The 56904-nt window shown below is 69.3% G+C and carries 49 protein-coding genes and 6 pseudogenes (1 of these 55 only partly in view); 26 read left to right on the top strand and 29 right to left on the bottom strand.

Annotated elements, in window-relative coordinates; translation table 11 throughout:
- The 4 genes in view from egtD to egtA are tightly spaced (each overlapping or abutting the next) and all read right to left on the bottom strand, a layout consistent with a single transcriptional unit that may run on beyond the window.
- Positions 1-552: the 5' portion of an L-histidine N(alpha)-methyltransferase gene (gene egtD, locus M8J73_RS36630; RefSeq protein ID WP_055541561.1), read on the bottom strand. Its footprint begins 411 nt before the window's first position; the window shows 552 of its 963 coding nt (coding positions 1-552); its start codon is at positions 550-552; the stop codon falls past the left edge of the window.
- Positions 549-1358: an ergothioneine biosynthesis protein EgtC gene (gene egtC, locus M8J73_RS36625; RefSeq protein ID WP_055541562.1), complete on the bottom strand. Its 810-nt coding sequence runs from the start codon at positions 1356-1358 to the stop codon at positions 549-551. The genes egtD and egtC overlap by 4 nt, the downstream gene beginning before the upstream one ends.
- Positions 1358-2704, bottom strand: coding sequence for an ergothioneine biosynthesis protein EgtB (gene egtB, locus M8J73_RS36620; protein WP_055541563.1), 1347 nt, complete (start codon positions 2702-2704; stop codon positions 1358-1360). The genes egtC and egtB overlap by 1 nt, the downstream gene beginning before the upstream one ends.
- Entirely contained in the window at positions 2701-3975 is a 1275-nt protein-coding gene (gene egtA, locus M8J73_RS36615; protein ID WP_055541564.1) for an ergothioneine biosynthesis glutamate--cysteine ligase EgtA, read from the bottom strand. Before egtA ends, egtB begins: the two co-directional genes overlap by 4 nt.
- 300 nt (positions 3976-4275) lie before the next feature.
- On the opposite strand from egtA, the gene M8J73_RS36610 reads away from it, so the two are divergent.
- Complete coding sequence (locus M8J73_RS36610; RefSeq protein ID WP_055541565.1) at positions 4276-5142, top strand: TIGR02452 family protein; 867 nt, start codon at positions 4276-4278, stop codon at positions 5140-5142.
- Here M8J73_RS36610 and M8J73_RS36605 read toward each other — a convergent pair.
- Positions 5139-5429: pseudogene (locus tag M8J73_RS36605) on the bottom strand (type II toxin-antitoxin system PemK/MazF family toxin); the annotation flags it as partial. The gene M8J73_RS36610 and the pseudogene M8J73_RS36605 overlap by 4 nt on opposite strands.
- Positions 5430-6423: 994 nt before the next feature.
- On the opposite strand from M8J73_RS36605, the gene M8J73_RS36600 reads away from it, so the two are divergent.
- The 9 genes from M8J73_RS36600 to M8J73_RS36560 all read left to right on the top strand — a co-directional run bounded on the left by M8J73_RS36600 (position 6424) and on the right by M8J73_RS36560 (position 13380).
- Positions 6424-6639: a hypothetical protein gene (locus M8J73_RS36600; RefSeq protein ID WP_157873290.1), complete on the top strand. Its 216-nt coding sequence runs from the start codon at positions 6424-6426 to the stop codon at positions 6637-6639.
- Between the two features lie 51 nt (positions 6640-6690).
- A complete protein-coding gene (locus M8J73_RS36595; RefSeq protein ID WP_055541566.1) occupies positions 6691-9210 on the top strand; it encodes a bifunctional DNA primase/polymerase in 2520 nt (839 codons plus the stop codon).
- Positions 9210-9521 carry a hypothetical protein gene (locus tag M8J73_RS36590; protein ID WP_055541567.1) on the top strand — a complete coding sequence of 104 codons (312 nt, stop codon included), beginning with the start codon at positions 9210-9212 and terminating at the stop codon, positions 9519-9521. The genes M8J73_RS36595 and M8J73_RS36590 overlap by 1 nt, the downstream gene beginning before the upstream one ends.
- A 124-nt stretch (positions 9522-9645) precedes the next feature.
- Positions 9646-10035 carry a hypothetical protein gene (locus M8J73_RS36585; RefSeq protein ID WP_055541568.1) on the top strand — a complete coding sequence of 130 codons (390 nt, stop codon included), beginning with the start codon at positions 9646-9648 and terminating at the stop codon, positions 10033-10035.
- On the top strand, positions 10028-10327 hold the full coding sequence (locus M8J73_RS36580) for a hypothetical protein (RefSeq protein WP_055541569.1): 300 nt from the start codon (positions 10028-10030) through the stop codon (positions 10325-10327). The genes M8J73_RS36585 and M8J73_RS36580 overlap by 8 nt, the downstream gene beginning before the upstream one ends.
- A gap of 166 nt (positions 10328-10493) precedes the next feature.
- Positions 10494-10838, top strand: coding sequence for an HNH endonuclease signature motif containing protein (locus M8J73_RS36575; protein ID WP_055541570.1), 345 nt, complete (start codon positions 10494-10496; stop codon positions 10836-10838).
- A gap of 142 nt (positions 10839-10980) precedes the next feature.
- The gene (locus M8J73_RS36570; protein WP_055541571.1) at positions 10981-11460 is read left to right on the top strand and encodes a hypothetical protein; all 480 of its coding nucleotides are present in this window, start codon (positions 10981-10983) and stop codon (positions 11458-11460) included.
- A 78-nt stretch (positions 11461-11538) separates the two neighbouring features.
- A complete protein-coding gene (locus tag M8J73_RS36565; RefSeq protein WP_055541572.1) occupies positions 11539-12099 on the top strand; it encodes a hypothetical protein in 561 nt (186 codons plus the stop codon).
- A gap of 69 nt (positions 12100-12168) precedes the next feature.
- Positions 12169-13380, top strand: a complete 1212-nt coding sequence (locus M8J73_RS36560; protein WP_055541573.1) for a tyrosine-type recombinase/integrase — start codon at positions 12169-12171, stop codon at positions 13378-13380.
- 167 nt (positions 13381-13547) lie between these two features.
- Here the strand turns inward: M8J73_RS36560 and M8J73_RS36555 are convergent, their stop codons facing one another.
- From M8J73_RS36555 to M8J73_RS36540, 4 genes are all read right to left on the bottom strand, one after another.
- A complete protein-coding gene (locus tag M8J73_RS36555; protein ID WP_055541574.1) occupies positions 13548-14057 on the bottom strand; it encodes a hypothetical protein in 510 nt (169 codons plus the stop codon).
- 1 nt (position 14058) lies between these two features.
- Positions 14059-14280 (bottom strand): hypothetical protein, encoded by a 222-nt coding sequence (locus M8J73_RS36550; RefSeq protein WP_055541575.1) that lies wholly within the window; start codon positions 14278-14280, stop codon positions 14059-14061.
- Positions 14281-14322: 42 nt separating this feature from the next.
- Complete coding sequence (locus M8J73_RS36545; protein ID WP_055541576.1) at positions 14323-14820, bottom strand: hypothetical protein; 498 nt, start codon at positions 14818-14820, stop codon at positions 14323-14325.
- A 336-nt stretch (positions 14821-15156) separates the two neighbouring features.
- Positions 15157-15876, bottom strand: a complete 720-nt coding sequence (locus tag M8J73_RS36540; protein ID WP_157873291.1) for a hypothetical protein — start codon at positions 15874-15876, stop codon at positions 15157-15159.
- A gap of 578 nt (positions 15877-16454) precedes the next feature.
- On the opposite strand from M8J73_RS36540, the gene M8J73_RS36535 reads away from it, so the two are divergent.
- On the top strand, positions 16455-16700 hold the full coding sequence (locus M8J73_RS36535; protein ID WP_055541942.1) for a GntR family transcriptional regulator: 246 nt from the start codon (positions 16455-16457) through the stop codon (positions 16698-16700).
- Between the two features lie 92 nt (positions 16701-16792).
- Here the strand turns inward: M8J73_RS36535 and M8J73_RS36530 are convergent.
- The 6 genes and pseudogenes from M8J73_RS36530 to M8J73_RS36505 form a co-directional block, all read right to left on the bottom strand.
- A pseudogene (locus M8J73_RS36530) lies at positions 16793-16981 on the bottom strand (type II toxin-antitoxin system PemK/MazF family toxin); the annotation flags it as partial.
- 109 nt (positions 16982-17090) lie between these two features.
- Positions 17091-18494, bottom strand: coding sequence for a flotillin family protein (locus M8J73_RS36525; RefSeq protein ID WP_055541941.1), 1404 nt, complete (start codon positions 18492-18494; stop codon positions 17091-17093).
- A 150-nt stretch (positions 18495-18644) separates the two neighbouring features.
- Complete coding sequence (locus M8J73_RS36520; RefSeq protein ID WP_216869437.1) at positions 18645-18863, bottom strand: NfeD C-terminal domain-containing protein; 219 nt, start codon at positions 18861-18863, stop codon at positions 18645-18647.
- A gap of 60 nt (positions 18864-18923) precedes the next feature.
- Complete coding sequence (locus tag M8J73_RS36515; protein ID WP_055541940.1) at positions 18924-20348, bottom strand: amidase; 1425 nt, start codon at positions 20346-20348, stop codon at positions 18924-18926.
- Positions 20349-20542: 194 nt separating this feature from the next.
- Entirely contained in the window at positions 20543-21598 is a 1056-nt protein-coding gene (locus M8J73_RS36510) for a helix-turn-helix domain-containing protein (RefSeq protein ID WP_249829579.1), read from the bottom strand.
- Between the two features lie 248 nt (positions 21599-21846).
- Positions 21847-22824 (bottom strand): alpha/beta hydrolase, encoded by a 978-nt coding sequence (locus tag M8J73_RS36505; protein ID WP_055543438.1) that lies wholly within the window; start codon positions 22822-22824, stop codon positions 21847-21849.
- 738 nt (positions 22825-23562) lie between these two features.
- Here M8J73_RS36505 and M8J73_RS36500 point away from each other — a divergent pair.
- Positions 23563-24597: a LacI family DNA-binding transcriptional regulator gene (locus M8J73_RS36500; RefSeq protein ID WP_055543117.1), complete on the top strand. Its 1035-nt coding sequence runs from the start codon at positions 23563-23565 to the stop codon at positions 24595-24597.
- Positions 24598-24635: 38 nt separating this feature from the next.
- Here M8J73_RS36500 and trxA read toward each other — a convergent pair whose 3' ends face one another.
- Complete coding sequence (trxA, locus tag M8J73_RS36495; protein WP_055524200.1) at positions 24636-25022, bottom strand: thioredoxin; 387 nt, start codon at positions 25020-25022, stop codon at positions 24636-24638.
- Positions 25023-25150: 128 nt separating this feature from the next.
- Here trxA and M8J73_RS36490 point away from each other — a divergent pair, with 128 nt between their 5' ends.
- Positions 25151-26608 carry a dihydrolipoyl dehydrogenase family protein gene (locus tag M8J73_RS36490; protein ID WP_249829578.1) on the top strand — a complete coding sequence of 486 codons (1458 nt, stop codon included), beginning with the start codon at positions 25151-25153 and terminating at the stop codon, positions 26606-26608.
- 507 nt (positions 26609-27115) lie between these two features.
- On the opposite strand, the gene M8J73_RS36480 is transcribed toward M8J73_RS36490, so the two are convergent.
- Positions 27116-27772, bottom strand: a complete 657-nt coding sequence (locus M8J73_RS36480) for a peptide deformylase (RefSeq protein WP_055541170.1) — start codon at positions 27770-27772, stop codon at positions 27116-27118.
- A 191-nt stretch (positions 27773-27963) separates the two neighbouring features.
- Between M8J73_RS36480 and M8J73_RS36475 the strand changes: the two genes are divergently transcribed.
- Positions 27964-29397 (top strand): PepSY-associated TM helix domain-containing protein, encoded by a 1434-nt coding sequence (locus tag M8J73_RS36475; protein WP_055541171.1) that lies wholly within the window; start codon positions 27964-27966, stop codon positions 29395-29397.
- 96 nt (positions 29398-29493) lie between these two features.
- On the opposite strand, the gene M8J73_RS36470 is transcribed toward M8J73_RS36475, so the two are convergent.
- From M8J73_RS36470 to M8J73_RS36460, 3 genes and pseudogenes are all read right to left on the bottom strand, one after another.
- Positions 29494-29841: a tetratricopeptide repeat protein gene (locus M8J73_RS36470; protein WP_055541172.1), complete on the bottom strand. Its 348-nt coding sequence runs from the start codon at positions 29839-29841 to the stop codon at positions 29494-29496.
- Positions 29842-29960: 119 nt separating this feature from the next.
- Positions 29961-30461, bottom strand: a complete 501-nt coding sequence (locus M8J73_RS36465; protein WP_249829577.1) for a MarR family transcriptional regulator — start codon at positions 30459-30461, stop codon at positions 29961-29963.
- A 119-nt stretch (positions 30462-30580) separates the two neighbouring features.
- Positions 30581-31036: pseudogene (locus M8J73_RS36460) on the bottom strand (MarR family winged helix-turn-helix transcriptional regulator); the annotation flags it as partial.
- A 109-nt stretch (positions 31037-31145) separates the two neighbouring features.
- Between M8J73_RS36460 and M8J73_RS36455 the strand changes: the two are divergent.
- Complete coding sequence (locus M8J73_RS36455) at positions 31146-32111, top strand: pirin family protein (protein WP_055542109.1); 966 nt, start codon at positions 31146-31148, stop codon at positions 32109-32111.
- Positions 32112-33261: 1150 nt separating this feature from the next.
- Here M8J73_RS36455 and M8J73_RS36450 read toward each other — a convergent pair.
- Positions 33262-33693, bottom strand: coding sequence for a DUF1360 domain-containing protein (locus M8J73_RS36450; protein ID WP_240501681.1), 432 nt, complete (start codon positions 33691-33693; stop codon positions 33262-33264).
- A gap of 145 nt (positions 33694-33838) precedes the next feature.
- Positions 33839-34717, bottom strand: a pseudogene (locus M8J73_RS36445) (Rieske (2Fe-2S) protein).
- Between the two features lie 418 nt (positions 34718-35135).
- Between M8J73_RS36445 and M8J73_RS36440 the strand changes: the two are divergent.
- The 3 genes from M8J73_RS36440 to M8J73_RS36430 all read left to right on the top strand — a co-directional run bounded on the left by M8J73_RS36440 (position 35136) and on the right by M8J73_RS36430 (position 40561).
- Positions 35136-37517: a helix-turn-helix transcriptional regulator gene (locus tag M8J73_RS36440; RefSeq protein ID WP_055542108.1), complete on the top strand. Its 2382-nt coding sequence runs from the start codon at positions 35136-35138 to the stop codon at positions 37515-37517.
- Positions 37518-37909: 392 nt separating this feature from the next.
- The gene (locus M8J73_RS36435) at positions 37910-39124 is read left to right on the top strand and encodes a chymotrypsin family serine protease (protein WP_055542107.1); all 1215 of its coding nucleotides are present in this window, start codon (positions 37910-37912) and stop codon (positions 39122-39124) included.
- Between the two features lie 240 nt (positions 39125-39364).
- Positions 39365-40561: a fructose-specific PTS transporter subunit EIIC gene (locus M8J73_RS36430; RefSeq protein WP_055542106.1), complete on the top strand. Its 1197-nt coding sequence runs from the start codon at positions 39365-39367 to the stop codon at positions 40559-40561.
- Between the two features lie 151 nt (positions 40562-40712).
- On the opposite strand, the pseudogene M8J73_RS36425 reads toward M8J73_RS36430, so the two are convergent.
- The 4 genes and pseudogenes from M8J73_RS36425 to M8J73_RS36410 all read right to left on the bottom strand — a co-directional run.
- A pseudogene (locus M8J73_RS36425) lies at positions 40713-41491 on the bottom strand (MFS transporter); the annotation flags it as partial.
- A gap of 305 nt (positions 41492-41796) precedes the next feature.
- Positions 41797-42942 carry an N-methyl-L-tryptophan oxidase gene (gene solA, locus M8J73_RS36420; protein ID WP_249829576.1) on the bottom strand — a complete coding sequence of 382 codons (1146 nt, stop codon included), beginning with the start codon at positions 42940-42942 and terminating at the stop codon, positions 41797-41799.
- A 483-nt stretch (positions 42943-43425) separates the two neighbouring features.
- Entirely contained in the window at positions 43426-43911 is a 486-nt protein-coding gene (locus tag M8J73_RS36415) for a RidA family protein (protein WP_055542104.1), read from the bottom strand.
- A gap of 55 nt (positions 43912-43966) precedes the next feature.
- Positions 43967-44647: a haloacid dehalogenase type II gene (locus tag M8J73_RS36410; protein ID WP_055542103.1), complete on the bottom strand. Its 681-nt coding sequence runs from the start codon at positions 44645-44647 to the stop codon at positions 43967-43969.
- A 596-nt stretch (positions 44648-45243) separates the two neighbouring features.
- On the opposite strand from M8J73_RS36410, the gene M8J73_RS36405 reads away from it, so the two are divergent.
- Positions 45244-45930 (top strand): GntR family transcriptional regulator, encoded by a 687-nt coding sequence (locus M8J73_RS36405; RefSeq protein WP_055542102.1) that lies wholly within the window; start codon positions 45244-45246, stop codon positions 45928-45930.
- Positions 45931-46468: 538 nt separating this feature from the next.
- Here M8J73_RS36405 and M8J73_RS36400 read toward each other — a convergent pair.
- Both M8J73_RS36400 and M8J73_RS36395 read right to left on the bottom strand, forming a co-directional pair.
- Positions 46469-47458: a threonine ammonia-lyase gene (locus M8J73_RS36400; RefSeq protein ID WP_055542101.1), complete on the bottom strand. Its 990-nt coding sequence runs from the start codon at positions 47456-47458 to the stop codon at positions 46469-46471.
- 254 nt (positions 47459-47712) lie between these two features.
- Complete coding sequence (locus tag M8J73_RS36395; RefSeq protein WP_079055181.1) at positions 47713-48342, bottom strand: GntR family transcriptional regulator; 630 nt, start codon at positions 48340-48342, stop codon at positions 47713-47715.
- 219 nt (positions 48343-48561) lie between these two features.
- Between M8J73_RS36395 and M8J73_RS36390 the strand changes: the two genes are divergently transcribed.
- Together M8J73_RS36390 and M8J73_RS36385 are read left to right on the top strand one after the other, a co-directional pair.
- Positions 48562-49590 carry an Ldh family oxidoreductase gene (locus M8J73_RS36390; RefSeq protein ID WP_206188010.1) on the top strand — a complete coding sequence of 343 codons (1029 nt, stop codon included), beginning with the start codon at positions 48562-48564 and terminating at the stop codon, positions 49588-49590.
- Between the two features lie 29 nt (positions 49591-49619).
- Complete coding sequence (locus M8J73_RS36385; RefSeq protein WP_055542098.1) at positions 49620-50861, top strand: iron-containing alcohol dehydrogenase; 1242 nt, start codon at positions 49620-49622, stop codon at positions 50859-50861.
- A gap of 385 nt (positions 50862-51246) precedes the next feature.
- On the opposite strand, the pseudogene M8J73_RS36380 reads toward M8J73_RS36385, so the two are convergent.
- Positions 51247-51665 (bottom strand): annotated as a pseudogene (locus M8J73_RS36380) (IS701 family transposase); the annotation flags it as partial.
- Between the two features lie 514 nt (positions 51666-52179).
- Between M8J73_RS36380 and M8J73_RS36375 the strand changes: the two are divergent.
- The 5 genes from M8J73_RS36375 to M8J73_RS36355 all read left to right on the top strand — a co-directional run bounded on the left by M8J73_RS36375 (position 52180) and on the right by M8J73_RS36355 (position 56891).
- A complete protein-coding gene (locus M8J73_RS36375; RefSeq protein WP_055542097.1) occupies positions 52180-52665 on the top strand; it encodes a RidA family protein in 486 nt (161 codons plus the stop codon).
- Between the two features lie 119 nt (positions 52666-52784).
- Positions 52785-53891, top strand: a complete 1107-nt coding sequence (locus tag M8J73_RS36370) for an alanine racemase (RefSeq protein WP_249829575.1) — start codon at positions 52785-52787, stop codon at positions 53889-53891.
- 98 nt (positions 53892-53989) lie between these two features.
- Positions 53990-54724, top strand: coding sequence for an SDR family NAD(P)-dependent oxidoreductase (locus M8J73_RS36365; RefSeq protein WP_249829574.1), 735 nt, complete (start codon positions 53990-53992; stop codon positions 54722-54724).
- Between the two features lie 325 nt (positions 54725-55049).
- A complete protein-coding gene (locus tag M8J73_RS36360; RefSeq protein ID WP_055540584.1) occupies positions 55050-55403 on the top strand; it encodes a cupin domain-containing protein in 354 nt (117 codons plus the stop codon).
- A 381-nt stretch (positions 55404-55784) separates the two neighbouring features.
- Positions 55785-56891 (top strand): ABC transporter substrate-binding protein, encoded by a 1107-nt coding sequence (locus M8J73_RS36355; RefSeq protein WP_055540583.1) that lies wholly within the window; start codon positions 55785-55787, stop codon positions 56889-56891.
- Positions 56892-56904 lie beyond the last annotated feature (13 nt).

Here is a 56904-nt window from a genome sequence, read left to right as displayed (position 1 = left end):
GCCGGGTGCCAGCAGGGCCCGCACCGAGGTCAGGAACGCGGCCCGTTCCTCGGGGACGAGATTCCCGATCGTGCCGCCGAGGAACGCCACCAGCCGCGGCCCCGGGGTCTCGGGCAGCCGGATCCCGGCGGTGAAGTCCGCGATCAGGGCGTGCACCTCCAGCCCCGGCCGCTCGGCGACCAGCGCCTCGCCGGCCTGCCGCAACGCGCTCTCGCTCACATCCACCGGGACGTACGTGTGCAGCTCGGGCATCGCGTCCAGCAGGTGCCGCGTCTTGTCGGACGAGCCGGAACCCAGCTCGACGAGTGCGCGCGCACCGCTCGCCGCGGCGATCTCCGCCGCCCGGCCGAGCAGGATCTCCCGCTCGGCACGGGTCGGGTAGTACTCGGGCAACTCGGTGATCCGGTCGAACAGTTCACTGCCGTGCGCGTCGTAGAACCACTTGGGCGGCAGCGTCTTCGGGGTGCGGGTGAGGCCGTTCAGGACGTCGGCGCGCAGGGCCGCGTCCGTGGCGTCCTCGGGCAGGGTGCGGGTGAGGCGGAACGGGCTCACGCAGGGGACTCCTTCGGTGGTGCGGGGACTGGACCGGCGCCCGGGCGCCCGGTTTCCTCCGGTTCCTTGAGCGGGGTGAGCAGGACGTCCGTGCGGTCGGCCACGAGCAGCGTGCGGTCCGGCACCTCGACCCAGTGCGGGTCGTCGTCGTACGGCTCGGACGCCACGACGGTGCCGCGACCGGGCCGGGCGAGGTACCACAGGGTGTCGCCCCAGGCCGTCGCGATGATGCTGTCGCCGCTGGTGAGCAGCAGGTTGAGCCGCGACCCGGGGGCCGCCCGGGCGACCTCCAGGACCGTGTCGGCCAGCGCCTGCCCCTCCTCGTCACCGGCCCGCAGCCGGTTCAGGACCAGGGCCCACACGAACGCGGAGTCGTTGCGGGCCTCCATCGACAGGATCTCCACGGCGGGCAGCCCGCCGGCCAGCGGCGCCAGGGACCCGGGCCACCCGGCGACCGCCCCGTTGTGGCTGAACAGCCAGGGCCCGCCGGCGTACGGCGCCGCCGCGGCCTCCTGGTCCGCGCCGGGCACGGTGGCGTCCCGTACGGCGGCGAGCAGCGCCCCCGTGCGGACCAGCCGGGCGAGATCCGTGAAGGACAGGTCGCCCCAGATGGGTCCGGCCCGCCGGTAGCGGCCCGGGACCGGGTCGCCGTCCGCGTACCAACCGACGCCGAAACCATCGGCGTTGACCGTCCCGTACCGCTGCCTGCGCGGCGCCCACGACTGCCGGAACAGACTGTGCTCGGGCTCGCTGAGGATCGCGCCCAGCGGCACCTCCGGCCCCAGGTAGGCCACGTGACGGCACATCAGACGGCCTCCGGGGACGCGTCACGGGCCGTGCGGAAACCGCTGAAGATCTGCCGCCGGATCGGATAGTCCCAGTTGCGGAACGTCCCCCGGCACGCCACCTGGTCCACGGCGAACGAACCACCCCGCAGCACCTTGTACTCGGGGCCGAAGAACACCTCCGAGTACTCCTTGTACGGGAACGCCGTGAACCCCGGGTACGGCAGGAAGTCGCTCGACGTCCACTCCCACACATCGCCGATCAGCTGCCGTACGCCCAGCGGGGACGCGCCCTCCGGGTAGCTGCCGGCCGGGGCCGGACGGAGGTGGCGCTGGCCCAGGTTGGCCTGGTCGGGCGTCGGGTCGGCGTCGCCCCACGGGTAGCGCGTGGAGCGCCCGGTGACCGGGTCGTGACGGGCGGCCTTCTCCCACTCGGCCTCCGTGGGCAGCCGCCGCCCCGCCCAGCGGGCGTACGCGTCGGCCTCGTACCAGCACACGTGGAGCACCGGCTCGTCGGCCGGCACGACCTCGGTGACGCCGAAGCGCCGCCGCAGCCACTGCCGTCCGTCACGCCGCCAGAACAGCGGCGCGGTGATGCCGTGCGCGCGGATGTGGTCCCAGCCGCGCGCCGTCCACCAGCGCTCGTCCTCGTAGCCGCCGTCGGCGATGAACGCCTGGTACGCGCCGTTCGTCACCGGGGTGGTGTCGATGTGGAACGGCGGGACGACCCGCCGGTGCGCGGGCCGCTCGTTGTCCAGCGCCCACGGCTCGGTCGAGGTGCCCATCATGAACTCCCCGCCCGGCACGAGGACTTCGTCCGGCCCCGTGAACAGCGGCGCCGGACCGGGGTCGGGCGCCGACAGCACGGCCGGACCCCTGCGGAGCTGATGGGTGATCAGCATCGTCTCGTCGTGCTGCTGTTCGTGCTGGGCGATCATGCCGAAGGCGAAGCCCGCCTCGGTGAGCCGGGTGCCGTGGAAGTCGCTGTCCTCCAGCACGTCGAGGGCCCGGCCGCGTACCTCGGCGAGGTAACGGCGGGCCTCCTCCGGCGGCAGCAGCGGCAGCGAGGGCCGCTCGGCACGCGGATGCTCGAAGGCGTCGTACAACCCGTCGATCTCGGGCCGTATCGCCTCCCGCCCCGCGACGTTGCGCAGCAGCCACAGCTCCTCCTGGTTGCCGATGTGGGCGAGGTCCCACACCAGCGGGGACATCAGCGGCGAGTGCTGCGCGGTGAGGTCGGGTTCGTCGACGGCGGAGGTGAGGAGCGCGGTGCGGGCGCGTGCCGTGGTCAGCGCCGCCAGCGCGCGCTCCCGCAGTATCTCGGGGCCGGCGTCGTGCGTCGGGGCCGGCGTCTCGGGCGCGGTCATGCGGGGAGGTCCTTCCCGTGCAACTGGTCGAGCAGATCGTCGGCGGGACAGCGTCCCCGGGCCACCTGGCGGTCGATGAACTCCGCCACGGCGTCCAGCACCCGTGTGCTCGCGCCGAGCCGTGGCAGTGCCTCGGCCGCCGCGGCGAAGCAGACGGCCGCCGCCTCCCGCAGCTCGGGGTCGGCCAGGCCCGAACGGGCGGCCGCGTCCCACAGCGGATTGCGCGGCGCCCGCAGGGAACCGGCCCGCTCGGCCAGGGGCTTGACCGCCCGGTAGGCGACCTCGGTGGCCTCCGGGTCCTCGAACAGCGCCGTCGTCACGGCGAGCGGCACGAGCCAGCCGTCCTCACCCGGCTGCGCGTCGATCATGCGGAGTTCCAGATGGCCACGCGGCCGTACCGGCGGGAACAGCGTCGTCATGTGGTACTCGAGATCGGCGCGGCTCGGCGGGGTGTCGGACCGGATCCACTCCCGGAACGACATGGCGCCCGGGACACCCCAGGGCCCCTCGTCGGCGCGGATGCACATCACCGGCGCGTCCAGCACCAGCCGCGCCCAGGCGCCGCGCGGGTCGCCGTCCAGGTCCGGGGCCGTCGTCCGGCCCGGGTCCATCGCCGCCCACAGCGACTGCCGTGTCGAACGCCAGCCGGTGATCCGGCCGCCCGCCAGCGGGGAGTGCGCGAACGCGGCCAGCAGCACCGCGCCGAGCTGGTGCGTCAGCCACCAGCGCCGCTGGTAGCCGAGGGGGCCCGGTTCCTCGTACCCGGCGTCGATGCAGACCTGCACGGACGCCGACGAGCACATCATGGACCGGCCCTCGGGCCCGAAGCGGTCGAGGTACACCTCCATCGCGTCGTACCGGGGCTCGCGCAGGAACCGGGTCGGGGGGTTCCAGGGATCATGGCCGAAGCCGCTGATGCCGAGGTCCGCCTCGCGCAGCGTCGCGCGTACGGCGTCCAGGTCGGCGGAGACGGATCCGACGCACTCCATCAGGGAGGCGGCGGGAGCGGAGCTGAGCTCCAGCTGGCCACCCGGCTCGATCGTCAGTGACGACGCCAGGGGCAGGGGCCGCAGTGCGGCGTAGGCCGCTTCGAGTCGTGCGGGTGTCGCGGGGAGCCGCGGATCGCGCAGCTCATGGACGTGCCATTCGAGTTCGACACCGAGGGTGCGGGGTGGTCCGGTCTTGAAGCAGATGCCCCGGACGAGGGCCTCCACCTCCGCCTCGGTGACCAGGGAGCGCTGCTCCGTACAGCCACTAGCCGAATCTGACATGTCGGGATCCTCCTGAGATTCCACCATGTCGCCGATCCGGTGCCGCGAGGGCCGGACCGGCGGTGCTCGTCCCACCCAAACCCTTGGGTGACGGTCCGCACAAGGGTGCAGATCGCCGCAATGCGGATCGTCGATCTCTGTTTCCAGGAACTTCAGGCACCTCTTCCCGGACCCGTCGAGGGTCATTCACGCCAGGAAAACTCCGTTGCGGTCATCCATCAGCATCGCCCAGGATGCGTCCATGAGCACGACGGGGGAGCGCGCACGGGCGGCGTTCATGGCGCGCACGGGGGTGGCGCCATGAGCGCCCGCCTGCGGGGCATCGCACGGGAGACCGAGGACATCGTCGCGGCGGGCTACTACCGCGCACCGGACGGCCGCGAGGTGTCGCTCGCGGCGTCGATCGACGCGGCCCGCTCGGGAACACGCCTGTACGGCCCGGACCCCGTGATCCCACCGGCCGCCCCCGTGTCCGTGCCGACTCGGATCGAGGTCACCGGCGAGAGCAGCCTGGAGGCCGCCCGCCGTCTGACCGGCACGGCTCCCGTAGCCGTCCTCAACTTCGCCTCGGCCCGCAACCCGGGCGGCGGCTACCTGAACGGCGCCCAGGCCCAGGAGGAGGCCCTCTGCCGGGCCTCCGCCCTGTACGTCTGCGTCCGCGAGGCCCGCGGCTTCTACGACCACCACCGCGCCCACCGCGACCCGTTCTACACGGACCGTGTCATCCACTCACCGGCCGTGCCCGTCTTCCGTGACGACCGCGGTGACCTGCTGCCCGCCCCGTACACGGCCGGATTCCTGACCTCCGCCGCCCCGAACGCGTCGGTCGTCCGCCGTACGGCGCCGGAGCGCGCCCGTGAACTGCCGCGCGCCCTGGCCGTGCGCGCGGAACGGGTCCTGGAGACCGCCGTGGCGCACGGCTACCGCAGGCTGGTCCTGGGCGCCTGGGGCTGCGGTGTCTTCGGCAACGACCCGGCTCACGTGGCGACCGCGTTCCGCACGCTCCTCACGGACGGCGGCCGGTTCGAGGGCCACTTCGAGCACGTCGTCTTCGGCGTACTGGACCGCACGAGGGGCGCGACGATCCGGGCGGCATTCGAACGCGAGTTCCATGTCGGCTCCGCGGGAGCGCCGGCCGGATCCTCCGGCGCGAGCCGGATCCCCTAGCGCCAGCCGTACCGTTCCCGCAGCCGGTGCACCACGGAGTTGAACCGCATCCGGTCCAGGGCGCACGCCTCCCGCCGCATCCCCGCCTCGTGCAGGCGGAGCACCCGGTCCACGCCCACCCAGGACGGCCGCCCCGAACGGTCCCACGGCCCGCTGCCGATCGGCACCCACTCCCGGTCCCCGTCGTGCCCCTTGCTCGACAACTGCACGGCGAGGAACGTCCCGCCCGGCTCCCGCGCCACCACCAGCACGGGCCGGTCCTTGCCCCGCCCGTCGTTCTCCTCGAACGCAAGGCGAGAAGGGAACGGCGTTCTGCCGCCCCCTCTGACCTGCCCGTTCGCCCATGTCGAGATGGGAATCAGGAGACGGGGTTCGTCGGGGTTTCACCAACCGACCCCGTCCTACCAGGGCGTTCGCGGCAGGGCCGCAGGCGGGGAATCGCCGGGGAGCCGGAGCGCGATTCGCCCTGACAGGTAATGTGGACACCAGACGCCCCAAGGAGGCGCAGTCAGTTCGCCGGGATGCTCATGGCTCCTGGCGCTCCGCTGCCAATCCAAGGGGCTTTCTCTATGTCCGATTCCCAATATCGAGTACACATCCGCAGACAGTGCACACACCCTGACCTGCGCATACACACCGAATCGCACCCTCAGCGGCGAGTCGTCCGCAAGTCCTTTATCTCGACATGGCCAGAGCCCATCCAGGGGCTGGCAGCCGATCAGGTGGGTTGCGCCCTCAACCCACTCAGCCTCTCACCTGCGGAAACATGTCGATCAGGTGGGTTCAGGTGGGTCTACGACACGCTACCGGCTTTCGTAGCGCGCCCTCTCATAACTACTTCTCTTCCTCTCTCGCATTTACCTACCAAAGAACCCACCTAACCCACCTCAGAGAGAGATATCCCCAGGTAGACAGCCGATTTCGACAAGGTGGGTCGCTCCTGCCCAACCCACCTATCAGGTGGGTTGAACCCACCTCCGACCCACCGACGCGCGCCCCGGCTCTCGCCCTAACGCCCCTTCACACCCGCCGTGGGGCCTCGCTGGCCCGTAGCCGAGTCCGCGCCTCCGACCCTTCCCCCGCGCCCGACGCACGCCCGAACGCGCCTTACGCGGACGCCTACGGCTTCGGTCTCTCCATAAAGCAACTCGCCAATGTCGAGATAGATATTCCAATAGCGAGATTGCGAATACTGCCATTCGCGCGCAGCTGCTCGGAAAGTCGGAATACGCGCTTTAATTAGGGGGTCAAGGCAACCCACGAACCCTGAAGGGCATCGCTATGTCTTCTGTCGGACGCACGAACATGGGGATAGGCGGCATGCCGCGCCTCAATGTCCCCGTGCACGCGGAAGTGGCTCAGGGCATCAAGGCGTACGCGCTCACCCAGGACATCAGCGTTTGCACGCTGGTCCGAGAGCTGCTCTACGACTTCGCACGCAATGAGCTGGACATCGCGGTCGAGGACCTGCCACCGACCAAAATGTCCAAGAAATGACAGAAGCCCCCGGCGGCAATCCGAGGGCTTCTACAGAACACAGGAGAGCAGGTGTTTGAGTTGGCTGAGCGCAAGTCTAGCGCGCGCACGCCCTATCGCGACGGGGTCGTCGCCTATGCCGAATCTGGATGGCATGGAATCATCCCCGTCAAGCGAAGCGAGAAGACGCCATACGAGGGCCTGACCGGCGAGAAGGGTATTCAGCGCACGCCTGAAGAGGCCGTCAAGGTGGCGTTCGACTGCCGAGCGGCGAACATCGCGCTGCGCATGGGTCGTGACATGGTCGCCATCGACATTGACGACTACGACGGTAAGAACGGCGCGGCCACCCTGGCCCAGCTGGAGGCCAAGTGGGGCGAACTCCCGCCGACCGTCTACAGCACCGCTCGCGGCCCCGGCACGAGCGGAATCCGGCTGTACCGCAGGCGCAGCGAGGGAAAGTGCAGGACCAAGTTCGAGCCGGGAATAGAGATTGCCCAGTGGCATCACCGGTTCGTCATGTGCTGGCCGTCTATCCACCCCGGAACCCGCGATATGTACCAGTGGTACGAGGCCGATGGCTCCCTTCTGGACGGCGTGCCCGATCCGGACAACATCCCATATCTGCCTGAGCGTTGGGAGAAGGGGCTCCAGCAGAAGGAGCGCAAGGCAGCGCCCACCGGCCCCATAGAGACGCTGGAGAAGCCCCCGGCGGGCCTCGTAGCGGCCATCCAGACCGTGGCTGAGCAGATCGCCTCGCTGCCGGTCGACAGCGGCGCAGACGGCCCGGTAGGGATCGCCGCGCTCAAGCTGACGAGCTATATCCCGCACGCCGTTTCTGCTGATTACGTTCGGGCGCAGCTCCAGGCCGCCGTGGACAAGTGGGAGAAGGGGCACGACGCCGGTTATGAAGCTATCGAGAGCGCGTTGGCGAAGGTGGGCACAGGCAAGCACCAGCCCAAGAATTGGACCGACACCGACGGAGCGGGATTCCAGCTGATCGTGAGCACCACCAAGAAGCTGCGCCGACTGCGCGTTGAGACGCCGGACGATGCGTATCGGTGGCTGTGCAAGTCGATCGGGATCGGCCCTCTGTCGGGGTTCATGCTGCGCGGCGGGATGCTGGTCTACTGCCCGCGACTTGGAGACGAGGGATACGTCCCGCCCAAGGACGAGAAGAACAGCGACGGCCCGGCACAGGTGCGGCGCGTGGATGTGAACAACATTCGCGGCACCATCCAGAGGACGCATTGGGTCTACAAGGAGTCGAAGAGCAAGGACGGCGACCCGATCGTCACCAACATTGTGTTTCCCGCAGTCTCTTGCGAGCTCCTCTTCGGCGACCTGGACGCGGCCGAGAACCTCCGGAACATGCGTGCCGTCACGCATACGCCGATCGCCCGCCCGGATGGCTCGATCCTGGACGAGCCCGGCTATGACCACGACACCGGATATCTGTACATTCCGCATCCGGGCATGGACGTTCCTCCCATCCCGAAGAATCCCACCATCGCGGACATCCAGAACGCCCGCGAGCTGCTGGAGTACTGGGTGTGTGGATTCCCGTTCGTCACCGAGGACGACAGAGTCAACTTCCTCGGTCTTGCGATAACGCCGGTGATTCGCGAGATGGTCGACAGCGCGTTCAAGTTCGGCGTGTTCACTGCCCCGGCCTCTCGTACCGGAAAGTCGCTCCTGGCGCAGCAGTTGAGGAATCTGCATGGCGGAATCTGCCGAGCGGCCACGCCCAAGAACGGCGAGGAGTGGAACAAGTCGATATCCTCCATCCTCAGCTCGACAACGGGTCCAGTGGTGACGTGGGACAACGTCAAGGGAACGATCAAGTCACCCGAATTGGATTCGGTCCTGACCAACAAGGAGTTCGCCCTGCGCGGGGTCGGCCAGGGAACCGAAGTGGTCGTGCCCAACGATCGCATCTGGACTATGACGAGCAACAACGCGAACCTTGGCGGAGATCTCGTTCAGCGAGCCATCTGGATCAAGCTGGATGCCAAGACATCCAGGCCGGAGAACCGGATCGGGTTCAAGATCAAGAATCTGGATCAGTGGACCCGAGACAACCGGGGTCCGCTTGTGGCCGCGATGCTCACTCTGGTGCGTGCATGGGTGCATGCCGGCCGAGAGCGTGACGAGCTGGGCGACGTGTACGGCTACTGGCGCGGCACGGTGCGCGGAATCCTCAAGGTGGCCGGGTTCAAAGGCACGTTCGACCTGGACGAGTCCAAGGGGCAGGACGTCTCTGACGAGTCACAGGCCGCCGGAGCCCTGATCTCCAACGTGTGGGACGTCTTCAAGTCCGAGTACTGGACCGCCCGCGATCTGCTCCAGAAGGTGCCGACATACGCGCTCGACGGCCAGCGTCTCGACAAGGACGCGCAGTACATCGACGGCGATCTGTTGCCCGAGAAAGTGGCGATAGCCAAAAGCGACGTCAGCCAGGGAATCCAGATGGGTAATTGGCTGCGAGAGCGCATCGGAACGCCGTTCGGCGATATGCACATTGAGAAGGGCGGGATGCGCGGCGGCAAGCAGCTGTGGCGCATCGTCAAGGACAACAAGGAGAACAACTGATGCGTGCTAACGAAGTCACCAATCTGACTGCTGTTGAGCCGGGTGCCTATGTCGCTGTTTACGAGACGGGCGACGACGACAACACCCAGGAGTTGTACCCGGTCGTGGCCATCGCAACGTACATGGACCAGTACGGCCGCATGGGCGTCGCGCCTGTCATATCCAAGGCGAATCACATGCAGGTCTGCGGTGTGAATCTCAGCCTCCACCCCATGAACGACCCCGACATCAAGCGGTACGCGGGCATGCTCCCCGCCTTCACGTTCTCCGCCCCGGAGGACGCGGGGTGGCTCTATCGCCCCGGCAAGTGATCCCGCTGGCCGCGTAACGAGCGAACGCCCGGTCGCCGGGCAACCTGACCGACCCACCCCGCCGGAGGCCGCTACGGGCCGCGTACGGCCTCCGGTTCGAACACCAGTACGAGAGGAATTGCAGATGAGCCGAGACACGACATTCAGCAGGCTGCCGAGTTGGGCACAAGGTGCACTGCGGACGGCCGTAGGTAGCCAGTCCCTGAAGCGCGGCATCGCCCGTGCACAGGCCGAGTCCGGGGCGCTGCTCGTCCAGATCCTGTACCGCGAGAGCCGGGCTCTGGCGACGGTTGTGCAGCACCCCGTCAAGGACGTCCAGGACGCCTACGACAAGGCAGCGTCCGACCTCCCGCAGCGAGAGCACATCTGCTACTTCGTCATCGCCACGGCGGAGAGCCTCCGGCGGGCCGAGAGCGCGGGCGTGCCGTACATGCGGTGCTTCTCCAACGTGGCCGGTGCAGGCGCGATCCTCCGCGTCCCGGTCTCGCTCTGGACGGAGTCGGCCGATGTCTGAGTCGGAGAAACTCCAATTCGTGGACGGTCCCGGAGATAGCTACTTCTTCACCGTCGGCAGCGTGCAGGACGCGTTGAAGATGTCGGAGGAGGAGCGGAAAAGCATTCTCCTGGAGGTCGGCAAAGAGGGATGGGACACGGGTCATCTCGTGAACCCTGAAGGAATCGAATCCGGCGCAATCCTCATCAACCCTGACGGTCTGCTCACGCTTCTGCGCAACCGACCCGTACTCGTCATCCAGGACAAGGGATTGTCCGAAATTCTGTCGAAGCTGGAGTTCTTCCGTGGCTGAGTCGAAGAAGCCAATCCTCAGGAGGCGCAAGCGAGTTGCAGGTGAGGCGGTTACTACCCGCGTCACCGAGCCCGTTAAGCCGAAGCGCCGTCGCCGCCCGGCAGGTCCGATCGTTCCCGTCTGGCGAGTGGCTGGAGGTGAGCCCGCACCGCCGCGCATCCAGCTTGTGCTTACGGATCAGGACATCTCCCGGTTCCTGGAGAAGGTGGACCCGCCGAACATCGACGGCTGCACCTTGTGGAACGCCTCCAAGTTCGCTGGTGGCTATGGACAGTTCAAGCTCAAGGGCCGGTCTGTCCTGGCGCATCGCGTCGCCTGGACGCTGCGCCACGGGACCATCCCGGATGACATGGTCCTGGACCACGTCTATCTGCGCGGCTGCCGCTCCAAGGCGTGCGTGAACACCGCTCATCTGGAGTTGGTCACGCAGGAGGAGAACAACCGACGCAGGGACGCGGCCGAGCGCTGGCGGACCTCCGTTTGGGTCTCGACGGAGCTGGACGAGGGCTGAACTCGCCTCCAGTGCAAAGAATTTTTGCGTGTCTCATGTGGTCATACATGTCCGGATCGTCCCGAAGGGTAGCGGAATGTCGACATTTGGGGGTTAAGTTCTCCTCGTCAACAGAACGCAACGCCGAGCCGAGGAGCCCCAGATGAGCAAGTCCGAGAACGCGAAGTCGCTGGAAGAGCGCGCCGCCGCCGTCCCCACCGAGCTGCACGAGCGGTTCGCGCAGTGGATCTACGAGCAGACCGGCGTCCGCCCCGACACCAAGTCGGTCCAGCTCGCCTGCATCTTCCGCATGGAGTTCCAGGCGTCGGACGACAACCAGAAGGCGCTGGCCGCGAAGAAGGCCGCAGCCGAGGCCAAGCGCAAGAAGCAGGCCGCCGAGAAGAAGGCCCGTCTGGAGGCGCAGTTGGCGAAGCTCCAGGCCGAGCTGGCCAAGGAGACCGCAACGGATTCGCCGGCAGTCGAGACGGCAGCCCCGGAGAAGCCCGCGCGCCGCACCCGTAAGGCCGCTACGCCCACGCCTGCCGAGCCCGCGAAGGCGGCTCAGGCCCCGGCGACCCGGAAGCCCCGCGCGGCCCGTACGCGGAAGACGGCGGCTCCGGCCAAGGCCACCGAGTCCAAGTAACGCGAAGAGGGCCGAGTGGTAGCTCGGCCCTCTTCACCAACCTGAACCCCGAAATCCGCCAGGAAACGGAGTTACACCATGAACCCTACCCGTGTCCCGCTCTGCCCGCCGCACGTCTCCTCGAAGGACCCCTGGATCACCTCCTGCACCGTGTGCGGAGTTCGGCTCCTGGACGGCATCTCCATCGAGCAGCTCGTGGGCCGCGTTGAGGCCCTGACGATGGAACCGGTCCAGCCGACCGGACGCATCCGTGGCACCTGGACCGAGATCCTCGAAGAGGGCGACGGTCAGCTGTGGGCCTCGTGGGTCCGCCCGGCCCGGAACTTCGCCGGGTACGAGCACATCGACACCACCAACCCCGACCCGACCGGCGAGGAGCTGTCCACGCTCCTCCTGGCCGAGCTCGCCGGGTTCCCGCAGGTCAGCGCCAGTCAAGCCGAATCGGCGTCACCTGAGATCGGCACGGCGTGGAGTCGCCGGAAGCCCACCCGCTGGGACCGGTTCAAGCGCTGGACCCGCGCCACGGCTGAGCGCGAGTTCGTGTCCATCGCCACCCCGCTCTGCCTGTTCTGGTGCGCGGCGCTGTGGGTCGTCCTCGGCAACGACGGCATCGCCGGTCTCTGGTCCGCCCTCTTTTAGTCCACATTCGCTCGGCCCGGTTTCGCGGTTTGCGAAACCGGGCCTGGCCCACGTTAAGGAGCTCAACAGATGGCAGGCATACGCGAGGTCGCGCGCAAGGGCGGATCTGCATGGGAGGTGCGTTGGACGGATGGCGGTCGGGACTGCCAGACAACGTGCACGACCTTCAAAGAGGCCGAGAAGGAGAAGCACCGGATCGAGGACGAGCTAGCGCAAGGCCGGTCCACATTGTGGCGCGTGGAGAAGCGGACCGTTACGGAGGTTGTAGAGGCATGCATCTCGGCCGACGCGGCCCGGCTCAAGGCCCGCACAACCGAGGGTCAGCGGTCCATCCTCAAGAATCACATCACTCCCGCCTTTGGACAGCGCCGAATTGGCTCTCTCCGGGCGCGGGATATCGAAAAGTGGATTGCCAAGCTCGCCAAGAACGTGGCCCCCGGCACAGTTCGCACTATCTACAATGTGCTGAACAAGGCCGCTAAGTATGCAATTCGCCATGAATGGCTTGTGGTGAATCCCTGCACAGGTGTGGCGCTGCCCAAGGACAACTCCGAAATCGTGGAGAAGCGACATTTCCTGACGCCGGTTCAGGTGGAGTCTCTGGCCGGTCTGTTGTCCCAGAAGGAAGAATGGTTCGGTCTGCTAATCCGCATGGCCGCGTACACCGGTCTCCGGGCGGGCGAGCTGGCAGCGCTCCGGGTGCGGGACATCGACATGTTGCACGGTGAGGTCCAGGTCCGCCGCACGGTCCGCCGGGGCAAGGGTGGCGAGTGGAAGTTCACCGCGCCCAAGTCCGTCAAGTCCGTCCGCAACGTGCCGCTGGTGGGCTTCCTCCGGGCGGAGCTGACGGAGTGGCTCGCGGCCCATCCCGACGGGCACAACCCGGACGCGCCCCTGTGGCCGGGGTCCAGGAACACGGGCCAGGGCGGAGAGGTGGACTGGACTCGGGTGTTCGACATCAACAACTTCTGCAAGCGCTACTTCCGCCCGGCTGTGCGGTCGGGTGTTGCCGGCCTGCCGACTGCACTCCGCTGGCACGACCTTCGCCACACGTACGCGAGCATCATGGCGGCTGTTGGTGGCGAGGTCACCGTCTACGACATCTCGAAGTGGCTCGGGCACTCGTCCATCTCGGTCACGGAGAAGGTGTACATCCACCTGTTCCGCCAGGACAACACAGGGAAGATGAGCGCGATCGACGCCTTCTTGTCCGGGGCCGGACAGACCCTCGGCGCGGGCGCATCCGTAACGCCGATCTTTGGGGTCGTAGGCGGCTCGTAGGCACAGGGTCGGTGAAACCGTCCGACCGAGCCGCGCGGAGCGCTTACGCGGCGATCCTGTGAGTAACGCAGAACAGCCCCAGGACCGGTTAGCACACCGGGAGTCCTGGGGCTGTTCTGTTGGGGCGCGGCGAACCCGTCAGAAGGCCGCGCCCCGGTCTGGGAAGGTCAGGCGTCGGGGTCGGGGTTGAGGTACTTGGCGATGAACAGGCGCACGGTCGGGCTGAGGTCCAGTTCCCTGGCGGCCTCCTCGCGCACCGGCTTCAGCCACTCGCGGAAGTTCCGTTCGTTGGCCGACACCTGAGCGAGCTCCGCGACGTCGGAGATGCTGGGCTCTGTCTGTCCGGGGTCCACCACGCCGTGATCCATCATCCATGCGCGCGCGTGGTCCATGTCGGCCTGCGTGGCAGGGGTCGAACCGTGTGCCTTGAACGCCAGGTCGAGGGCCTGCTCCACGGCTTCCTCGATGAGGTCCTGGGCCGCCTGCGCCGTGGCCTCGGAGAGGACCTTGTGCACCTGGTCGTTGGCGACCTGCTCCGCCCAGTCGCGGCCGTGCACGCGGATGCGGACGTTGGGCTCGGAGGCGACCCGTGCGCGGATGCTGTCCACGACGTGATCGGGAGCCTTGGCCATGAACTCGGGCGAGTCCAGCTTGGCGCGGTCGTTGGCGTCGCCCATGTCAGGCCTCCAGGTCGGCGGTGACGTTGGTCAGCGCGGTGCGCCAGGCCGAGTCGTGGACGACGGACAGGTCGCCGGGGCCGTAGTTGGCCGGGAGACGAGCGGGCTCGCCGTTGTTCTTGACGCGGAGCTCGTTGAGCAGCGACATGCCGACGGTGGGGTTGCGGAGAGCGGCGGTGACGAGCGTTTCGAGCTCGGTCGTCTCCAGGGTTACAGCGGCCATGGGTGTGTCCTAACTGTGTGGCGGGGATGGGGTGTTGGGCGGTCAGTTGCCGCGCAGCCGGTTGGCGAGGCGGTCGGCGGAGCTGTCCTTGGGGCGCTCGGCGGGGGCGACGTGGCCCGCGTTGATGTCGCGGACGGGCTCACGCCACTGCTGCGCCGGGGGCGTGTTGCGGGTGGAGTTCTTGCGCAGGTGCGCGGCGTTCTCCTGAGCGGACTTGCTCGCGGTGGAGGGACGCGGCTCGGCGGTGCGCCGGTACGTCTTGCGCTGGATGTGCTGGGAGCCGCCCTTGAGCCGCGCGGCTACGGCCTCGCGGGCCGTCATGGGCGTGTCGTCCTCGGCGTCGTCGTCGTCCGGGAGGGGGTTGCCGTCGGCGTCCAGGCCGAACAGCTCGGGGTCTTCCTCGGCGAGCGCCACGATCTGCGGCTTGAGGGGCTCGCTCAGGTCCAGAAGGCGCAGTGCACCGCGCGCCATCGTCCTGGACATTCCCGCCTCGATGAGAGCGCGGCGGGCATTGGACATCTTGATCTTGGAAACAGCCACTGGAAGCCTCCTGGGCATAGGGCAATTGAATGGACAAGTCTTCGTTGCCGTCCAAGTCGCCCACTCGGGCTGTTCCGCCACCGTCGCTCGTCAGCGACATTCGGCACTTGTTGCGGTGCGCGTCTCGCCATAAGCGTGACAACACATTGTGTGTAGCGTATTCGGTTATCCAGACTTCTCCAGGGTCGCCATTCGGCGTTGTCCTGCTCGGTCTATGGGGCTCCGACTCAGCTGTCTGGATTTCCCTTTGCCCATCTGGCTACGGGGATTCCTCGGGCTGTTGTGCGCTGTCGGTATCCGCTACGCAGCGGATGACGGTTGAAGGTTACCTCGCGGTCAGTCGTCGTCGCTGTCCCGCAGGAATTGGGCAGCCGGGTTGGGGATGGGCTGTCCACGCTTACGCCGTGGCCGAGGTGCGGGCTCGGGCGTGCCCAGATCCTCGAATCCCTCTGGAACGTCCGGAGCGGCGTTGGCGTTGGCGTCCGGCTCGGCGGCGAACTCGTCGGGGGTGGAGTTCTTGGCTCGCTCGCGGGCTTCGGCCTGCTTGCGCTCCTTGTCCTGGTACCACTGCGGCACGGGCCGACGGGGGCGCTGAGTGACGTCGATGTGCGGGATGACCTTGGGTTCGCCGGGCTCGTCGCTGGAGACGCGGCCGAAGAACTGGTCCATGAGGCGCTGCGCCTCATTGGCGTCGGACTCGCGGGACACATTGGCCTCCATATCGACCTTGAACAGCGTGGCAGCGTCCAGGCCGCCAATCTTCGAGATGCGTTCCCAGATGCGGACGGCCGCTGCGATGGCCTTGGGGTCGCCGGATTCGATCTGCTTCTGGAGCTTCGCCCGCAGATTCATCAGGTCGTCAAGCTGTCGGTCTCGCCATTCGTCGGCCTTGCGGTGTGTGCGGTTGGATATGTAATGCGCCATCCGCCGCACCACCACAGGCTGTGAGATGCCCATCTCTTCGGCAATTGCGCGGGTGCTGAGACCGGCCAGACTGAGTTCGTAGCAGCGCTCGGCCTGCTTAGCGATATGAGCAGGTGACTTCTTCGCGGCCATTGGGACCTCCCTTCGTTGAGGGAAGCCTACTGTGAAATGCGAATCGCTCACTGTGCAGTGAATTGCTGGCGGGATAAGACCGATTAGCTCCTTACGTTCACCGGAATCACAGGATGGGCGCGTAAGGGCTCGCGGGGAGCGGGTGAGTGAAACCGGCTCGGGGTGGGGCGGGGAGCCGCCTATGACCCCAAAGAATTGGGCGGCGGGGTGTCGGGGGCGGCCGTGGGACGGACGCGGCGGAGGCAGCGGCCGACAACCCGGCTGAGAGCCCAGCCCTGTGGACAGGAGTCCAGGGGAGTGCAGTCCAGGCAAGCGGTGGTGTGGTTGAAGAGCAGGGCGAGGGCGGAGTCGTAGGAGATGCGGCTTGGGGCGCAGTCTGGACAGGCGTAGACCGGGAACGCTGGACCCGATTGGCGCTCGATGGCGTACAGCAGGACCGGGGTCTCGGTGAGCGTCTGGCAGTCGAGGCACATGCGGCGGGGGCGGCTCTGATGCATGTAGGGCACTATAGACATGTGCAGGCACCTGTGGGGGCCTCCGAGTGTCTTCGCAGGTCAGCAGGTGGTTATGTGGCGACCATGAGCGAGGAGGAGATTCGGAACCTGGAGCGGCGCGGCCCGGAACTGGTGTACATGGCCGTGGCTGACGACATCGCCCGGCGGATCAGCACAGGCGAGCTCGGGCCGGGGGACCGCCTGCCCGGCGAACTCCAGATGACTGAGACATACGGCATCGCCAGGATGACGGCGTCCAGAGCCGTGCGTGAACTGCGAGAGCGCGGCCTTGTGCAGACAGTGCGCGGCAAGGGCACATTCGTCATCTAGATGCGGGCTGTGGACCATCGGAATTCGGCCTCAATCCGGGGTTCCGCCGGGGATTGCCGGGGCGGTCGGGCTCAATTGTGGGCGCGGCCTGCGCGAACGTCGGCGCGCCTTCCCATCTCCTCGAACGGCACCCAGGTCCACACGATCTCCCCGGGGTCGGGGTCCCCGTCGTGCGCGGGCGAGTACTCGGTACGTACCCGCCCCACCGTGCGCGGATCGGCCTCGGTGGTGGCGGAGGGGCCGTAACGGCCGGGAACGTCTTGATCGGCGAACGCAGTCACGGGGCAACGCTAACCCGCGCCCCCGGCAAGGGAGCGCGGGCCCCGTAGCGATGTGCGGCTCGGCCGCACGGGCACTAGCGACGACGTGGCCTTCGACGGAGGAGGGAGGCTATGACTCCCGGTCCACCGGTACCTTCTCCACGGGCTGCCCGTTGACCGCGGCCGGGCCCCGGTCGGGCGTTCCGTTCTGGTTCATGGACGCCAGCAACTGCCGGGCCAGCCCCAGCCCCGTGCCGCCCATCGTCAGCGCCTTGGCGAACATGTCGGCCATGCCGTCGGCGCCGTTGAGCAGCACCATGTTGTCGACGTTGCCGAACGCGGACGCGCCCGCCTGCACGATCTCCGGCCACTGCTCGGCCAGTTGCTGCGCGATCACCGCTTCCTGGTTCTCGGCCAGCGCCGCGGCCCGCGCCTTGATGCCCTCGGCCTCGGCGAGCCCCTTCGCGCGGGTGGCCTCGGCGACGGCGAGCCCCTTGGCCTGCCGGGCGGCGGCCTCCGCCTCACCGGTGGCGCGGGTCGCGTTCGCCTCGGCGGCGGCCGCGAGTTCGGTCTCCTTGGCCTTGGCCTGCGCGGCGGAGATACGGGCGTCGCGCTCGGCCTCGGCCAGAGTCCGCTTCTCGTACGCCTTGGCGTCCGCGGGCTTGCGCACATCGGCCTGGAGCTGCTGCTCACGCCGGGACGCCACCAGCTCGGCGACCCGGGTCTCCTGCACGACGACCTCCTGCTTGGCGCCCGCCTCGGCGAGCGGGCCGGCCTGCTTGGCCTTGGCGGCGGCCTTGTCCCGCTCCGCCTGGTAGCCGGCCTGGAGGATCTCGCTGTCCCGGGTGGCCTCCGCCATCCGCGCCGCCGCCTGCTGCTCGGCCTCGGTGGCGAGCCGGTTCGCCTCGGCCTGCGCGATCCGCGCGTCCCGCTGGACGGCCGCCGCGTGCGGCATGGCGAGGTTCTTGATGTAGCCGGTCGGGTCCTCGATCTCGTGGATCTGCAACGAGTCGACGATCAGCCCCAGCTTCTCCATCTCCGTCCCGCACGCGGCCCGTGTCTGGCCGGTCAGCTTCTCGCGGTCGCGGATCATGTCCTCGACCGTCAATCCGCCCACGATGGACCGGAGATGACCGGCGAACACGTTGTGCACCCGTTCCGAGACCCGTTTCTGCTGGCCGAGGAAGCGGCGGGCGGCGTTGGCGATGGACACGAAGTCGTCGCCCACCTTGAAGATGACCACACCCCGGATCTTCAGCGGAATGCCCTGGAAGGTCACGCACTCCACGGCCAGCTCGGTCTGGTTCAGGTCGAGCGACAGCTTGCGCACCGCCTGCATGCCCGGCAGCACGAGCGTGCCGCGCCCGGTGACGATACGGAAGTTCATGCCTTCCGTGAGGCCCTCCATCTTGTGCTTGGAGCCGGAGATGATCAGGGCCTCGTTCGGTTCGGCGACACGCCACATGAGCTTGAACAGAGCGATCAGTACCAGAGCCACCGCTACGGTCGCCCCCGCGATGATGCCGACGAACATCGGCACACCCCCCTCGGCCAGGTGCCCTTTCGGCACCGAACGTCGGGAGTGTCCCAAGGGGCGGGGCCGGGGTACAGAGCCGCACGGACCGTTGTTGCAGTCTTGATGCGAACCGTCACCGCGGGAGCGGCCGACGCACCCGACGGAGCGTCAACTGTCGTACGCCGCCGAGACGTAGACCGTGCGCGGCGGCAGGTACTCGATCACCATCACCAGGGTCCCGGGCTCGATCCGGTCCTTCGCGGAGGCGGGGTACGCCAGGAAGTGCTCGGCCCCGCCGCGCACCCGGACGATCACCTCGCCGACGAGCCCGGGACCGACCGCACCGGTCACCCGTCCCATCAGCCCGACCATCGACGCTTCGTCCATGGTCACAGCGTACGGGGCGCACCCCGCCCCCCGGACCCACGCGGGGGACGGCGGTGCCGCTCACATCGCGGGGGACTCGGCGGGCGTCGTCGCCTCCGGCGGCCACAGCTCGTGCCAGCGCTGGTCCGCCTCCAACTGCGCGGCCAGCGACAGCAGCAGCGGCTCGCTGTTCGCGGGACCGAGCAGCTGCGCCCCCACCGGCAGCCCGCCCACGAACCCCGCCGGTACGTTCACGCCGGGCCAGCCGAGCACGTTCCACGGCCAGGCGTACGGGCAGGCGGCGATCATCGCCCGGTCCGTGCCGAGCCCACCGAGGCCGATCATGGAGCCGATCCGCGGCGGGGGAGCGGCGGTGGTCGGTGCGATCAGCACGTCGTACGTGGTGAACAGCGCGCCGATCCGCTGGTGGAGCGTGGCCTCCGCGCGGCGGGCCAGCCGCAACGGCGCCCCGGCGAGCAGCCGGCCGAGGCGGGCGGCGTCGCGGGTGCGCCGGTCGAGGAGGTCCTGCCGGGCGATCCCGCCGACGTGTTCGGCGATGCCCGCGGTGGCGCGCGGGATGAAGGTGAGCCCGATCTGCCCGTAGCGGGGCTCGGCCTCCTCGACCTCGTGCCCGAGCGTGGCGAGCCGTTCGGCGACCGCGCGGACCTTCTCCCGCACCCGGGGGTCCAGCCGCGCGGGCAGCGCGGTGAACGGCGGCTTCAGGGACAGCGCGATCCGCAGCCGGCCCGGATCACGCCCCACGGCCCCGGAGGCGTCGATGGCGTCCGGCCGGTGCAGGTCGCCCTCGTGGTTCCCGGCCGCCGCGTCGAGCAGGAGGGCGGCGTCGGCGACCGTGCGGGCGAGGGTGCCGTTGACGGTGATGCCCTGGAAGGACTCCGGGAGCGGCCAGGTCGAGATACGGCCGCGCTGCGGCTTGATGCCGATGAGATGCGTCCAGGACGCGGGGATACGGATGGAGCCGGCCCCGTCCGAGCCCAGTGCGCCCGGTACCAGTCCCGCCGCGACGGCGGCCGCCGAGCCGCCCGAGGAGCCGCCGGGGGTGTGGTCGGCGTGCCAGGGGTTGCGGGTGGCGCCGAAGGCCGGCCCCTCGGTGAAGGGCCACTGCCCGAGCTCGCAGGTGTTGGTCTTGCCGACCACGATCGCCCCGGCCGCCCGCAGCCGCCGTACCGCCTCGCCGTCCTCCGGCAGCGACGGGAACTCGCCCCGGCAGCCGAACGCGGTCGGCTCGCCCGCCACGTCCATGTCGTCCTTCACGGCCACCGGCACCCCGAGCAGCGGCCGCCGGCCGCCCGCCGCCAACTCCCGGTCCGCCGCCTCGGCCTCCTCCAGCGCCGCCTCGGCGCGTACTCGCCGGAAGGCGTTGACCGTCGGCTGGCTGGCCTCGATCCGGGCGAGGGTCCGCTCGACCAGCTCACGCGACGTCACCTCCCCGGCGGCCAGCGCACGGGCACACTCCGCCAGACCCGGGGCACGGTCGGCAGCCATACGGAACACCTCCGGTAGCAGGTTGTCTACCGAACGGTAACGTCCGGGTGCGGGCGACGGTACGGGAAGGACGACTTCCCTGGTGACCCCGGCGGTTCGCGTCGGACACGGGCGGACTCCGACGTGCACGGCCCCGCCCGGCCGACGCCCGTCCGGGGCGCCGCGTGAGGCCTACTGGACGCCCTGCCCGCGCGCTAGCCGCGTGCCAAGCGCCGCAGCGTGAGGGCCAGTTGCAGCCGCAGCCGACCGTGCGGGTCGCGGACCGGCCAGCCCAGGAGGGACTCCGCGTGGGTCAAACGGTCCTGGAGCGTGGAGTGGTGGACATTGACCTCCGTGGCCGCCGCCCGCAGGCTCGCCGTGGACGCGACCGCGTGCAGCGTGGCCAGCATCCACGGGGCGTCCGCCGCGGCCTTCTCCAGTTCTCTCACGTCCGGCGGCGGGTCACCTCCCGGAACGACCGACTCGGCGAGCAGCGCCAGCCCGCCCAGGTCCTCCGCGCGCACCACCCGCTCCCCGGGGTCCCGTGCCGTGCCCTCCGCGGTGAACCGCAGGGCCACCCGGGCGGCGGCCCACGACCGGGGCAGATCGGACACGGACACGACCGGCCCGACCCCGACGCGCCCCTCGATCCCCTCGATGCCGTCGACCGCCGCCACCGGAACGCCGCGGTGCGGCCCGGCACCGGGTGTGCCCGGGTCGCCGACGACCAGGAGGCGGGGCCGTCCGCCGAGAGGGGCCAGGACACGGGCGCGGGCGTCGACGGCGAGGCCGAGACGGCGTGCGGCGTGCAGCCGGGCCTGTTCGTCGGCGGTGGCGTCGAGCAGGGTCTCCACGAGGGCCGGGTCGTCGGCGGGGGAGAGGGGCGCACGCCCGCGCGTACGGTCCAGCACCAGCCGGAGGGCGCCCGCGGCCCGCTCCAGGATCACCGCGTCCACGACGCTCGGCTCACCGCCCCCGGGCCGCTCCAGCCACAGCGCCGGGACACCGCCGGGCACCAGCGCGGCGGAGGGCCAGCAGGGTTCTGGGGGCAGGGGGCTGTCCAGCCGCCGCCCGTCCGGTTCCACCCGGACCCGTACCCGCCGCTCGTCGTCCAGGAGCCGCGCGGGGCAGCCCGCCAGGACGGCCGCGGCCCGCACGAGCGCCTCCAGGCCGGCCCGGGACTCGGCGAGCGCGTCGAAGTAGGCGATGACCCGGACAGCGGCCCCGGCATCCGGATCCACGGCGGTGAGCCGCCCCGCCAGCTCTTTCATGGCCCCATGGTGCGGCATGAGGCGGGGGTGAGGGGAGGCCGTCGTTCGGCTGCGGGTGGGACCCTCCCCCTGAAAAGCACGGGGCGCAGCCCCGGGCGCTTTTCAGGGGGCGCGGGGAACTGCGCGACCAGCCCCATCGCCCCCACCCCCGCCGACGAACCCGCGCCGGCCCCGAGGAACTGCGCGACCAGCCCCATCGCAGCCGCACCCGCCGACGAACCCGCGCCGGCCCCGAGCCGATGCGCGCCCTACTCCCCGAGCAGCCGCCGCAGCCACCTCACATGCGCCGCCCGGCAGTCCTGCGACAGCGCCGCCTGCGGGGCGAACCCGTCGAACCCGTGGAACCCCCCGGGCCAGACATGCAGCTCCGCCTCCCCGCCCGCCTGCCACAACCGCGACGCGTACGCGACGACCTCGTCCCGGAACGTCTCCGCGGAGCCCACATCCAGGAACGCCGGCGGCAACCCCGACAGGTCCTCCGCCCGCGCGGGCGCCGCGTACGGGGACACGTCCGCCCTGCCCCGCTGCTCGCCCAGCAACGCCGTCCAGCCGGTCTCGTTGGCGGTGCGGTCCCACACGCCGAGCCCCGCCATCTGGTGGGCCGACGGCGTGTCGTTGCGGTCGTCGAGCATCGGGCACAGCAGCATCTGCCCGAGCGGCCGCGGCCCGCCGCGATCCCGCGCGAGCAGTGCCAGCGCGGCGGCCAGGCCCCCGCCCGCGCTGGCGCCGGTGAGGACGATCCGGTCGGGGTCCCCGCCGATCTCCTTCGCGTTCTCGGCCGTCCACAGCAGCCCCGCCCAGACGTCGTCGACGGGCGCCGGGTGCGGATGCTCGGGAGCCAGCCGGTACTCCACGGACACCACGACCGCGCCCAGCTCCCGCGCCCAGGCGAGCGGCGCGTCCACCCCGACCCGGTTGTTGCCGACGACCATGCCGCCGCCGTGCACGTGGTAGAGGACCGGCAGCGGGCCCGGCCGTACCGGTTCCTTGGGGCGGCAGATCAGCAGGGAGATCTCGGGGGCGCCCTCCGGCCCCGGCACCGGCCGGTCCTCGACCTCGAAGGTCCCGCCCATCGTCAGGTCCAGCTGGGCCAGCAGTTCGATGCCCGGACCCTGACGCAGGGCCGGTATGTCGTCCATCGTGAACTCGCGGGGCAGGACGTCCTTGATGACTTCGAGTACTGCCGCGAGTTCCGGGTCGAACGGGGGCGGGACCATGGTGCTCATGGCTTCTCCTCTGCGGTGCCGTGCCGGTGGTTCGTACCGCGATGATGAGCGCGCCCGCAAGCCCTACGGAGGCCGTCGTACGGCGGCCGATGCCCGCCAAGTGGCGGGTGCCGTCGCGCCCTCGGCGCATCCCCGGCGAACCCCCGCCGCACCGAGGCGCCGCCTGTGGGGGTCGAGAGCCCGCCGGACCCCGTCCCCCCCCCCATGCGAACCGGCCGCGCCGACGCATAGGCAACACACAGTTCACGCCATTGGTTTGACGTGTTACGCGGACGTAGCGGTCGTGCTGACGCCGACGCCCGCCGACCGAGCGGCCTCCGCACACCTCTTGCGCGGATCTCGTGAGGAACCCGTGGCCGGCCCTCGCCCACGCGCGCCGGGGCTCGCTCTCAGGGGTCTCCCGGCAGCCCACCGGCCCCGTTGCCAGCGCAACCGCGCCCCAGGGCCCACGGGGAACGCCACCGCCCGCCCCCACGGCGAGGGCGGGCGCGGACGGGCGGGGCCGGGAGAGGGGCGCCGGCGGTGGTAGACCAAACGCCGCCATCACCCCACCTTCACGGAGATGGCGCGAAATGGTTGCAGGACTGAACAGGTTTCGAACAAATTCGCCAAACTGCCCAGCCACAAAGATCGGTCGCCCGAACCCGAGCCCTCGCACGGCCCGGACCCGAGCTCCCGTGCGGCCGGAAGTCCCCCGGCCGGAACGCCCTTCACAGCTTCTGCAAGGATGCCGTCGTCATGGTGCAGATACCGAAAGAGCCCGCCCCGCCCGCGCCGCTGCAACGGTCCGTGCCCACGAGCGCCGATGTGGCCCGCCTGGCGGGTGTCTCACGAGCGACCGTCAGTTACGTCCTCAACAACACCAGTGCCGTCCGCATCAGCGAGCCCACCCGCCGCCGTGTCCACGAGGCCGCGAAGGAGCTGGGGTACGTCCCGCACGCCGCCGCCCGCAGCCTGCGCGCCGGTCACAGCCGCATGGTCCTCATGCCGACCCCCAACGTGCCCATAGGGCCGCTCTACAGCCAGTTCATCAACGATCTCCAGTGGGCCCTCAGCCGCCTCGACTACACCGTCGTGCAGTACGGCGGCGTCGGTCTGCGCGGCGACGAGGCGGCCCGCGCCTGGGCCGAACTGCGCCCGGTCGCCGTGATCGTCCCCGGCGAGGGGCTCGGCCCGCAGGGCGTGGCCATCCTGAAGCGCTCCGGCGCACGCGCCGTCGTCACCCTCAGCCCCGAACCCGTCGAGGGCGCCCATGTGCTGCTCCTGGACCACGGTGTCGTCGGCGAGAGCGCCGGCCGACACCTGGTCGAGCGCGGGCACCGCCGTATCGGCGTCGTCGTGCCGGAGGAGCCCGGCCTCGGGGTGTTCTCCCAGCCCCGGCTGGAGGGCGTGCGGCGCGCGGTCCGCGGCACGGAGGCGACGATCACCGAACTGCCCCTCGCCTACGACGAGGAGGCCGCGGGACGGCTCGCCGCCCGGTGGCGCTCCCTCGGCCTCGACGCGGTGTTCGCGTACAACGACGAGTACGCGATGCTCGTGATGCGGGCGCTGCGGGACGTGGGCGTCCGCGTCCCCGACGACACGGCCGTCGTCGGCGCCGACGACCTCATGCTGGGCCGTCTGCTGCGACCGCGCCTCAGCACCGTCCACATCGAGCTGCCCTCCGGCCGCGACCTCGCGGAACTGGTCGACCGCGCGGTCCGCGACCCCGCCATGGTGCCCACGACCCACGATGTGCTCGGCGCGCGGATCGTCCACCGCGAATCGAGCTGACCCACCGGGGGCCGCCGTCGGTGTCGTGGGCCCGCCGGCTACTGACCGTTCTGCTCGACCTGCGCCTGCTGGGCGGCGACGGCCTTGCGGACCTCGTCCATGTCCAGCTTGCGGGCCTGCCCGATCACATCGGTCAGCGCGGCCTCGGGCAGCGCGCCCGGCTGCGCGAACACGGCGACCTGGTCACGGACGATCATCAGAGTCGGGATGGACTGGATACCGAAGGCCTGGGCCAGCTCCGGCTGCGCCTCGGTGTCCACCTTGCCGAACACGAGGTCCGGGTTGTCCTCGGCGGCCTTCTCGTAGACCGGCGCGAACTGACGGCACGGCCCGCACCAGGACGCCCAGAAGTCGATCAGGACGAACTCGTTGTCCGTGACCGTCTGGTCGAAGTTCTCCTTGGTGAGCTCCACGGTGCTGCTCATGGCGTGCATCCCTCTTCCTGGGTGTCGGTGCTCGGGGCGAGCCGCTGTCGACAACGCCACCCGTCGGTGGCCTATTCCGCGCGCGTACCCATGTGGCCACGGCGCACACCACCAACCAGACTGACCCCATGACGGATACGGAACACACCGAAAACGACGAGGACACCACGGGGACCATGTACGACGTGGTGGTGCTCGGTGCCGGACCCGTGGGGGAGAACGTCGCCGACCGCACCCGCGCGGCCGGCCTGTCCACCGCGGTCGTGGAGAGCGAACTCGCCGGCGGCGAGTGCTCGTACTGGGCCTGCATGCCCAGCAAGGCTCTGCTGCGCCCCGCGATCGCCCGGGCCGACGCCCGCCGCGTGCCCGGTCTGCGCCACCTCGTCGAGGGCCCGCTGAACGCCGCCGAAGTGCTCGCCCACCGCGACTACGAGGCTGCCGACTGGAAGGACGACGGCCAGGTCGCGTGGCTCGAGAGCATCGGAGCGGTCTTCCACCGCGGCCACGGGCGGCTGGCCGGGCCCCGCCGGGTCGTCGTCGACGCCCCCGACGGCGGCCGGCACGTCCTCACCGCACGGCACGCGGTGGTCGTCTCCACCGGCAGCCGCGCCGTCCTGCCCGACCTGCCCGGACTGGACGAGGTGCGGCCCTGGACGAGCCGTGAGGCCACCAGCGCGAAGCAGGTGCCCGGCCGGCTGATCGTCGTCGGCGGCGGAGTCGTCGCCGTCGAGATGGCCACCGCCTGGCGCGCCCTCGGCTCCGAGGTCACCGTCCTCGTCCGCGGCAAGGGCCTGCTGCCTCGCATGGAACCCTTCGCCGGTGAACTGGTCGCCGAGGCGCTCACCGAGGCGGGCGCGGACGTCCGCACCGGTACGTCCGTGACGTCGGTGACCCGTGAGAACGGCACCGTGGTGGCGCTCACCGACACCGGGGACCGCCTGGAGGCCGACGAGATCCTCTTCGCCACCGGCCGCGCCCCGCGCACCGACGACATCGGCCTCGACACCGTCGGCCTGGAACCCGGCACCTGGCTGTCCGTCGACGACAGCCTCCGGGTGACCGGCAGCGACTGGCTCTACGCGGTCGGCGACGCCAACCACCGGGCGCTCCTCACCCACCAGGGCAAGTACCAGGCGCGCATCGCGGGGGCCGCCATCGCCGCCCGCGCGGCCGGTGTCCCGATCCTGGAGAGCGACCCCTGGGGCGCCCACGCCGCCACCGCCGACCACCGTGCCGTCCCGCAGGTCGTCTTCACCGACCCCGAGGCCGCCTCCGTCGGCCTCTCCCTCGCCGAGGCGGAACGGGCAGGCCACCGCGTCCGCGCCGTCGACGTCGAGTTCTCCTCCGTGGCCGGGGCCGGGCTGTACGCCGACGGCTACCGGGGCCGCGCCCGGATGGTCGTCGACCTGGACCGCGAGATCCTCCGCGGGGTCACCTTCGTCGGGCCCGCCGTCGGCGAACTGATCCACTCGGCCACGATCGCCGTCGCCGGGGAGGTCCCCGTCGACCGGCTGTGGCACGCGGTCCCCTCGTACCCCACGATCAGCGAGATCTGGCTACGGCTGCTGGAGGCGTACCGGGGCTGAACGGGCAGGGCGGGTCGCCCTGCCGGGGGCGGAGAGGAAGCCGCCTCGCCGGGGGCCGGGACTGGGACTGGGGCTGGGGCTGGGACGGGACCGGGGGAAGCCGTTCCTCCCGGCGGCCGAGCAGGCCGCTCGGTTCGGCGGCCGAGCCGGCCGCCCGGCCCGGTGCGGCGGTGGATCAAGCGGCTCGGCCCGGGTTCGGTGGTGGATCAAGCCGCTCGGCCCGGGTTCGCCGGTGGGGTCGGCCGCGCACCTCGGTAAGCCGTCCGAGGAGACACTCGCCGAGGACATCGTCGACGCCGCCGCCCGGCGGGTGAGCGACCGCCACCCGGACGTGAAGGTGACCAGCCTGATCGCCCCGGAGGAGCCGGAGTACGCCCTCGTCCGGGAGGGGCGGGACGCCGCCGCACTGGTCCTCGGCGCGCGGGGGCGCGGCGGCAGCCGGGCGTGGGGTCGGTCTCTCAGCCCGCAGTGGGGCCGGCCCCTCAGCCCCGCAGTGGGGCCGGCCCCTCAATCAGGCAGCAGGAAGCCGAGGGCGCGGGCGGCGCGGGCCGGGGTGGGGTCGTTCCACCGCTCGGCCATCGCCTGGTTCGAGGAGAGGGAACGCAGCTCGGCGTGGTCGAGGTAGAGCGTGCCGTTCAGGTGGTCCGTCTCGTGCTGGACGATACGGGCGGGCCACCCGGAGAACTCCTCGTCCACCGCCCGCCCCCGCTCGTCGAGCCCCCGCAGCCGCACCTTGGCGTGCCGGGCCACCACGGCCTGCCACCCCGGCACGCTCAAACAGCCCTCGAAGAAGGCGTCACGGTACGGTCCGACCGCCTCGTACGCCGGATTGACCAGGACACGGAACGGCTGCGGGACCCGCCCCCGGGCCAGCCGCACCTCCTCCGGCACCGGCGCCGGATCCTCGATCACCGCGATCCGCAGGGGCACCCCCACCTGGGGTGCGGCGAGGCCGACGCCCGGTGCCGCGTGCATGGTGGCTCGCAGCGCGGCGACGAAACGGGCCAGCAGACCGGCGTCGAGCTGGCCGTCGAAGGGCTCGGCAGTGCGGCGCAGTACCGGATCGCCCGCGGCCACGATCGGCAGCGGGCCCTCGTGGGCGAGGAGTTCCTCGACCCGGTCGCTCAGCGGGCGGGACTCGGTGCGCTCTCGTTCGGAAGCCATCGCGCCAGCATGCCAAGCGGGATGAACCGATGCGAGGCGGCTCTCCCGGCCCCGAGGGGCCCGTCCGCCCCCTGACGACTATGTGATCCACGTCACATGAAGTGTCGGGAACTCGGTGCCCGCACGCTCCGACTACTGAACCGCCTGGACCGCCACGACGTCCCCGTCCCCGTACCCCGGAGCAGCCGCCGATGACCATCGCCCCCTCGACCGAGACGGACGAGACCCCGAAACCCGTCACGCCCGACGGCGCGACGAGGAGCGCCTGGGCCTCCCTCAGGCCGCTCGTCCTGCGGCTGCACTTCTACGCGGGCGTCCTGGTCGCCCCGTTCCTGCTGGTCGCCGCCCTGACGGGCGGGCTGTACGCCGCCTCGTTCCAGATCGAGAAGATCGTCTACGCCGATGAGATGACCGTCGCGAAGGTGGGCGACGAGAAGCTGCCGATCTCCGAGCAGGTGGCCGCCGCCCGCAAGGCGCACCCCGAGGGCACCATCGCGGCCGTACGCCCCTCGCCCGCGGACGACGCGACGACCAGGGTGATGCTGTCCGGGGTCGAGGGCGTCGACGAGACCGGCACGCTCGCGGTCTTCGTCGACCCGTACACGGCGGAGGTCCGCGGGGCGCTGGAGCAGTACGGCGCGACCGGCGCGCTGCCGCTGCGGACCTGGATCGACAAGCTCCACGCCAACCTGCACCTCGGCGAGACCGGTCGCCTCTACAGTGAACTCGCCGCCAGCTGGCTGTGGGTCATCTCGGCCGGCGGTCTTGTCCTCTGGTTCGGCCGCCGTCGCGCCCAGCGCAAGGTGCGCGGCACGAGCGGCCGGCGCCGCACCCTGGGCCTGCACGGCACGGTCGGCGTGTGGGCCGCGGCCGGGTTCTTCTTCCTCTCGGCGACGGGCCTGACCTGGTCGGCGTACGCCGGCGCCAACATCGACGTCCTGCGCACCGAACTGCGCCAGGCCACCCCGGCGATCTCGGCCGCGGCGGGCGACCACGGCGGCCATGACGCCGGCGCGGCGGAGGGAGGGGCCGCCGCGGAGGGCGACCTCGACAAGATCCTCGCCGCCGCCCGCGCGGAGGGCCTGGGCGACCCGGTCGAGGTCGTGCCGCCCGCCGACGTGTCCTCCGCGTACGTGGTGAAGCAGGTCCAGCGCAGCTGGCCCACCAAGCAGGACGCGGTGGCCGTGGACCCGTCGACCGCCGAGGTCACCGACACCCTCCGGTTCGCCGACTTCCCGGTGCTGGCCAAGCTCACCCGCTGGGGCATCGACGCCCACACCGGCGTCCTGTTCGGCCTGGTCAACCAGCTCCTGCTGATCGCGCTGGCGGCCTCCCTCGTCCTGCTGATCCTCTGGGGCTACCGCATGTGGTGGCAGCGGGGCCGGGCCTCCGCCTTCGGCCGCCCGATCCCGCGCGGCGCCTGGCAGCAGGTGCCCCCGCAGATCCTCGTCCCCGCGCTGGCGGTCGTCGCCGTCCTCGGCTACTTCGTCCCGCTCCTCGGCATCCCGCTCGCCGCGTTCATCGCCGTGGACGTCGTCCTGGGCGAGATCGCCCACCGCAAGGGAAAGCGGACGTACGGGGGCCGGACCGAGGCGAAGCGGAGCGTGGAGCAGGGCGTGGAGTAGCGCGCGGAGCAGGACGCGGAGCAGGACTCTGAGTAGGACGCGCGGCAGGGCGCTGAGTGCGGTACGGCGTGCGGCAGGGCGTGGAGCGGTGCTCCCTCACAGCCGCTCGAAGTCGCCCGCGAGGGCCGAGGCGATGCGCAGGTGGGACTCCGCCTCGTCGTGCCGGGCCTGCCGTTGCAGGGTGCGGCCCAGCAGCAGCCGGGCGTAGTGCTCCACCGGGTCACGCTCGACGAGTACGCGCAACTCGTCCTCGGCGCGCCGCAGTTGGGCGGAGTGGTAGTAGGCGCGGGCCAGCAGCAGTCGGGGGCCGGTCTGCTCCGGCACCTCCTCGACCAGCGCGCTGAGGACGCGCGCGGCGGCCGCGTACTCCTCGGCGTCGAAGAACATCCGCGCGCGCTCCCAGCGCTCGGCCGGTGTCCCGTGGTCGTAGTACGTCGTGTCCACTGTGACCTCCTTCGCCGCCCACAACCTGCCGAGTCAGTCGGATATTCCACTGGCTCGGCAGGGCTGTGGCAGTGCGGGTCGGGTGGGGGTCGGCCGAGGTCGTCGGCCGAGGTGGTCGGTCAGCGCACGGCCGCGAGTTCCGCGTTGGCGCGCTCGGTGACGAGGCCGAGCACCCGGCCCGCGACCGCGAGATCCTCCGCCGGGATGCCGGCGTAGATCCTCGCGGAGATCACCGAGGTCTCGGCGGTGGTCCTCGCGTAGACCTCCCGCCCGGCGTCCGTGATCGCGACGAGGCCCGGCTCGGCGGGGCGGTCGACCGCAGCCACCAGCTCCGCCGCGGCCAACTCGTCCAGGACACCGCGTACTTCCGCCGCGCCGATCTTGAGGGAGTCGACGACCTGGTTCACGACCTCCTCGCGGGCGACGGGCCCGTCGGCGACCGCGACGACGCGGAGTGTCACCGACTGCTGGAACGTCAGGTCGTACCGGGTGAGCACGGTCTCCAGGGCGGCGCGGGCGGCGTAGTGGGCGAGAGCGATGACACGGCCGTTGACGGGGGGTGCGGTGGGTGCGGCCGCCGGGGTGGGGATGGTGTGGGTGGTCGTCCCAGGGGTGGTCATGACTGCTCCTCGGTGCGCTCAGAGGGAAAGGAGGGCTCGGTGAAGGGCGGGTCGGGAAGAGTCGGGCCGGAAAGAGGCGGGCCGGAGAGAGACGGGTCTGAAAGAGGCGGGTCGACAACGGCTGGGTCGAGGGGGACGTCGAGCAGAGTCGTCAGCTCACGGGTGAACTCCCGTGCGCGGACGCTGTCGAGACCGCCGAGCGGCTCCATCAGCTGGTGCAGCAGGCCCTGGACGACGTCGATCGCGCGCCGGGTGACCTCGCGTCCCTCATCGGTGAGCGCCAACCGCACGGCGCGCGGGTCGCGGGGGTCCCGCGCCCGTTCGAGCAGCCCGGCGGTCTCCAGGGCGCGGGCCAGCTTCGACACGTACAGCGCCTCCAGCCCCGTGTGGTCGGCGAGCTGCCGCTGACTGGGCCGCAGCCCGGCCCGGTGCATGCCGTGCAGCGAGGCCACCAGTGCGTACTGGGCGTGCGTCAGCCCCAGCGGCGCCACCGCGCGGTCGACCGCGACGCGCCACTTCATGGACAAGCGCCACACGAGGAAACCGGGCGTCGCGCCCTCGAAAGCCGAACTCATGACGGATACAGTACATGGCTACTATAGCCATGGCTACTATTTAGGCGGCGGGATGATGGGGAGGCGTTCGGTCTGACGGAGGGGCCGGGCGGGGGCTAGGTTGAGCGACATGAGCAATCTTGACCGTCAGGCGGTGCCGAGCGTGTGCGGCGGCCGGGGATTCGTCGTCGCCGAACCCGTGCGGGAGCTGCTGAGCCCCCGCCGTGTGCGACTCGGCGAGTCCACGGAAGTACGGCGCCTGCTGCCGAACCTGGGGCGCCGCATGGTGGGCGCGTGGGCGTTCGTCGACCACTACGGGCCGGACGACATCGCGGACGAGCCCGGCATGCAGGTGCCGCCGCACCCGCACATGGGCCTGCAGACCGTCAGCTGGCTGCACGAGGGCGAGGTGCTGCACCGCGACTCCACGGGCAGCCTGGAGACGATCCGCCCGCGTGAGCTGGGTCTGATGACCTCGGGGCGGGCCATCAGCCACTCCGAGGAGAGCCCCAGGTCGCACGCCCGTTTCCTGCACGGCGCCCAGCTGTGGGTCGCCCTGCCGGACGCGCATCGGCACACCGACCCGCGCTTCGAGCACCACGCGGAGCTGCCGGTCGTCACCGCGCCCGGCCTGGAGGCCACGCTCATCCTGGGCTCCCTCGACGGCGCGACGTCACCCGGCACGACGTTCACGCCGATCGTCGGCGCCGACCTCAGCCTCACCCGGGGCGCCGACCTCCGCCTGCCCCTCGAACCCGACTTCGAGTACGCGGTCCTCTCCATGTCCGGCGAGGCCCACGTCGACGGGGTGCCGGTCCTCCCCGGCTCCATGCTCTACCTCGGCTGCGGCCGCACCGAACTCCCCCTGCGCGCCGACTCCGACGCGTCCGTCATGCTCCTCGGCGGTGAGCCCTTCGAGGAGGAACTGATCATGTTCTGGAACTGGATCGGACGGTCGCAGGATGAGATCGTACAGGCGCGCCGGGACTGGATGGAAGGGACGCGGTTCGGGGAGGTGAAGGGTTATGACGGGGATCCCCTGCCAGCCCCCGAGCTGCCGCCGACGCCTCTGAAGCCGCGAGGGAGAGCCCGTTGACCTGCGGAAACGATTGATCATTCGGTGCCGGCGGGTGACGCGCTGTCGGGTTCTGGCTCCCGCTCGGCGGCCGCTCGCGGGGGAGTGGATGGGTGTGCCGCAGCTACGGTTTCGGGCACTGGGCGGTTCCAGGGTCTGGCTGTCCGTTGGCAGCTGTGGCAGGATTCTTGCTAACCCTTTGCTAACTCTACTGATGCGTCATCAGGTTTTGTCGGCGGCTCGTGCTCCCCCTTTGGGGGTGTGGAGGGGGCATTGCCGACTGAGTGGTCAACGGAGGATTCCGGCTTGGCGGGCGACCGAGTCGCACCCTGCTATCAGGACCTGGCGCTCGGTCTGTCGTCTTGTAGTAGTTCCACAAGGCGTGAATGTCCGTAGTAGTGAGCGCTCTCGGTACTGCTTTCCGGAGGGCATCCCTATCGGATTGTTCCTGGCCGGTTTTGTCTGTTGGTCGTACAGCGGCCACACATCGCTGACCCGCACATTCGGTGACCATGGACAGCTCCTCGGGGTCGTTTGCCCGGGTGCGGTCCGGATCCTTCTCTGCCTGGGGCGGCTGCTCGGCGGCAGGTAGCGGTCGGGCCTGCGTAACCGCTCGCGCTCCCGGCAGGACAGCGGCAACGGCCAGCGCTGCCATGCGCGCTGAAGCCTCCAGGCTGATACCGCAGGGCGATGCTCTGTCGGCCGTTGCCGCAGGCGGTGGACAAGCGTTCTGCCAGGACGGTCCCACTTGGCACAGGTTGTAGAGACCGTCCGTGGGCGTCCAGGCCAGTCCAAGGTGAGCGCGTAATGCCAGGTCAGGGCATTCTGGTCCGGGGGAGTCGACGCAGTCGGTGATAGGAGCGTGAGAGCGGGGTGCGACGAGAAGCCCCGTGGGTGCGGCCGGCGGGGCTCTTGAGCACGTGGGGCTTTGTCCGCCGTGACTATCGTCGCACTCGGGTGGTTCTGCCTCTTTCGGGCACCCCAAGCAGGGACGCGGTGACGACACGCGTCTCATGGGCCGACGCCAGCATCCGAGGCGGGAATCTTCTTGACAAGCACGTCGTAGCCTTCACCCCTGCAAAGACTCGGCGGGGCTTCTGTGCATAGAGGTTGCGATGGAGTGCAGCGGCCGGCGTGGGCGCCGTCGTACTCCGGCCCTCCGCGGACCAGGTCAGTCGTTCCCGGTGGTCCGGCTCAACAGCGCGCCGTACGTCAGTTGCAGCGCGTCCGCGCCGACCAGTGCCGCGAGCGCGCCCATGGCGGTCCGGGTCGCCCGCGGCCACAACAACTGGCTGGCGGTCAGGGTGGACACCACCCAGACGCTCGTGCAGAACGGGCAGGTCACCAGCTCGCCGACGGTGTCCCTGCAGTTCCTCGGCTCCGCCTCCTCGTGCAGCTCGGCGGGGCCCTGCGGGCCGACGTACCGGGTGAACGGCGCGCGCAGCGGACTGGTGACGGACGCCTTGCTCAGGAGCCTTCCGAGCCGGAAGGTGGCGACCGAGGTCAGGACCACGTCCCAGGGCTGGGGCCGGTCGGGCACGGGGCACCCGCGCAGCCGTACCGCCGTGGCCCAGGCCGCCGTGTACGCCCCGAAGCCGGTCATGGACGCGAGATAGCCGCCCAGCGGCCGGTCGTGCCCTGCGGAGTACCGTCGTCCGATGCGCCGGGCAATCTCGCGCAGGCGGGGTACGGGGCGGCTGTCGGCCGCCTTGTCAGCTGCGGCGTCACCTGTGGTGTCGTTCGCGTTGTCAGGCGTGGCGGCCAGAGGATCTATGGGGCACACCTCCCTTCTCGGCACCCGGTTGCCGCTCCGACTTGCGGCTGTTGTCCGCGTCCTCCGCCCGGTCGTCCTGGCGCAGGCGTATCTCGACGTGACCGTCGGTGATCCGAGTGTCGAAGGCGGGCTGGGGAGCGGTGGCGGGGCCGCGCACGTTCCAGCCGTCGGAGAGGCGGAAGACGCTTCCGTGCCAAAAGCACTGGACGCATCCGTCGGCGATCGTGCCCTCGGACAGCGGCCCGGCGAGGTGACTGCACCGGTCGGCCAGCGCGTGGACGGTACCGCCGGTTTCCCGCACGACCAGGACCGGTACGTCGTCCACGGTGCGCCGCACGGCCCGCTCGGCCGGGAACTCGTCCACGTTGCCGATCCGGTGCCAGCCCTCGGCGACCACGTGCGGTACCTCTTCGGCGTGGTTGGCGCCGGATGCCTGACGGTAGGCGAGGTGGCCGCCGAGCGTGCCGCCGACTCCGACCGCCGTCAGTCCCAGCAGGCCGAGGGCTCGGCCGGATGTGTGGCGTCCCGTGAGGCGGCAGGTGAGTGAGGTGGCGTACAGCGCGACGGCTGTCACGTTGCTCAGGGCATGCGCCAGGCCGACGCCGATCAGTACTTCCGCTTCACGGGAGCGGCCGGGCCGTAAATCGAGCAGGGCCGCGGACAGTCAGCTGCCGATCGGCACCTGCACCATGAGCGGATGCACGGGGTGGCCCAGCCACCTTCCGTGGAGCGCGTCCCGGCCGCGACCGAGCGGCAGGGCACGCACACCCCGGCCGATCGCGTTGATCACCGCATCGGCCCGGGAGTCTCGTTCCAGGCGGTCCAGCAGCCACAGGATCCGGTTCTGCCGCATCCGACGGCGTGGCGTCGTGGTCATGCGCAACCGGGTCCCCGCCTGCGCATACCGCAAACGGCCGACCAGGCCGGATGAACCGCGGCAACGGCCCCGCGTCACGAGCAGGGGTGGCGAGGACCCGCCGCGGTAGGGCGGCATGGACTGCCTTGTTCCTGAGGGGCGGCCCCGCCCCTCGGCCGTCGGCGTCCACCGACGGTGGCGCTCGGCGGTCCGCTGCACCAATCGCGTTCGAGCTGTCCGGGTTTCGAGCTGACGTTCGACGTGATGGCGGCGCTCGCGATTTGAGGTCCGGCTCGCCCTTGTCGTTCGGTACATCCAGCTCACGGCCACTGTGCCAGAAATGTCACACTCAAGGCGCTCGCTCCTCTTGCTAACCTCAGGGAACATTTTGTACGGCAATGTGCGGAGTCGACTCTTGGCCACTGTCATCCCCGTGGTGGGCAATCTGCCCACGGCCCTGACCAGCTTCGTCGGCCGGCGCCGCGAGGTGAGCGAGATTCGACGCCTGCTGGGCGCCGGTCGGCTGGTGACGCTCACCGGTGCAGGCGGGGTGGGTAAGACGCGGCTGGCGCTGGCGGCCGCCGAGGCCTCCGGGAAGGCGTTCCCGGACGGAGTGTGGATCGTCGACCTGGCCGCGGTGCGCGATCCGTCGGCGGTGGCCGCCGCGACCGCGGGTGCGCTGCGGATTCCGGACCGCGGAGACAGGCTTTGCTTTGAACAGCTCACAGATCATCTGGCCCGGCACCGGGCGCTGATCGTGCTGGACAACTGCGAGCACCTGATCGACGCGTCGGCGGGGCTGGCAAAGGCGCTGCTGTCGGCCTGTCCGCATCTGCGTGTCCTGGCGACGAGCCGCGAGATGCTGGGGGTCACGGGCGAGCACGTCTTCGTCGTCCCCGCGCTGTCGATACCGGACGAGGCGGTCGAACTGCTGCAGGAGCGGGCCGTCGCCATCCGGCCGGACTTCCGCGTCACCGACGCCAACCGGGCTGAGGCCGCCCGGCTGTGCGCCGATCTCGACGGACTGCCCCTGGCCATCGAACTGGCCGCGTCGCGGCTGCGGTCGCTGAGTGTCGGGCAGGTCGTGGAGCGTCTGGAGGACCGCTTCGCGCTGCTCACCGGCGGCTGCAGGACCACGCTCCCACGCCAGCGCACGTTGCGCGGGATGATCGAGTGGAGTTACGAGCTGTGCACGCCCGCCGAACAGCTGCTGTGGAACCGGCTGTCGGTCTTCACCGGCGGCTTCAGCCTGAACGCGGCCGAATACGTCTGCGCGGGGGAGGGCATCGCGGCCCATGAGGTACTGGACCTCCTCGACCGACTGGTGTCCCAGTCCGTCGTACTGACCTGTGAACGCGAGGGACTGTCCCGCTACCGGCTGCTGGAGACCATCCGCACGTACGGCCGGGCCCGGCTGGCCGAGACGGGTGATGAGCCGGGGCTGTCGCGGCGGCACCGCGATTTCTTCCTCGCCCTCGCCGAGCGCACCGTCTCGGCATGGTTCGGGCCCGGCCAGGAAGAAGCCATGGCCCTGATGCGTGCCGAGCACAGCAACTTGCGGGTGGCATTGGAGTTCGGGACGAGCGCTCGCCCAGCCGTGCCCGGGCCCGTCCCGGCCGGGCCAGGGACGGCGGAGCAGCACCCGCCGGAGCAGGGGGGCGGGGATCCCGCCGATGCACAGGCTGCGCTGCGCCTGGCCGCGGCGCTGCGCTTCCACTGGTGCGCAGACGGGTTCCTCGGCGAGGGGCGTCGTCAGTTCAACCGTCTCCTCGTGGCGGCACCCGAACCCACTGCCGTGCGGGCCCGGGCACTGTGGGCCGCCGCCTGGGTGGCGATACTCCAGGGAGATCTCGCGACGGCCGACCGCTGGCTGGACGAGGCCGACGAACTGGGCGAACGACTGGGCGACGCGTCGGTCCGGCCGTACATCCAGGGCTACCGCGGCTCGTCGGCGGCCTTCCAAGGACGCATGGCAGAGGCCGTGTCCCTGTACGAGGAGGCACTGGCCGCCCACGAGAAGGCAGGCGAAGGACCGCAGGGGCTGTTCTGGCTGTGCCAAGTGGTGATCGCCCAGGTCATCCTCGGGGACGCGCGCGCGGCGGAGGAGGCCGGCAGGCGCGCGGCGCTGCTGGCGGAAGCATCCGGGGAGCGCCTGTACGCGGCCTACACGAAGGGGGCGCTGGGCTACGTGCTCTGGGCACATGGCGACGAGGAAGAGGGCACGGCACTGACGCGGGGCGCGCTGGAGATCCTGCGGGGCTTCAACGACTACGCCGGGACCGCGGCGGCGCTGGAAGTGTTCACCTGGATCACCGCGTCCCGAGGCGACCACGAACGCGCGGCACAGCTGCTGGGCGCCGTTCACGCCCTGACCCGTCACGGCGGGATCCGGGGCCTCGGAGCCCGCCCCGACTCCACATTCGGCGGGAACCGCGCCCGGTGCGAGGCAGCGGCCATCTCCGCGCTGGGCCCGGCCGGCTACGAGAAGGCCCTTGCGGAAGGCGCCCGGCACGACAGCCCGGCCCGGGCCATCGCCCTCGCCCTGGACACGAGCACCGCGGCCGACACCGGGCGCAGCGCCCCGGCCGCCACCGCGCCGTGCCCGCTCACCCGCCGGGAGCGGCAGGTCGCTGCGCTGGTCGCCGAGGGCATGACCAACCGGCAGATCGCCGCCCAGTTGGTGCTGTCGCCGCGCACGGTCGACCGCCACATGGAAAGCATCAAGGCCAAGCTCGGCTACGGCCGCCGTACCCAGGTCGCGGCCTGGCAGAGGGCGAACCAGGTACCCACACTGTAGGAAATTGGGTACCCCCGCCGCAGAACTACGCATGTGCGCCAGCGGGTGCGCAACGATGCTTTGCGGTATGAAGCACAGCACGCAGGGCGGGCTCGTAACAGCGCAACCTGCGCGCCGGTGCCGCTCAGACCGTCCCGGGCACCGAGAGCCACACGCCCTTAAGGCCACACGCGGATGAACGACACCGGTGAGAGCACTTCCGCCCCTCCTTGGATGAGAGCGCTCCCGTTCTTCTGAGCCGGTCCGACCCGCCGGGCGGCCCCCGTCACCTCCGGTGACCGGGGCCCAATGGGTCGAAAGCGACGGCCCGCACGCCGTTCGCACAATTCATCTCCTTCGTGAGCCGACCCTGCCGATCCGGCCGTCGGTTCCCTCTGCGAGAAAGAGGAAAAGTGAGAATCACAACGAGTAGAAGGCGCCTCGCCGCGGTCCTGGTCGCGGCCGCCGCGACTGCCGCGGTGTCCCTGGCATCACCCGCCGTCTCATACGCAGACGACACAGACGGCACCGCAACGCCGAGCCAGGATCAGTTCAAGGCTCTCTACGATGTCACCCAGAAGTACCACCCCCTCGGGGTCTACGGAAACGACGACTACACCCTGACGGTGGTCGCGCTGCCTGCGGACACACCCCCCGCCGACGGGAGCGAGATGCAGTCGGAGTTCCCGGCCGGTATGAACGTCCTGGGCTATATCAGCCAGTTCACCAAGGACGAGGAGCAGCAGCTCGAAGAGGAGGTCATGGCGAAAGGCTGGATCGCTGACAGCACGGTCGAATACCACATCGGCGTCTCCTATAACGCGAAGGATGACGTGGTGGAGGTCGCCACCGATGCTCCGGAATCCGACACGCAGGCGCTGGCCGACGCCCACCCCGGCAAGATCGAGGTGCAGCGGACCCGCTTCGAGACCCAGGAAAATCGGTTCAACGACGGGTCGCCCTACAACGGTGGGGCATCAATCGTCAACAGCAGCAGTAATGCGACTTGCACGGCCGGAGTCCCCATCAAGCACGTCTTCACGGGCACGAGGTACATGACGACCGCGGCGCACTGCGGCAGACTCGGCGATGTCTATCAGCAGAAGCAGTCAAACGGCAATGCGGGCGCCTTTTTCGGCCGGACGATAAGCGAGCTCCGCGGCCTCGACACGGCCGTCATGAACGCTGGCGGCTACCGCGGCTGGATCTGGGCCGGGGGCTCCAGTACGAGCACCACCGAGAAGTGGATCGAGGGAGGCACTTCCGTTTGGCGCGGTATGAAGGTGTGTGTGAGCGGTCAAACGACGTTCAATCACTGCGGCCACCCCGTCAGCAACACGAGATTCTCCGCGTCACCAACTATTACCGGTGGTAATGGGTTCGCGTACGACCAGGGAGGCACCCGGAACTCCAATGGGACCTGGACGGGCAGAACTACCGACCCGGGTGACTCCGGGGCCCCCGTCTACGCGACCGACAGCTCCGGTAGTGCCGCCTTCATCGCCGGCATGCACTCAGGCCGGTTCCTCAATTCGAGGAACTGCGGCTGCTGGACGATGTTCGGCCCAAGGCTGGGCCCGGTCCTCGAGTCCGCAAACGCCGACCTCGTCTATGCATCGGACCGCTGAGTTCGGGACCAGGCCCCCGGGAACAGCCCCGCCCGGCGGACTGCCGCAGGGCTGAAGGTGTCGGCCGCCTCCTGGGCGGCCGACACCCAGGCCGTGCTTCGAAAGAGGCTGACCCCCATCGCACGTCCGGGGCCCGCCCCGCTCCTGTGGCGGCGCGGGCCCCGGACGCCGGCCCCACACCAGCCCATCGCATCGCCCCCGCCGGCCAATCCGGCAGACGCGCATACCTGGAGCTTCACCATGCCCCACTCCGCAAACCCCACCACCAACCCGGCCAACCCGACGGACAGCGGCGACGTGCGGGACCGGCACTTCCACACCAGACTCGGCCGGTGCCTGGCATCCGGCACCCCACACCTCGCCGTCCTCACCGCACTCGCCGCCGGACTGATCGTCCTCGCCTACGCCATCCAGGGTCCCCACGTCGTCGAGTGGGCCAAGCCGGCCCTCGACAACGGCGACTGGACGCTGCCCCAGACGTGGGCCGCCATGCTGTACATGACCGGTAACACCACCCTGATGACCCTCCCCGTATTCATCGCGGGCTACGTCGCCTGCCAGGTGGCAGACCGGTCTGCGGTCTTCCCCGGCCTCCTCGGCGGCATCGCCGTCATCATCACCCAGAGCGGCGTCCTGGGCGGTCTGATCGCCGGTGTGACCGCCGGTGCCGCCGTGCTGGCCCTGCAGCGAATCCCCCTCCCGCGGGCACTGCGGCGCACCACCACCGTGCTGATCCCCCTGCTGGCCACCCTGGTCACCGCGCTCGTGACCGTCGTGGTCGTCGGGTCGCTGCTCAACGTCCTGACCAACCTTCTCTACAACGAGATGGCCAGGCTGGAGTTCCAGAACACCCTGCTCCTCGGCCTGCTCCTCGGCCTGACGGCCTGCTCCGACCTCGGAGGGCTGTTCACCAAAACGTTCTTCATCTTCGGCGCGCAGCAACTGAGCGGTCCCGACCCGACGAGGTTCATCCCGCTCGACATGACCGTCATGGCCGCCATCGTGGCCGCCGGCATGGTGCCCCCGCTGGCCATGACCCTCGCCACCCTGGTGCGCCGCCGTCTGTTCACCGAGTCCGAGCGGCGCTACGGCAAAATCTCCTGGCTGTTCGGCGCGGCCTTCCTCCCCGAGGGCGCGGCCCCCTTCGCCCTCGCCGACCCGCTGCGGGTGATCCCGGCCTCCATGGCGGGAGGCGCCGTCACCGGCGCCCTGGTCATGCAGTTCGGCAACACGATCAGTTACCCCAAGGGCGGTGTCTTCGCCGCCGATCAAATCGGCGAGCCGCTGCTGTTCGCCGCCGCCGTCGCCGCAGGCGTCCTCACCACCACCGCCCTCACCATCGGCCTCAAGAGCCTGCACCGCACCGCCCCGGCCGCGAGCACCACCCGCGCCGCCACCCGCACCCCCAACAAGGCCGTAGCAGCCGGCCGGGCCTGACCGCGGCACCCGCCCCACGGGTGAACGCGCCGCATCAGCAGCCCGAGCACGAAAGCGCCGGCCCCCGGGGGCGACCCCTGAGGTCGGCGCGGCCGTCGTCCACGTCCGCGAGGACATCGGTGTGACGGATAGCGGTAGCAGTTGTTCCACAGAGCAGGTAGGTGCCGTAGGCGCAGCACAGGGCGAGGAAGCTGCGGTTGCGCAGCAGTGCGCGCGTGCCGCCCCGCTGTCGAGTGCGCACTCGGCCGGGGATGTGCTGCGGCATCAGCCATATGTGCCCGGCCAGGACGAGGACGAAAACGGCGGCTCCGGCGAGGCAGACGGTGCGGAAGTTCACGGCGAGCAAGCAGTGCGCCGAGCAGCGGGCCGATGAAGGCACCTGCCTGTCCGGCCGCGCTCAGCAGAGCTAGCACCCGAGTGCGTGAACCGTGGCCCTCCTCCCTGATCACCGCCTGCCGGGCCGCTTCGGATTCCACCGCCGGGGAGAACAGCGCGGCGGCGAAGCCGATGAGGAGCACCGCGCCGATCACCGTCCAGGTCTGCTCCGCGTACCCCAGCCAGGCGAAGCCGGCGACCCGCAGCACGCAGCCGGCCAGCACGATCGGGCGTACGCCGATGGGGGTCGCTCCCGCTCGAGCGAAGCCGAGAGTGGGGGTGGTCGACGAGTGCGCCGCCGACCACGAAGAGGCTCTGCTGGCTGAAGGTGCGCAGACCCAGGACGAGGCCGACCATCCATCCCGCCATGCCGAGCGCGGTGCCGAGGTGCTCGGCGAGGAACGGCAGAACGGCGAAGAAGCCGATACCAGAGGTGAGCCGGGTAAGGATCAGCAGCCGCAGCAGCGGTGACAGATGCTTCCAGGTCCGCTCGTGTGAAGGCTTGGTCGTCCGGACGGTTCGGCGGGTCAGGGCGCGGGAGATGAGATCGGGCATGGTGGTGTCCGTCGGTTCCTGGGGGTGTGAGTACGGGCGTACGCGGTCGTTCCGACCCCGTCGGCGCCGTCCCGCTGGGATGGTCCGTGTGCGCTCCGGGGTGGGCTGACGCCCGCCGCGTCAGCCTGGGGATTCGACCTCGCCGGCCGCCGTGACCGCGAGCGCCCCGAGCAGGGCCCAGGACGGCGGCCGGGGCGAGGACGGCCCAGGGGACGCGTTCGGCACATCAATAGATGAGTCGCACAACGACCGTCAGCCGGATGGCGATACCGAGACCACTTCGCCGAGGCGGCAGGAGTGGGCGGTTACCTGGTCTTGAACCGGTCCGGACGCACGAAGTCCAGCCCGTCGAACGTCTGCTTGCCGAGCGCCTCGTGTGCGGCGATGTGGCCGTAGCCGGTGGCCATCTTGAAGCCCTTCCCGGAGAATCCGGTGGCGCAGTAGACGCTGCTGTTCTGATCCAGCCAGCCGATGAGGGGATGCCTGTCCTGGGTGAAGAGGTCGGGGAAGGCGTCGGCGCGCGCGATGGTGGGGATCAGGCCGGGGAAGAACTCGGTGACGATCTCGGTTGCCTTGTCGATTTCTTCCCGGGTGAGTTCCCTGGGCACGGAGTCCGGGTCGGGGGTCGCCCTCGCGCGCCCGGCCAGCGGTCCGTCCACCGATGCCTTGACCGTCACGCCGTCGACGGCGGGTGCGCCGTACATGGAGCGATCCTCGTACCACCGGCTGAAAGCGGGGAAGTTCTCCGGCGAGAACTGGGTGCCGTCCTGGGCGATGAACCAGGTCAGGACGATCCGATGGGTTTCGGTGACCGCCTTGAGGTGGTCGGGCATGAGCCTGCGGGACCAGCCGCCCGAGGCGACGATGACCTTGTCGAATGTCCAGGTTCTGTCGCCCGAGGTGACGACGACGCCGTGGTCGGTTTCGGTGATGCTGTCCACGGGAGTGTTCTGCAGGACGGTGGCACCGTTCGCCCGGGCCGCCGCGACGGCGGCGCTGACGGCGCGGTCGGTGCGCAGAACGCCGCCGCGGGTGTCGTGGACTGCGCAGTCGTCGGGGCGGAGGTTGTGCTGGGGATAGCGCTCAGCTATCTCCTCCCGGCTGAGGACGCTGTGCTCGGCTCCGTTGATACGCGCTGTCTCGAGGAGGCTGTTGATGAAGTTACTGTTTGCCGTCCCGATGGTGAGGCCGCCGGTGGTGGTGAGGATGTCCTGCCCGGTTTCCGCTTCGAGTTCGGCCCACAGGCCGCGGGAGCGTTCGATGATGGGGTAGTAGTCGGGCCTGCCGAGGTAGATCATGCGGAACAGGCGGGTGTCTCCGCCGACGGCGCTGCGGCCGTGGGCGGGGGTGGCTGCCTCGAAACCGACTACCGAGTCGGACAGTCGGGAGGCCTGCCACAGGGCCATGCTTCCGATGCTGCCCAAGCCGATGACGGCGAGTCGTGCGTCCATGAGAGCGTTCCTTTTCGTTTACTCGTGGAGTCCGGCGAGGCGGCTGCCGAATCGGGCCAGGAGTGAGGTCTGGCTGGAGTTCCTGCGTTCTTCCCACCGGTCGGCGATGCCGAAGAGCTGGTACATGGCGTGAACACCCAGCCAGCGAACGGGTTCCGGTTCCCACTTCCGTGCCCGGTAGCCGACCCAGGGGAGGGTGCCGACTCGTCACCAGGCGTGATGTCGACCTTCTCTGGGAACCGCGTGGGCCGCTGCTGGAAGACGGTGTAGCCGGTGTCGACGGGGTTCGTTGCCCCGGGGATGCGCGAGGATTCCGGCGACGTGAGGAACAGGACGGCGTCAGTGATCTCGTCGGGAGGGCGAGGCGCCGGAGCGGGATCTGCCCCTCGCGTCGGCCAGCAGGATCTCCACTGGGGTGTCGATCGTGCTGGCAGAGGGCGTCGAGTGCCCGTCGAAGCCGGGCCACCGCCGCACTGCTCGCCGCTACACAGCGGTGCAGACGACCTGGATCTCGACGGGGGTGTTGAGCGGCAGCCCGGCGACACCGATCGCAGTGCGGGCGTGCCGCCCGTTCTCACCCAGTACCTCGATGAGCAGTTCACTGGCTGCGTTGGCGACGTTCGACTGCTGAGCGAAGTCCGGCGTGCTGGCCACGAAGACCAGCATCTGCACGATCCGGACCCGGTCCAGGTCGCCCACCGCCTGCGCAGCGGCAGCGAGACAGTTGAGCGCGGCATGGCGTGCGAGCTCCTGCGCGGTCTCCAGCTCCACGTCCCGGCCGACCACGCCCTGACCCAGCAGCTCGCCGTCCTTGAAGGGTAGTTGGCCGGAGAGGTGGATGATGGAGCCCACCGTCCGGTGGGGCACGAGGTACGTGGTGCCGGCGAGGGCGGGCAGCTTCAGCCCCAGGGCCTGGAGCCTTTCTGAAGCCGAGTCTCCCTTGACGGTTTGATACAGCAGCTGAGTCATGCCGCCACCCTCCTTCTGTGAATCATTTCCTCGGTTCTCCGATCGGGCTCAGGCGTCAGGGGCGCGGGAGGCCGAAGAGGACGGGGAGGTCGGCGATGTCGGTGATCCGCTCGTAGCCGAGCCAGTGCTCGTCGTGCTCCCAGCCGCGGTCCATGTACACCTTGTTCTCGATGCCCACGATCGCCGCGGAGCGGTGGTCGTACATCGGGCTCGCGGAGACGTGCACGATCTCGTCGGGTGTCACGCCGAGCTTGTCGAGCATGTAGTCGAACGCGCCGAGTCGCGGCTTGTAGATGCCCATCTCCTCGGCGCTGATGACGACCTCGAACGGGGCCTTCAGGTTCTCCGCGAGGCGCTCGGCGTGCGCGGTGTCGCTGTTCGTGATGATCACCAGCGGGACTTCCTCGGCCAGGCGGTTCAGTGCCTCGGTGACACCGGGGTACGGGCCCCAGGTGGGGATGGTCTCGTACACCGCCCGCGCGTCCTCCTCGCGGTACTCGAGGCCGAGCTTGCGTGAGGTGCGCTCCATGGAGCGGGCGACGACCTGGTGGAACGGCTGGTACGCGCCCGTGCACTCGTCGATCCGGTACGCCTTGCAGATCCGCAGGTAGTCGTCGGCGACCTCGGCCGGCAGCCGGTCGCCCAGGACCTCGCGCATCGTGTCGTTGATGCTGAACTTGATCAGCGTGCCGTTCATGTCGAACGTCACGTACTTGGGCTTGGCATCGAATCCCACTGATCCTCCTCGTTCGTTAGTGGTCAGTGCTAGTCGATTGTCGACCATATTGTTGGTCGATTGTCGACCGAATACCCTCGACTGTCAACCTCGCGGAGGAGTGGCTCAGGCAGACAGACCCGGCGATGATCCGCTTCCAGAATGGATGAGGTGATCGGGGCGCAATCGCCTCTCGGCCGAGGTCGCCTCCGAGTTCGTGCAGGCCGGCTGAGCGCCAGGCTCATCGAGCAGGCCGCGAACAACGGCAATGTCACCGGTCAGCCAGGCGCTCAGCTACTGACGTGAAACCTGGTACCGACGCGATGAATGAGAAGCGTTGGCGTCCGGAAAGATGGAGATGGGCCCACAGCGCTTCCCCTCGTCGGCTGCGTCCGCTGCAGGTCTGCGAGCGTCGGTGCCGCCGGTCCAGCATCGGTCTGAGAACCAAACGGCCCCGAGGCGCCGCCTGTCACCGTGACCCGCGAACCGGATGGGGCGCCGTTGTGAATATCAGTGAGCTCCGTGCCTGGCAGTCAACTTGAGGTGTTGACGCCAGATCGGCGGGGGTATAGTCGACAAACGACCAGGTGATGGCGTGAGCAGGGGAGGGTGACGGGGTGGACCACAAGTTCGAGTGGCAGGAGCAGCGGACGACGACGCCGGACGGTGTCTACCGCACGTTGCGTGCCGCCATCCTCGATGGAAGCGTCCCTCCTGGTGGCCAGCTGCGCGAGGCGCACATCGCCACGGACCTGGGGATCAGCCGGTCCCCGCTGCGCGAGGCCCTGACCAAGCTGGAGGAAGAAGGGCTCGTCGTCAAGATCCCTTACCGTGGCGCGTTCGTCGTGGAGGTGAGCGCGCGCGAGGTCGCCGAGATCGACTCGGTCCGGCTACGCGTCGAACCGTACGCCGCCGAGCTCTCCGCCGAAGCGCTGCGCGGTGCTGAGCGGCCCCAGTTGCTGCAGACCGTCGAGGATCTGCGCCGGGCCATGGAGAAGGACGACATCCCGGCCAGCATCGACGCGCACCTCCGCTTCCACAGGCTCTTCTACGACCTCTCGGGCCACGGCGTCCTGCAGGGCATGTGGAACGGCTGGGAGACCAAGCTGCGCCTCTATCTCAGCGTCGATCACCGCACGTACAGCGACAACCCGCAGCAACTGGTCGTCGAGCACGAGAGGTTGGCCACGGTCGCCCTGGAAGGCGACACCGACGCGTTCCGCAAGGAACTGGCCGCCCACTTCCCCATGGGGCTGGGAGCCCGGACGGCAGTGCCAGGAGAACACGCGCCCCGGCACGCTTGAGGCCACGCCGACGTGCGTGAAGCGCGTCAAAGCCCGCTCGCCACCGTGACGTCGCACGCCCATGCCGAAACGGTGAGGATCAAGCTCGCACTCTCCACACGATCTGTAGTGGATCTTGAGTGAATCAGCTCCGCAGTGGGCGAGCCCACCACGCGTCGCGAGAACGTGTCCAGGACGACCGCGCAGTACACCTTGCTTTCGACTCGTGGAACAGGTCCGACGCAAACGATGGGACTCGCCGTGACGTCTGCATGCAGACCGTTCGTGGAGTCGACGCCCGATGACCTCGACAACCGATCGGTGCTAGGTCACGCCCGTCGGCGAGGGTCCCGGAGCTGGCGGGCATAACCCAGACGCCGATCAGTGCCCTATCACCGTCTTCACGGTGACGGGCGTCACGGCTGAGAGCAGACCAGGCACATGGCGTCGGCGGTGTTGATAGTCGCCCATGCCCTCAGCAGACGTTCGGGCCGACCTGGCCTCCTTCGCGGATCAGGTTCGGTGGGGCAAGGCTGGGCGTGATGCGCAGGAGTTTTGTCTACGGGCAAGCGCCGGCAGGCGTGTTCCGCGGTACCTTCTCAGCATCTGCGACCAGGCCGCTCAGGAATGCGGGATCAATGTTGCCTCCGGACACCACCGCCACCGCACGTCCTGCCGGCAGTTCGCGACGCCGGTGGAGGTACGCCGCTGTGGTGACCGCGCCGCTAGGCTCCGCTAGAAGCCGGGCCTCGACCGCGAGTCGTCTGGTGGCGTCTTCGATCTCGTCCTCGGTAACGGTCAAGATGTCGTGCACGTAGGCCTTCACATGTGGCCAGGCCATTTCGCCGAGGCTGGCAGTGCGCAACCCGTCGGCGATTGTTCGTGCCGTCTCCTGAGCAGCCCACGCCCGGAGTGCGCCGGTGTGAAGAGACTCCGCGGCGTCCGCGGCTAGCTCCGGCTCGACGCCGATCACTCGCGCGTTCGGCAGCAACGCCGCCGCGGCGGCCGCGATCCCCGCGATCAGTCCGCCGCCGGCCACTGGCACCAGGATTGTCGAGATGCCCGGGTCATCCGCGGCGATCTCCACGCCGATGGTGCCCTGCCCGGAAATAACGTCAAGGTTCTCGAACGGAGGAATGAGAGTCTTGCCCGTCTCTCGTGCGAACTCCTCCGGTCGGCTGTACTGCTCTTCGGGTGGCACCACCTCAACGACAGCGCCCAAGGCTCTGGTTGCTTCGATCTTTCGTGCCGGAGCGTTGTCCGGAATGAAGATGTGCGCCGCGATTCCAAGACTGCGGGCCACGTAGGCCACGGCCTGTGCGTGGTTGCCCGATGACATCGCGACGATACCTCGTTGGCGAGCCTCCGGCGCAAGGCGGGTGATTGCCGTTGTGGCACCACGAATCTTGAAGCTGCCCACCGGTTGCAGGCTCTCCGGCTTCAGTGAAAGTCCCTCCCACGGCGACACCATCAGAGGTGTCCGGAGGGCGTACCCGCGGATCCGCTCCGCCGCGTCCTGGATGGATTCAAGACTGACCAGCGCACTCATGGAACTCCTCATGTCTCACTTCTCGAAGGAACACAGGCCAGCCGAGACGGGCACGTCGGTGGTGGCCATCTCGATCCCCGCGGCCCCGCACGACCGCTAGGGCACTCTCGGTCACCTTGGGGCCGATCCCGTCGCCGGCATTGACGGCGATGTGCGGGACGTGCCCAGAGTCTTGAACGGTCGAAATGGACACGCCTCATGTGGGCAGGGCGTAGTGACATGGCACCGGTACAGATGGACAGCAGTGCCGGCAGCTACTCGAATGCCGAGCGGAGGCGCTTTTGCGAGCGACGGAGATGAGCGCGCATCGCGGCCGCCGCCCGCCGTGGATCGCGGTGCTCGATAGCCGAAACGATCTCCTCGTGCTCGTCGAGTGCGTCGTGGGTGACAGCACGGTCGACGTACAGGCGAAACAGGTGGACATGGGCATTGAGCCGGGAGACCGCGTCGCGCAGCGCTTCGTTGCGAGAGGCCTCGGCAATGGCTGAGTGCAGCTCGGCGTCGTGCCGCGCAAACGTGCCGTAGGGCACCACACCGTTGCGAGAAGCCTCGTAGGTCATCTCACTCTGGGTGCTGCGCATCTCCGCGAGCCTCTCCGGCGCGGGCTTCTCGGCTGCTAGCCGGGCCGCTTGCGGCTCGAGAAACGCACGAACTGCGAAGAGGTCATCGAACTGCCTGCGTGTCATCAACTCGCCGGCTCGGTAGCCGACAAGGTGGGTACGCGTGACCAGGCCCTCGGCCTCCAGAGTGGCCAGCGCTTGGCGTACCGGCGTCTGCGACACCCCCAGTTTGCGGGCGATTTCGTCGACCGCCATCCGGGCACCGGGCGGGATCTCCTGGGAGATCAACATGCCGAAGATCAGGTGGTACACCTCGGTGACCACCGGTCCCTTCCTGGGGACGTTCGCCGGTTGACTCGTCAACGCGGAACACTCCTGTCATCGGTTGATGCACTGGGAATCACTATGACATCCGATCGGATCTGACTCAAGATCCGATCGGATCCTTGCAGAATCCGATCGGATCGCTTCTTGAATCCGATCGGATCTACTGTCAGTCTCTGTGCAGTCATCGCAGGCCGACGCATGATGGAGGACCGCCCCGTGAGCACCCCGAACCCGCTTGGACAGCCGTTGGAGAAGCCGGTTCGCCTGCCCGTGGCCGAGCTTCGTGATTTGGCCGAGCGCGCGCTTCGATCCGCCGGCGTACCCGTGAAGGGGGCGCGGTGGCAGGCAGACCTACTGATCGACGCCGAGCTCAAAGGCCAGCCGTCGCACGGACTACTCCGGCTTCCCCGGCTCGTGCGCCGAATCCGGGCCGGCGTCGCCGACCCGGAGACCACCGGGACCCACACGTGGATCGGACAGGCCCTCCTACAGGTCGAGGGCGGACAGGGGCTCGGACCCGTCGTGGCCCGGACCGCCCTGGACGTCGTGCAGGAGCGTGTCCACGAGACCGGGATCGCCGCCGCGTCGATCGCCTCCGCCAACCATCTCGGCATGTTGGCCTGGTACGCAGAGCATGTCGCGAAGCGCGGCCTCGTGTGCCTGGCCATGACCACCAGCGAAGCCCTGGTCCACCCTTACGGCGGGCGGCGGGCGCTGATCGGGACCAACCCGATCGCGGTCGGCGTCCCCGCCGAGCCCGAGCCGTTCGTGCTCGACATGGCCACCAGCCAGATCTCCATGGGAAAAGTCCACGCCCATGCTCTACGCGAGGAGCCCCTGGAGCCAGGGTGGGCGCTGGATGCCGACGGGGAGCCGACCGTCGATCCGCTGCGCGCGAAGGAGGGGGCGCTCGCCCCGTTCGGCGGGGCAAAGGGATACGGGCTGGGCCTCGCGATCGAGCTCATGGTGGCCTCGCTGACCGGCACCGCACTCGGGACGGGAATCACCGGCACGCTCGACTCGGTGCACCCCGCGACCAAGGGTGACCTCTTCGTACTGCTGCGACCGGCGGTAGTTCCCGGCCACCTCACTGACTACCTCACCGAGATCCGCGACAGCGGACCCGACCGCGCCGTCCTCGTCCCAGGCGACCGGGCCCGCGAGTGCCGTTCGCGCGCACTCGCAAACGGCGTCGAACTGCCGACTGCACTCGTGGCCGAGCTGCGAGCGCTCGACCACGCATGACGGACACGATCCCCAACGGAAGGAAACCGATGTCCCCAAGTAGCTCGGCCGGCATTGCTCCCACGTCCTCCTTCGGGCTGCTCCGCCAACCCCGCGAGGTGCTCTACGGAGCCGGCCAGCGGGCCGCCCTGGCTCCCATGGTCCTCGCTTTGGGCAACCAGGTGGTGCTCGTGACCGATGAGCGCATGGCCGGCGACCCGTTCTTCAACGACGTCGTCGTCGCCTTGCGGCGCAGAGGTGCCAGGGTCACCGTGTTCGACCAGGTCACGCCAGATCTGCCGGTCGGTGACGTCGACGCCGCAGTGGCCCACGTCCGTAGCTCGGAAGCCTCCGACCCCGAGGTCGTGGTGGGGATCGGCGGTGGGAGCTGCATCGACCTCGCCAAGGTGCTGGCTCTGGTGCTTCGGCACGGTGGCTCTCCGCGGGACTACTACGGCGAGTTCGCCGTACCGGGTCCCACGATCCCCGTCGTCGCGGTCCCGACCACCGCCGGCACCGGGTCCGAGGTCACTCCCGTCGCGGTGCTGAGCGACCCGGAAGCGGTGATGAAGGTCGGCATCTCATCGCCACACCTGATTCCGCACACCGCCGTCATCGACCCGGTGCTGACAGGCAGTTGCCCCAGCGGCCTCTCTGCGGCCTCGGGCGCCGACGCCCTCAGCCACCTCGTGGAATCGTTCACCGCGATCCGGCACGAGCCCACCTCCGAGCTGTACCAGGAGCGTGTTTTCGTCGGCAAGGGCGCCCTGACCGATGCCTACGCCCGTTACGGACTCGAGCTCGTCGGCCGCAGTCTGCGGACCTGCGTGCACACCGGCGGCGAGGGCCCGCACCGCGACGACATGGCCATGGCGGCGCTGTGTGGCGGATTCGCGCTCGGCACAGCCGGCACTGCCGTCGCGCACGCCTTCCAGTACCCCATCGGCGCCCTCACCCACACCGCGCACGGAGTCGGGGTCGGCTGTCTGTTGCCGTACGCCATGGCTTTCAACGCCGAGGCGCGCCCGGAGGAGACCTCCGAAATCGGCCGCTTGCTCGGTGCCGGGGAGAACGTGACCCCTCAGGGCGCCGTACGGGCCGTCGCCGACCTGCTCTCCGACATCGGGATCCCTGCCACCCTCGCCGACCTCGGTGTCACCTACGACCAGCTCGACGAGATCGCTGAGAACGGTCTGAGAGCTCGTCGGCTGGTGCAGAACAACCCGGTGCCCCTCGGCGCCGTGGAGGCGCGCGAACTGGTCGAACTCGCCTTCACCGGAAAGCTTCCCTGACCCTTTGCTGTCGTAGCCGCTACCACCCACCCGAAACGGAGAAGCCCATGACCGAAGTTCTAGTACTCCAGCAGCACTTTCACGTTTTCCCTGGTCAGGGGCGGTTTGGGTTACTGTAGTGGACTGATTGCCGACCCGTGTTCTCTTTCCCGGGCCGCCCCTCGATCGTGTGCAGCCGCCGCTGATAGTGACATCGGCGAGCGACGGCTTGGCGCCGTCGGCGCCAGTGAGACCATCTCAGCGCGCGCGTGCTCATCAGGGACGGGCCAACGGCAGTGGGTGAGGTGACAGTTGCCAGGAGCCGCCGAACTTCTGCCACGGTGAGGGGCGCGAGGCAGGAACCATTTCTGCTGCCCCTTTTGCCGCGGCGTCGGCAGCTATGAACCCGGTCCACCAGGGCGCGTCCGCGTGTGGTGGCGTAGGCGGCGTACTCACCGATCTTGCAGTTCTCGGTGCGGCCGGCGGTCCCGGAGTACTGGTGCTGCACGCCGGAGGAGGTGGTGCCCTTCTTGAGGAAGCGGTGTCGTCGAGGATGAGGATCCCGCCGGGTTCGCTGAGCCGTTCGGCTACGTAGTGCTGGAGGCCGTCGCGGAGCTCGTCGGCCTTCCAGCGGACGCGGTTGAGGAGCCTTTGGAGGTGGTCGGGTGTGCGGTGTCCGGCGTGTTCGGCCAGCTGCCAGCCGTTTGTGCGTCCGACCGGGCCCAGCAGTCCACGGATGTAGTCACGCATCCTGCGACGCGGTTGCACGCGCCTGAAGCGGTGGCCGGTACGCAGGAACCGTTCCTTGAGTTCGTTGTTCCAGATCTCAACTCCGGCTCGTCGATCACGCCGGGAGGCTGCCCAGTGCGTTCAAAGACGCAAAATCTGGCTGAAGTCGTACCTGAGGATCTTGAGCAGGCCGAACGCCATGTCGGAGTACTCGTGGTACTCGTAGCTGTCCCAGCGCTACCGCGCGTGCTCATACGCCGTCTTCGGCTGCTTGGTGAGGCCGGCCACGCACATGGACCGTCCATGCCGAAGCGGATAAAACCGGTGAGCCAGGTCCCGGCGTCGACCGTCGCCTCCAGCAGCGGTAGTGCAGCCGCATGCGGTGTTCCGAGGTTGTATTCGAGACTGAACTTGGTATTGACAGCGCTCAACAGGCGCCCATATGGTCGACAAACGACAAAAGGTGGCTAGTTTAAGCCACGATACGGCGTTTTATCGCCACTGTTACTCGAGGAGAGAGCCGAGTGCAGATGATCAAGATTCGTATGAAACAGCCACTTATCGACAACCGCACGGGTCTGTTCCTCGTGCCGTCCGCAGAGGTGACGCGATGAGCCAGTCCGTGGCGTCAGCAGTGAGCACTGGTTCGGCTTCCGATCGGCTCAAGGCTTTGGGTCTCGCCCTTCCCGAACTCGCCGACAACCCGTACTACGTGCACCACCGGTCGGTGGGCTCCAGCATCTACATCTCGGGCCAGCTGCCTTACAAGGACGGTTGGTTGCTGGGGCAGGGCATTGTCGGCGGGGACGTGGAGCTGGAGACGGCGCGGTCACTGGCCCGCCATGCCGTGCTCAACTGCCTCGCCGCGGCTGTGCAGGCGGTGGGTGATCTGGAGCGGGTCCGGATCGTGCAGATGCTGGTCTTCGTCGCCAGTACGCCGGACTTCGGTCAGCAGTCGCAGGTCGCCAACGCGGCCAGTGAGCTGCTGATCGAGGTGCTGGGTGAGAACGGGCGGCACGCCCGCACTGCGATCGGTGTCGCCGGTCTGCCGCTCAACAGTCCGGTGGAGATCCAGATGGTCTGCACCGCTGCGTAGGCAGACCCGAAGGCGGTGTACGCCATTGCGCGCGCTATCGCGGACCGCGCGCTCAGCATTTAGGGGAGTCAGCACCCGCGCCCCTCGGTCATTCCAGGCAGAACCACAAGGAGGGCAGCGTGAACCGGCTGCAACGAGTCCTCGACGCTCTGGTCGAGCGGATCGACACCCCCGCGCCGATCGTGCTGGTCGACGTCATGCAGGGCAACATCGACCGCGTCCAGGGTTTCGCCGACCAGCACAACCTGCAGGTCAGGCCGCACGTCAAGACGCACAAGTGCGTGGAGATCGGGCGACGCCAGATCGAGGCGGGCGCGGTCGGAATCACCGCGGGCAATGTCGGTGAGGCCGAGGTCTTCGCCGCGGCCGGGTTCGACGACATCTTCCTCGCCTACCCGATCTGGGCCGCAGGGTCGAAGAAGGCCCGGATCCGCCGGCTCGCCGAGTCCGCCCGGCTGCGGGTCGGCGTAGAAAACGTCGCGGCGATCGAGGCGCTCGCCGACGCGATGGGAGACGAACCGGACCGGCTGCAGGTCGTGATCGAGGTCGACTGCGGTGCCCGTCGTTCCGGGGCGCCACCCGAGGCCGCGGGCGAACTCGCGCTCGCCGCCCGCAAGCGCGGTCTGGTGCCGGTGGGCGTCTTCACCTATCCCGGTCACGGTGGTGCCGACCAGGACGCTCGCCGACGCGCCGCGCAGGACCAGGAAGCCACGCTCACCGCCGCGGTACGCGGCCTCGAAGGCGTCGGGGTCACCGCGGAGGTGGTCAGCGCGGGCTCCACTCCCACCCTGGAGTTCTCCACCAGCGGCGTGATCACCGAGATCCGTCCGGGCGAGTATGTCTTCGGAGATCTGAACAATGCCCGGCTCGGCGCCTGCACGGAGGACCAGATCGCGCTGTTCGTCGCCGGGACCGTGGTCAGTGACTGGGTCCCCGGTCAGGTCATCCTCGATGTGGGCAACAAGGCCCTCAGTAAGGAAGGCAGCCCCGAGATCGGCTACGGCGGCATCGCCGGCACGACAGCGGTCCTGTCCAAGGTCAACGAGTACCACGGGTTCCTCCCGCTGCCGGACGGCGAGTTCCGCCCCGGCGTCGGCAGCGTCGTACCGGTCGTGCCGAACCACGTGTGCCCGGTCGTCCTCGGCTTCGAGGAACTCATCGTCACCGACAGCACGGGCACCTCGCTGGAGCGCTGGCCCGTCGACGCCCGCGGATTCCTCAACTGACCGGCATGGCACGAGACTCCCGTCCTCCCCGAGCCCCCACCCCTGACCGACCTCCCCCGTAAGAGGAGTGCCTGACATGCGTATGAGGAGTGCCTGACATGAGACTCAAGAACGTCACGGCCCTGGTGACAGGCGCCAGCAGTGGCATAGGGCAGGCGGTGAGTTCCCACTTCCGCCGGGAGGGCGGACGGCTGCTGCTCACTGGCCGCAAGGAGCGGCTCGACAGCGCTCAGCCAGACGACCTATACATTCCCGGAGACCTCAACGACGAGACGTTCGTCGAGCACCTGGCCAAGCAGGCCGCGGAGTCCTTCGGCACCGTCGACGTCGTCGTCCTCAACCACGGTCTGCAGGCCGACGGTCCACTCACCGAGATGGCCTGCGACGACGCGAGGAACGTACTGGAGAGCAACCTGCTCAGCGCGTTCCTGGTGATGAAGCACTTCGCGCCGCTCATGCCCGAGACCGGCGGCTCGTTCGTCTGCGTCAGCTCACGGCTGGGCATGGTCGGCATGGCAGGGCAGGTCCTGTACTCCGCCGCCAAGGGGGGCCTCATCATGCTCGCCAAGGGCGCGGCGATCGAGTTGGCCCCGCGCAACATCCGCGTCAACGTCGTCGCCCCTGGCCTGACCGCCACCCCGATCATCGAAGCGGCGTTCCAGCGCAGGCCCGACCCCGAGGCCTACCGCCGCCAGCGCGAGAGCACGATCCCGCTCCAGCGCCTCGCCACCCCCGAAGAGGTCGCCGACGCGGTGCTCTTCTTCGCGTCGTCGGAGTCGTCGTACGTGACCGGATCGGTCCTGACCGTCGACGGCGGGTACACCGCCGGCTGAGCCCCTGCTTGGCATCACCACCAGCAAGGGACTGAACAACCTGCACTGTCTCGCCTTCTGTCTCGGACATCCGCCGATCGCGGCATGAACTGTCGAACCGCGCCGAGCACGTGCCTCATGCCACCGCGCTCGAACAAGGCCACCCACGGTGCGCCCATGCCGACAACCGCATCCGAGCCACCCGGCCAACCCCGGCACCAGCCACGACGCCTCGCCGGCCTCCACACATCTGGAACGGGCCCCACCCACGAGCGTGTGCCAGACGCCGCTCGACAGCAGCTCATCGACAGTGGCCGCCAATCCCTCAAGCTCCCAAAGGAAAGACATGTCGCTCCTGAAGGCCATCGACACCAATCCCTCTTTCGCGCCGCGAGAGTCCGGCCCGCTCCCGGAACGCTTGATCTCCGGCGAACCCGCCTTCAAGACCTGGGCTCAGGACGTCGCCCGTGGGGAGTCCATCCATACGGGCGTCTGGGAAGCGACGCCCGGCGAGATGCGCTCGATCAAGGGCGAGACCTTCGAGTTCTGCCACATCCTCTCCGGCGTCGTCGAACTCACACCCGAAGGCGGCGAGCCGGTGATCTACAAGGCCGGCGACAGTTTCGTCATGAAGCCGGGCTACGTCGGTGTCTGGAAGACCATCGAAACCGTGCGCAAGATCTACGTGACCGTAATGTGATCCCGATGCCGCGCACCCCGATCGTCTTCGGGATCTTTCGCCAAGCTACCCGCTGAGTTGTCGCCGGCGCAGACAAACCGATCGGCCCGTCCTTCAGCCGCAAACCCGGCTCTGCTTCATCCCTCACCACGCCCTCATACCGCGGCTCTGGTGAAGACCCCCCACTCCGCTGATCACCGCCTGCCAGGGCTCCAGCTTCCCCACCGCCATCAATCGGCGTCGCTCTGACGACAAGGTCGTCGACGCCCCCAAAGCGGCGATCGGCAACGCAGGCGGGCGATGCTCTGCCCGCCTTAGTCACACTGCACCACCCCCCCCGCACCTGCGAGGTAAAGCCCCCGCACAGCTGGTCCCACGCGTCCCCAGATGAGGAGTATTGCCATGAGTGATGCCCAGATCGGTCGTAGAGCGCTCCTGCGCGGAGCAGGCGGTCTGACCGCCCTCGCCGCTCTTCCTTCCCTCTCCGCCTGCGGTACCGGCTCCAGCCGGACGGCCGGTGGGAGTGGTGGCAAGGGCGGCAGTAAGACGGTGGTCGTCCGTGACAGCGGCGGTTCCTGGGGCGCGGCTCTCCAGAAGGCGATCTACACGCCGTTCACGCAGGAGACCGGCATCCAGGTGAAGGTGCTGAACCTGGACGACGCTCCGCTGCTGGCGCAGATCAAGCAGGGCCGGCCGCAGTGCGACCTCATCAACAACTCGATGATGTCCCACTTCAAGTACGTCAAGCAGGACGCGCTGGAGGCGCTGGATCTCGACCGGGTCAAGAGTGTGAAGAGCGCGAAGATCCCCGAGGCCCAGATCACCGACCATGCCGTCGGCTACGGCTTCTACGGCCAGTGCATCGCCTACCGCACGGACGCCTTCGGCGGCAGGAAGCCGGAGTCGTGGGCGGACTTCTGGGACACCAAGGCGTTCAAGGGTTCCCGCGCGATGGTTCACCCGGACGGTGACCTGCCGGAGTTGGAGTTCGCGCTGCTGGCCGACGGTGTCCCGATGGACAAGCTGTACCCGCTCGATGTGGACCGCGCCTTCAAGGTGATGACCGAGCTGCGGTCCAACATCAAGAAGTTCTGGGACAGTGGCCCGCTCCCGGGTGTGCTGCTGAGCCGCGAGGAGGTGACGATGTCCACCGTGTGGGACGGTCGTCTCGCCGATCTGCAGAAGCAGGGTGTGCCGGTGGAGCGGCAGCTCAACGGTACGCGCCGTCAGTTCTCGGGTTATGCCATCGCCAAGGGCGCGGCGAACCTGGACGCCGCCTACAAGCTGATGGACTTCTCGCTGCGGGCGGAGAGTCAGGCCAATATCGTCAAGTTCTTCCCGTCGAACCCGTCTTCTCCGGTGGCCTACGGCAAGCTGACCGAGGAGCAGCGCAACGCGTCCGCGGGTGCGCCGAAGTACTACGACAAGGGCTTCGACGCGGATGTCGAGTGGTGGCTGAAGAACGAGTCGGCCGTCACCAAGCGCTGGTTGGAGTGGGCTCGTGGCTGAATTCGGTGTCGCC

It is taken from the genome of Streptomyces neyagawaensis, from assembly GCF_023516595.1.
Taxonomy (GTDB): domain Bacteria; phylum Actinomycetota; class Actinomycetes; order Streptomycetales; family Streptomycetaceae; genus Streptomyces; species Streptomyces neyagawaensis.
Note: the sequence above shows the minus strand (reverse complement) of the source record. Positions and strands in the feature narration are given on the sequence as shown.

Excerpts from the sequence above, each read along its gene's own strand:
- egtC (WP_055541562.1), bottom strand. The coding sequence starts at position 1,358 with ATGTGCCGTCACGTGGCCTACCTGGGGCCGGAGGTGCCGCTGGGCGCG.
- egtB (WP_055541563.1), bottom strand. The coding sequence starts at position 2,704 with ATGACCGCGCCCGAGACGCCGGCCCCGACGCACGACGCCGGCCCCGAG.
- egtA (WP_055541564.1), bottom strand. The coding sequence starts at position 3,975 with ATGTCAGATTCGGCTAGTGGCTGTACGGAGCAGCGCTCCCTGGTCACC.
- M8J73_RS36610 (WP_055541565.1), top strand. The coding sequence starts at position 4,276 with ATGAGCGCCCGCCTGCGGGGCATCGCACGGGAGACCGAGGACATCGTC.
- M8J73_RS36600 (WP_157873290.1), top strand. The coding sequence starts at position 6,424 with ATGTCTTCTGTCGGACGCACGAACATGGGGATAGGCGGCATGCCGCGC.
- M8J73_RS36590 (WP_055541567.1), top strand. The coding sequence starts at position 9,210 with ATGCGTGCTAACGAAGTCACCAATCTGACTGCTGTTGAGCCGGGTGCC.
- M8J73_RS36585 (WP_055541568.1), top strand. The coding sequence starts at position 9,646 with ATGAGCCGAGACACGACATTCAGCAGGCTGCCGAGTTGGGCACAAGGT.
- M8J73_RS36580 (WP_055541569.1), top strand. The coding sequence starts at position 10,028 with ATGTCTGAGTCGGAGAAACTCCAATTCGTGGACGGTCCCGGAGATAGC.
- M8J73_RS36570 (WP_055541571.1), top strand. The coding sequence starts at position 10,981 with ATGAGCAAGTCCGAGAACGCGAAGTCGCTGGAAGAGCGCGCCGCCGCC.
- M8J73_RS36565 (WP_055541572.1), top strand. The coding sequence starts at position 11,539 with ATGAACCCTACCCGTGTCCCGCTCTGCCCGCCGCACGTCTCCTCGAAG.
- M8J73_RS36560 (WP_055541573.1), top strand. The coding sequence starts at position 12,169 with ATGGCAGGCATACGCGAGGTCGCGCGCAAGGGCGGATCTGCATGGGAG.
- M8J73_RS36555 (WP_055541574.1), bottom strand. The coding sequence starts at position 14,057 with ATGGGCGACGCCAACGACCGCGCCAAGCTGGACTCGCCCGAGTTCATG.
- M8J73_RS36550 (WP_055541575.1), bottom strand. The coding sequence starts at position 14,280 with ATGGCCGCTGTAACCCTGGAGACGACCGAGCTCGAAACGCTCGTCACC.
- M8J73_RS36540 (WP_157873291.1), bottom strand. The coding sequence starts at position 15,876 with ATGGCCGCGAAGAAGTCACCTGCTCATATCGCTAAGCAGGCCGAGCGC.
- M8J73_RS36535 (WP_055541942.1), top strand. The coding sequence starts at position 16,455 with ATGAGCGAGGAGGAGATTCGGAACCTGGAGCGGCGCGGCCCGGAACTG.
- M8J73_RS36525 (WP_055541941.1), bottom strand. The coding sequence starts at position 18,494 with ATGTTCGTCGGCATCATCGCGGGGGCGACCGTAGCGGTGGCTCTGGTA.
- M8J73_RS36520 (WP_216869437.1), bottom strand. The coding sequence starts at position 18,863 with ATGGACGAAGCGTCGATGGTCGGGCTGATGGGACGGGTGACCGGTGCG.
- M8J73_RS36515 (WP_055541940.1), bottom strand. The coding sequence starts at position 20,348 with ATGGCTGCCGACCGTGCCCCGGGTCTGGCGGAGTGTGCCCGTGCGCTG.
- M8J73_RS36510 (WP_249829579.1), bottom strand. The coding sequence starts at position 21,598 with ATGAAAGAGCTGGCGGGGCGGCTCACCGCCGTGGATCCGGATGCCGGG.
- M8J73_RS36505 (WP_055543438.1), bottom strand. The coding sequence starts at position 22,824 with ATGAGCACCATGGTCCCGCCCCCGTTCGACCCGGAACTCGCGGCAGTA.
- M8J73_RS36500 (WP_055543117.1), top strand. The coding sequence starts at position 23,563 with ATGGTGCAGATACCGAAAGAGCCCGCCCCGCCCGCGCCGCTGCAACGG.
- trxA (WP_055524200.1), bottom strand. The coding sequence starts at position 25,022 with ATGAGCAGCACCGTGGAGCTCACCAAGGAGAACTTCGACCAGACGGTC.
- M8J73_RS36490 (WP_249829578.1), top strand. The coding sequence starts at position 25,151 with ATGACGGATACGGAACACACCGAAAACGACGAGGACACCACGGGGACC.
- M8J73_RS36480 (WP_055541170.1), bottom strand. The coding sequence starts at position 27,772 with ATGGCTTCCGAACGAGAGCGCACCGAGTCCCGCCCGCTGAGCGACCGG.
- M8J73_RS36475 (WP_055541171.1), top strand. The coding sequence starts at position 27,964 with ATGACCATCGCCCCCTCGACCGAGACGGACGAGACCCCGAAACCCGTC.
- M8J73_RS36465 (WP_249829577.1), bottom strand. The coding sequence starts at position 30,461 with ATGACCACCCCTGGGACGACCACCCACACCATCCCCACCCCGGCGGCC.
- M8J73_RS36455 (WP_055542109.1), top strand. The coding sequence starts at position 31,146 with ATGAGCAATCTTGACCGTCAGGCGGTGCCGAGCGTGTGCGGCGGCCGG.
- M8J73_RS36450 (WP_240501681.1), bottom strand. The coding sequence starts at position 33,693 with ATGACCGGCTTCGGGGCGTACACGGCGGCCTGGGCCACGGCGGTACGG.
- M8J73_RS36430 (WP_055542106.1), top strand. The coding sequence starts at position 39,365 with ATGCCCCACTCCGCAAACCCCACCACCAACCCGGCCAACCCGACGGAC.
- solA (WP_249829576.1), bottom strand. The coding sequence starts at position 42,942 with ATGGACGCACGACTCGCCGTCATCGGCTTGGGCAGCATCGGAAGCATG.
- M8J73_RS36415 (WP_055542104.1), bottom strand. The coding sequence starts at position 43,911 with ATGACTCAGCTGCTGTATCAAACCGTCAAGGGAGACTCGGCTTCAGAA.
- M8J73_RS36400 (WP_055542101.1), bottom strand. The coding sequence starts at position 47,458 with ATGAGTGCGCTGGTCAGTCTTGAATCCATCCAGGACGCGGCGGAGCGG.
- M8J73_RS36385 (WP_055542098.1), top strand. The coding sequence starts at position 49,620 with ATGTCCCCAAGTAGCTCGGCCGGCATTGCTCCCACGTCCTCCTTCGGG.
- M8J73_RS36375 (WP_055542097.1), top strand. The coding sequence starts at position 52,180 with ATGAGCCAGTCCGTGGCGTCAGCAGTGAGCACTGGTTCGGCTTCCGAT.
- M8J73_RS36365 (WP_249829574.1), top strand. The coding sequence starts at position 53,990 with ATGAGACTCAAGAACGTCACGGCCCTGGTGACAGGCGCCAGCAGTGGC.
- M8J73_RS36360 (WP_055540584.1), top strand. The coding sequence starts at position 55,050 with ATGTCGCTCCTGAAGGCCATCGACACCAATCCCTCTTTCGCGCCGCGA.
- M8J73_RS36355 (WP_055540583.1), top strand. The coding sequence starts at position 55,785 with ATGAGTGATGCCCAGATCGGTCGTAGAGCGCTCCTGCGCGGAGCAGGC.